52 protein-coding genes and 1 other RNA gene (1 of these 53 cut by a window edge) are annotated in these 55,977 nt (G+C 68.6%); 34 read left to right on the forward strand and 19 right to left on the reverse strand.

Features of this window, described 5'->3' with window-relative positions; translation table 11 throughout:
- Positions 1-86: 86 nt before the first annotated feature.
- From fliF to EJ105_RS03305, 6 genes are all read left to right on the forward strand, one after another.
- On the forward strand, positions 87-1,754 hold the full coding sequence (gene fliF / locus EJ105_RS03280; protein ID WP_250165286.1) for a flagellar basal-body MS-ring/collar protein FliF: 1,668 nt from the start codon (positions 87-89) through the stop codon (positions 1,752-1,754).
- Positions 1,751-2,416 carry a hypothetical protein gene (locus tag EJ105_RS03285; RefSeq protein ID WP_250165287.1) on the forward strand — a complete coding sequence of 222 codons (666 nt, stop codon included), beginning with the start codon at positions 1,751-1,753 and terminating at the stop codon, positions 2,414-2,416. The genes fliF and EJ105_RS03285 overlap by 4 nt, the downstream gene beginning before the upstream one ends.
- A 12-nt stretch (positions 2,417-2,428) precedes the next feature.
- A complete protein-coding gene (locus EJ105_RS03290; RefSeq protein WP_250165288.1) occupies positions 2,429-3,580 on the forward strand; it encodes a flagellar motor protein MotB in 1,152 nt (383 codons plus the stop codon).
- Positions 3,581-4,563: 983 nt separating this feature from the next.
- Positions 4,564-5,889: a chemotaxis protein MotC gene (locus tag EJ105_RS03295; RefSeq protein WP_250165289.1), complete on the forward strand. Its 1,326-nt coding sequence runs from the start codon at positions 4,564-4,566 to the stop codon at positions 5,887-5,889.
- Positions 5,886-7,325: a flagellar hook-length control protein FliK gene (locus EJ105_RS03300; protein WP_250165290.1), complete on the forward strand. Its 1,440-nt coding sequence runs from the start codon at positions 5,886-5,888 to the stop codon at positions 7,323-7,325. Before EJ105_RS03295 ends, EJ105_RS03300 begins: the two co-directional genes overlap by 4 nt.
- Positions 7,273-8,094 (forward strand): lytic transglycosylase domain-containing protein, encoded by an 822-nt coding sequence (locus EJ105_RS03305; protein WP_250165291.1) that lies wholly within the window; start codon positions 7,273-7,275, stop codon positions 8,092-8,094. The genes EJ105_RS03300 and EJ105_RS03305 overlap by 53 nt, the downstream gene beginning before the upstream one ends.
- A gap of 54 nt (positions 8,095-8,148) precedes the next feature.
- Here the strand turns inward: EJ105_RS03305 and EJ105_RS03310 are convergent, their stop codons facing one another.
- Positions 8,149-8,847, reverse strand: a complete 699-nt coding sequence (locus tag EJ105_RS03310) for a protein phosphatase CheZ (RefSeq protein WP_250165292.1) — start codon at positions 8,845-8,847, stop codon at positions 8,149-8,151.
- Between the two features lie 183 nt (positions 8,848-9,030).
- Between EJ105_RS03310 and EJ105_RS03315 the strand changes: the two genes are divergently transcribed.
- Positions 9,031-9,438, forward strand: coding sequence for a response regulator (locus EJ105_RS03315; protein ID WP_024276855.1), 408 nt, complete (start codon positions 9,031-9,033; stop codon positions 9,436-9,438).
- Positions 9,439-9,639: 201 nt separating this feature from the next.
- Here the strand turns inward: EJ105_RS03315 and EJ105_RS03320 are convergent, their stop codons facing one another.
- From EJ105_RS03320 to EJ105_RS03335, 4 genes are all read right to left on the reverse strand, one after another.
- A complete protein-coding gene (locus EJ105_RS03320) occupies positions 9,640-10,767 on the reverse strand; it encodes a CVNH domain-containing protein (protein WP_250165293.1) in 1,128 nt (375 codons plus the stop codon).
- Positions 10,768-10,841: 74 nt separating this feature from the next.
- The gene (locus tag EJ105_RS03325) at positions 10,842-11,813 is read right to left on the reverse strand and encodes a CVNH domain-containing protein (RefSeq protein WP_250165294.1); all 972 of its coding nucleotides are present in this window, start codon (positions 11,811-11,813) and stop codon (positions 10,842-10,844) included.
- Between the two features lie 78 nt (positions 11,814-11,891).
- On the reverse strand, positions 11,892-12,548 hold the full coding sequence (locus EJ105_RS03330) for a CVNH domain-containing protein (RefSeq protein WP_250165295.1): 657 nt from the start codon (positions 12,546-12,548) through the stop codon (positions 11,892-11,894).
- A gap of 188 nt (positions 12,549-12,736) precedes the next feature.
- On the reverse strand, positions 12,737-13,897 hold the full coding sequence (locus EJ105_RS03335) for an acyltransferase family protein (protein WP_250165296.1): 1,161 nt from the start codon (positions 13,895-13,897) through the stop codon (positions 12,737-12,739).
- Between the two features lie 227 nt (positions 13,898-14,124).
- Between EJ105_RS03335 and EJ105_RS03340 the strand changes: the two genes are divergently transcribed.
- The 10 genes from EJ105_RS03340 to EJ105_RS03385 all read left to right on the forward strand — a co-directional run bounded on the left by EJ105_RS03340 (position 14,125) and on the right by EJ105_RS03385 (position 23,058).
- Positions 14,125-14,745: a ribonuclease D gene (locus tag EJ105_RS03340; protein WP_024276851.1), complete on the forward strand. Its 621-nt coding sequence runs from the start codon at positions 14,125-14,127 to the stop codon at positions 14,743-14,745.
- A gap of 177 nt (positions 14,746-14,922) precedes the next feature.
- A complete protein-coding gene (locus tag EJ105_RS03345; RefSeq protein WP_250165297.1) occupies positions 14,923-15,822 on the forward strand; it encodes a hypothetical protein in 900 nt (299 codons plus the stop codon).
- Positions 15,819-16,475: an LptA/OstA family protein gene (locus tag EJ105_RS03350; protein ID WP_250165298.1), complete on the forward strand. Its 657-nt coding sequence runs from the start codon at positions 15,819-15,821 to the stop codon at positions 16,473-16,475. Before EJ105_RS03345 ends, EJ105_RS03350 begins: the two co-directional genes overlap by 4 nt.
- Positions 16,476-16,689: 214 nt before the next feature.
- The gene (gene lptB, locus EJ105_RS03355; protein ID WP_250165299.1) at positions 16,690-17,781 is read left to right on the forward strand and encodes an LPS export ABC transporter ATP-binding protein; all 1,092 of its coding nucleotides are present in this window, start codon (positions 16,690-16,692) and stop codon (positions 17,779-17,781) included.
- A gap of 37 nt (positions 17,782-17,818) precedes the next feature.
- On the forward strand, positions 17,819-19,384 hold the full coding sequence (rpoN, locus tag EJ105_RS03360) for an RNA polymerase factor sigma-54 (protein ID WP_029556045.1): 1,566 nt from the start codon (positions 17,819-17,821) through the stop codon (positions 19,382-19,384).
- Positions 19,385-19,521: 137 nt separating this feature from the next.
- The gene (locus tag EJ105_RS03365; protein ID WP_250165300.1) at positions 19,522-20,772 is read left to right on the forward strand and encodes a DUF2254 domain-containing protein; all 1,251 of its coding nucleotides are present in this window, start codon (positions 19,522-19,524) and stop codon (positions 20,770-20,772) included.
- 238 nt (positions 20,773-21,010) lie between these two features.
- Complete coding sequence (rplU, locus tag EJ105_RS03370; protein WP_029556048.1) at positions 21,011-21,358, forward strand: 50S ribosomal protein L21; 348 nt, start codon at positions 21,011-21,013, stop codon at positions 21,356-21,358.
- A 21-nt stretch (positions 21,359-21,379) separates the two neighbouring features.
- Complete coding sequence (gene rpmA, locus EJ105_RS03375) at positions 21,380-21,652, forward strand: 50S ribosomal protein L27 (protein WP_024276844.1); 273 nt, start codon at positions 21,380-21,382, stop codon at positions 21,650-21,652.
- A 144-nt stretch (positions 21,653-21,796) separates the two neighbouring features.
- Positions 21,797-22,426: a GNAT family N-acetyltransferase gene (locus EJ105_RS03380; RefSeq protein WP_029556049.1), complete on the forward strand. Its 630-nt coding sequence runs from the start codon at positions 21,797-21,799 to the stop codon at positions 22,424-22,426.
- A gap of 104 nt (positions 22,427-22,530) precedes the next feature.
- Complete coding sequence (locus tag EJ105_RS03385; protein ID WP_029556050.1) at positions 22,531-23,058, forward strand: RNA pyrophosphohydrolase; 528 nt, start codon at positions 22,531-22,533, stop codon at positions 23,056-23,058.
- A gap of 3 nt (positions 23,059-23,061) precedes the next feature.
- Here the strand turns inward: EJ105_RS03385 and EJ105_RS03390 are convergent, their stop codons facing one another.
- The 13 genes from EJ105_RS03390 to EJ105_RS03450 all read right to left on the reverse strand — a co-directional run bounded on the left by EJ105_RS03390 (position 23,062) and on the right by EJ105_RS03450 (position 39,649).
- Positions 23,062-23,868 (reverse strand): group III truncated hemoglobin, encoded by an 807-nt coding sequence (locus EJ105_RS03390; protein ID WP_250165301.1) that lies wholly within the window; start codon positions 23,866-23,868, stop codon positions 23,062-23,064.
- Positions 23,865-24,071 (reverse strand): hypothetical protein, encoded by a 207-nt coding sequence (locus tag EJ105_RS03395; RefSeq protein ID WP_250165302.1) that lies wholly within the window; start codon positions 24,069-24,071, stop codon positions 23,865-23,867. The genes EJ105_RS03390 and EJ105_RS03395 overlap by 4 nt, the downstream gene beginning before the upstream one ends.
- Positions 24,072-24,176: 105 nt before the next feature.
- Positions 24,177-26,246 (reverse strand): sensor histidine kinase, encoded by a 2,070-nt coding sequence (locus EJ105_RS03400; protein ID WP_250165303.1) that lies wholly within the window; start codon positions 26,244-26,246, stop codon positions 24,177-24,179.
- Positions 26,239-27,636, reverse strand: a complete 1,398-nt coding sequence (locus EJ105_RS03405; protein WP_250165304.1) for a sigma-54-dependent transcriptional regulator — start codon at positions 27,634-27,636, stop codon at positions 26,239-26,241. The genes EJ105_RS03400 and EJ105_RS03405 overlap by 8 nt, the downstream gene beginning before the upstream one ends.
- Positions 27,637-27,857: 221 nt before the next feature.
- On the reverse strand, positions 27,858-29,558 hold the full coding sequence (locus tag EJ105_RS03410) for an OFA family MFS transporter (RefSeq protein WP_250165305.1): 1,701 nt from the start codon (positions 29,556-29,558) through the stop codon (positions 27,858-27,860).
- A 291-nt stretch (positions 29,559-29,849) separates the two neighbouring features.
- Positions 29,850-30,686: an amino acid kinase family protein gene (locus tag EJ105_RS03415; protein WP_024276836.1), complete on the reverse strand. Its 837-nt coding sequence runs from the start codon at positions 30,684-30,686 to the stop codon at positions 29,850-29,852.
- Between the two features lie 11 nt (positions 30,687-30,697).
- The gene (locus EJ105_RS03420; protein ID WP_250165306.1) at positions 30,698-31,510 is read right to left on the reverse strand and encodes an amino acid kinase family protein; all 813 of its coding nucleotides are present in this window, start codon (positions 31,508-31,510) and stop codon (positions 30,698-30,700) included.
- A 308-nt stretch (positions 31,511-31,818) separates the two neighbouring features.
- Positions 31,819-33,390 (reverse strand): 2-polyprenylphenol 6-hydroxylase, encoded by a 1,572-nt coding sequence (gene ubiB, locus EJ105_RS03425; protein ID WP_250165307.1) that lies wholly within the window; start codon positions 33,388-33,390, stop codon positions 31,819-31,821.
- A 31-nt stretch (positions 33,391-33,421) separates the two neighbouring features.
- A complete protein-coding gene (gene ubiE / locus EJ105_RS03430; RefSeq protein WP_024276833.1) occupies positions 33,422-34,219 on the reverse strand; it encodes a bifunctional demethylmenaquinone methyltransferase/2-methoxy-6-polyprenyl-1,4-benzoquinol methylase UbiE in 798 nt (265 codons plus the stop codon).
- Between the two features lie 115 nt (positions 34,220-34,334).
- Positions 34,335-34,541: a hypothetical protein gene (locus tag EJ105_RS03435; RefSeq protein ID WP_250165308.1), complete on the reverse strand. Its 207-nt coding sequence runs from the start codon at positions 34,539-34,541 to the stop codon at positions 34,335-34,337.
- 222 nt (positions 34,542-34,763) lie between these two features.
- Complete coding sequence (locus EJ105_RS03440; protein WP_250165309.1) at positions 34,764-38,273, reverse strand: PAS domain-containing hybrid sensor histidine kinase/response regulator; 3,510 nt, start codon at positions 38,271-38,273, stop codon at positions 34,764-34,766.
- A gap of 106 nt (positions 38,274-38,379) precedes the next feature.
- A complete protein-coding gene (locus EJ105_RS03445) occupies positions 38,380-39,081 on the reverse strand; it encodes an alpha/beta hydrolase (protein WP_250165310.1) in 702 nt (233 codons plus the stop codon).
- Between the two features lie 70 nt (positions 39,082-39,151).
- Positions 39,152-39,649: a MarR family winged helix-turn-helix transcriptional regulator gene (locus EJ105_RS03450; protein WP_394041540.1), complete on the reverse strand. Its 498-nt coding sequence runs from the start codon at positions 39,647-39,649 to the stop codon at positions 39,152-39,154.
- A 136-nt stretch (positions 39,650-39,785) separates the two neighbouring features.
- Here EJ105_RS03450 and EJ105_RS03455 point away from each other — a divergent pair, with 136 nt between their 5' ends.
- Complete coding sequence (locus EJ105_RS03455) at positions 39,786-40,214, forward strand: organic hydroperoxide resistance protein (RefSeq protein ID WP_250165311.1); 429 nt, start codon at positions 39,786-39,788, stop codon at positions 40,212-40,214.
- 138 nt (positions 40,215-40,352) lie between these two features.
- Here the strand turns inward: EJ105_RS03455 and ffs are convergent.
- An RNA gene (gene ffs, locus EJ105_RS03460) (signal recognition particle sRNA small type) lies at positions 40,353-40,451 on the reverse strand.
- Between the two features lie 112 nt (positions 40,452-40,563).
- Between ffs and EJ105_RS03465 the strand changes: the two genes are divergently transcribed.
- The 16 genes from EJ105_RS03465 to hypE all read left to right on the forward strand — a co-directional run.
- Positions 40,564-41,484, forward strand: a complete 921-nt coding sequence (locus tag EJ105_RS03465) for a hypothetical protein (protein ID WP_250165312.1) — start codon at positions 40,564-40,566, stop codon at positions 41,482-41,484.
- Between the two features lie 775 nt (positions 41,485-42,259).
- Complete coding sequence (locus EJ105_RS03470; RefSeq protein ID WP_250165313.1) at positions 42,260-43,366, forward strand: hydrogenase small subunit; 1,107 nt, start codon at positions 42,260-42,262, stop codon at positions 43,364-43,366.
- Positions 43,363-45,177, forward strand: coding sequence for a nickel-dependent hydrogenase large subunit (locus EJ105_RS03475; RefSeq protein WP_029556065.1), 1,815 nt, complete (start codon positions 43,363-43,365; stop codon positions 45,175-45,177). Before EJ105_RS03470 ends, EJ105_RS03475 begins: the two co-directional genes overlap by 4 nt.
- A gap of 12 nt (positions 45,178-45,189) precedes the next feature.
- Positions 45,190-45,942 carry a Ni/Fe-hydrogenase, b-type cytochrome subunit gene (cybH, locus tag EJ105_RS03480; RefSeq protein WP_029556066.1) on the forward strand — a complete coding sequence of 251 codons (753 nt, stop codon included), beginning with the start codon at positions 45,190-45,192 and terminating at the stop codon, positions 45,940-45,942.
- Positions 45,943-46,358: 416 nt separating this feature from the next.
- Positions 46,359-46,985 (forward strand): HyaD/HybD family hydrogenase maturation endopeptidase, encoded by a 627-nt coding sequence (locus EJ105_RS03485; RefSeq protein WP_250165314.1) that lies wholly within the window; start codon positions 46,359-46,361, stop codon positions 46,983-46,985.
- 2 nt (positions 46,986-46,987) lie between these two features.
- Positions 46,988-47,320, forward strand: a complete 333-nt coding sequence (locus tag EJ105_RS03490) for a HypC/HybG/HupF family hydrogenase formation chaperone (protein WP_250165315.1) — start codon at positions 46,988-46,990, stop codon at positions 47,318-47,320.
- Positions 47,320-47,724: a thioredoxin domain-containing protein gene (locus EJ105_RS03495; protein WP_250165316.1), complete on the forward strand. Its 405-nt coding sequence runs from the start codon at positions 47,320-47,322 to the stop codon at positions 47,722-47,724. Before EJ105_RS03490 ends, EJ105_RS03495 begins: the two co-directional genes overlap by 1 nt.
- Positions 47,725-47,737: 13 nt before the next feature.
- Positions 47,738-48,589 carry a hydrogenase expression/formation protein gene (locus EJ105_RS03500; RefSeq protein ID WP_250165317.1) on the forward strand — a complete coding sequence of 284 codons (852 nt, stop codon included), beginning with the start codon at positions 47,738-47,740 and terminating at the stop codon, positions 48,587-48,589.
- Positions 48,590-48,597: 8 nt separating this feature from the next.
- Positions 48,598-49,479 (forward strand): [NiFe]-hydrogenase assembly chaperone HybE, encoded by an 882-nt coding sequence (locus EJ105_RS03505; RefSeq protein ID WP_250165318.1) that lies wholly within the window; start codon positions 48,598-48,600, stop codon positions 49,477-49,479.
- Positions 49,476-50,438: a hypothetical protein gene (locus tag EJ105_RS03510; protein WP_250165319.1), complete on the forward strand. Its 963-nt coding sequence runs from the start codon at positions 49,476-49,478 to the stop codon at positions 50,436-50,438. The genes EJ105_RS03505 and EJ105_RS03510 overlap by 4 nt, the downstream gene beginning before the upstream one ends.
- Positions 50,431-50,772, forward strand: coding sequence for a hydrogenase maturation nickel metallochaperone HypA (gene hypA, locus EJ105_RS03515; protein ID WP_250165320.1), 342 nt, complete (start codon positions 50,431-50,433; stop codon positions 50,770-50,772). Before EJ105_RS03510 ends, hypA begins: the two co-directional genes overlap by 8 nt.
- The gene (gene hypB, locus EJ105_RS03520; protein ID WP_250165321.1) at positions 50,772-51,791 is read left to right on the forward strand and encodes a hydrogenase nickel incorporation protein HypB; all 1,020 of its coding nucleotides are present in this window, start codon (positions 50,772-50,774) and stop codon (positions 51,789-51,791) included. Before hypA ends, hypB begins: the two co-directional genes overlap by 1 nt.
- The gene (locus EJ105_RS03525; protein WP_250165322.1) at positions 51,788-53,263 is read left to right on the forward strand and encodes a sigma-54-dependent transcriptional regulator; all 1,476 of its coding nucleotides are present in this window, start codon (positions 51,788-51,790) and stop codon (positions 53,261-53,263) included. Before hypB ends, EJ105_RS03525 begins: the two co-directional genes overlap by 4 nt.
- 258 nt (positions 53,264-53,521) lie before the next feature.
- Positions 53,522-53,821, forward strand: coding sequence for a HypC/HybG/HupF family hydrogenase formation chaperone (locus EJ105_RS03530; RefSeq protein WP_024276815.1), 300 nt, complete (start codon positions 53,522-53,524; stop codon positions 53,819-53,821).
- A 10-nt stretch (positions 53,822-53,831) separates the two neighbouring features.
- Positions 53,832-54,956, forward strand: coding sequence for a hydrogenase formation protein HypD (gene hypD, locus EJ105_RS03535; protein ID WP_250165323.1), 1,125 nt, complete (start codon positions 53,832-53,834; stop codon positions 54,954-54,956).
- Positions 54,953-55,977 carry the 5' portion of a hydrogenase expression/formation protein HypE gene (hypE, locus tag EJ105_RS03540; protein ID WP_250165324.1) on the forward strand. It continues 46 nt past the right edge of the window, so 1,025 of the gene's 1,071 nt are visible here — the first part of the coding sequence; the start codon lies at positions 54,953-54,955; the stop codon falls past the right edge of the window. The genes hypD and hypE overlap by 4 nt, the downstream gene beginning before the upstream one ends.

Consider the following 55,977-nt stretch of genomic DNA (forward strand, 5'->3'; position numbering starts at 1 on the left):
GACCGGATCTTCCGGTTGGCGCGTGCCCGGTCCCTGTTCCCGGCCGCGCCCCGCGCGCGCCGGCCGCAATCAGACGAGATCCGCCGATGATCGGCAAAGAGCAGTTGGAGCAACTCTGGCGCAATCTGCGCGATCTCGGCGCGCGCCGCCTGATCGCACTGGCGCTGATCGCCCTCACCGCGGTGGCGGCCGTCGCGCTTGGCGCCTGGTATCTCGGCCAGCCCGAGCGCGAGCCGCTCTATGCCAACCTCACCCGCGAGGACGTGAACCGCATCGGCGGCGCGCTGAAGGACGCGGGCATCCCGTTCGACGTGAATGCGGACGGCACCACCGTCCTCGTCTCCCATTCCGACACCGCCCGCGCCCGCATGCTGCTGGCGGTGAAGGGCCTGCCGCAGAGCGGCAACACCGGCTACGAATTGTTCAACGACGTCCGCGCCTTCGGCCTCACCTCCTTCATGCAGGAGGTGACGCGGGTGCGCGCGCTGGAGGGCGAGCTCGCCCGCACCATCCAGACCATGAAGGGCATCAAGGCGGCGCGCGTCCACATCGTCCTGCCCGAACGTGGCTCGTTCCGCCGCGACCAGCAGAGCGCCTCCGCCTCCGTCGTCATCCGCACCGAGACGGCGGAGGACGCCTCCACCGCGCAGGCCATCCGCCACCTCGTCGCCGCCGCCATTCCCGGCCTGAAGATGGACCAGGTGACGGTGCTCAGCACCGAGGGCGCGGTGCTCTCCTCCAGCGAGGACGGTGCCAGCGCCGCCGCCGGCAAGAAGGCCATGCTCCAGCAGCAGGTGAGCCGCGAGACCGAGGAAAAGGTCCGCCGCACGCTCGCCCCCTATCTCGGTCTCGGCAATTTCGAGGTGCAGGTGTCGGCCCGCCTCGACACCGATCGCGTCACCACCTCCGAGACCACGTTCGATCCCGCATCCAAGGTAGAGCGCTCCGTGCGGGTGGTGAAGGAGCTGGGCCAGAGCCAGAACAAGACCAAGCAGCCCAATACGTCGGTTCAGCAGAACATCCCCGGCCAGCAGCAGCAGGGCGACGGCGGTACCGATTCCAACGAGAACTCCTCCCGCCGCGAGGAGCTGACCAATTTCGAGGTCTCCACCCGCACCGTGCAGACCGTGCGCGAGGCCTTCGTGGTGCGCGGCCTCTCCATCGCCGTGCTGGTGAACAAGGAGCGCCTCGTGGGCGCGGCCGGCGGCGCCGATGCCATCCCCGTGGAGCAGCAGCTCTACGAGGTGGAGCAGCTCGTCGCCTCCGCCTCCGGCTTCGAGAAGGAACGCGGCGACAAGCTGAAGGTCGCGGCGGTCTCCTTCGCCAATGGCGGGGCGGCGCTGGAGCCGGTGCCGCCGCTGCCGTGGTCCGAGCTGCTGCTGCGGCAGGCCGGCACCATGATCAATGCCGCCACCATCCTCATCGTCGCCGGCCTGGTGATCTGGTTCGGCCTCAGGCCCGCCGTGCGCGCCATCCTCGCCCGCCCCGAGCGCGACGAGGTGGAGGATGCCGAGGCCATCGAGGCCGCCATGCTGGCGGGCGGCGCCCCGCTCGCTGCCGTCGCCGGCCCGTCCATGGTGCCGGGCGACCCCGCCGCCGGAGAGCCGGCGCCGGGCGCGCTGAGCCTGATCGAGGATCTCACCAGCCGGCTCAACCGCTCGCCGCAGAAGCGGCTGGAGCAGATCGTCGAGTTCGATGAGGAGCAGGTCGCCGCGATCCTGCGCCAGTGGCTGCATCAGGATGCCCGCGTATGAGCACCACCGCGCTTCTCAACCACCTGCCCCATTTCGGCGTCGCGCCGCGCGGACAAGCCAAAGGCTCCGCCCCGGTGAGCGCCGTGCCGCCCGTTCCCGCGATCACGCCCACGCCCGCCTTGCGGCCGCACGAGCAACCTGGCGCCGAGGCCCTCCGCGCGGCGGCCGAGGAGGCCCGCCGTGTGGCGCTGGAGGAGGCGGCCATCGCCCTCGCCGCCTGCGAGCAGCAGCTCGCCGATGCCGAGGCCGCCTTCGCCGCGCGCCTCGAAGAGGAGATCGGCGAGGCCCGCGCCCGCTGGTGCGCCGAGGAAAGCGCGCGGCTGGCCTACCTCATCGGCACCGGCCTCGACACAGTGGAGGCGCGCCTCTCCGAAGCGATCGCAGCCGTGCTGCGCCCCTTCGTGGGCGGCGCCGCCCGCGCCCGCGCGCTCGACGAACTGGCCCGGCGGGTGCGCGAGCTTCTGCGCGGCGGGGCGGCTGGCCCGTCCATCACCATCACAGGCTCGGGCGACCTCGCTGCGGCACTATCCGCGCGGCTCTCGGACGTGCAGGGCATCGTTCTCGCGGAAGGACCGGCGAGCGACCTTCGCATCACCTGCGACGACAGCGTGCTGGAAACCCAGCTCTCCGGCTGGGCGGCCGCTGCCGCCCGCGGCAACTGACGGGAGCGCGCCATGTCCGGCAAGGAGCCCCACGGCGAGATCATCATCGTCAAGCGCCACGATGACGAGGAGCACGAGCACCATTCGAGCGCCTGGAAGGTCGCGCACGCCGACTTCATGACGGCGATGATGGCCTTCTTCCTCATCATGTGGCTCATCAACGTCACCGACAAGGATACACGCAAGGCCATCGCCAACTACTTCAACCCGGTGGACCTCGCCTCCAGCATCACCGACGTGCGCGGGCTGAACGATCCCGAGGACACCAAGGCCAAAGGCACGTCTTCCGACGGCGACAAACAATCCAGCCTCAAGAACACCACGGGGCGCGAGACCGGCGCCGGCGACGACCGCCAGCAGGGCGACAAGGAGCGCGCCGCGTTCCGCGATCCCTATGCGGTGCTGAACAAGCTGGCCGGCGATGCCGACGCGCGGGCGGGCGGCACGCCCGACGCCGCCGTCGGCGATACCGGCTCGCCCGGCACGGGCGCCGGCGACGTGAACCGCGATCCGTTCGATCCCACCTATTGGCAGATGTCCAGCGGCCGACAAGCGCGCAACCCGCAGGCCAAGCCCTCCAAGGTGGACCAGCCCTCCGGCCGCCCGGACGCCACCACCGGCGCCGCGAAGCCGGGGGAGGCGGAGAAGGCTCAGGCCGAGAAGGCGCAAGCGGCCGCGGCGCAGGCCGCGGCAGCCGGCAAGGCGGCACGCGATCTGGAAAGCGAGCTGAAGCAGGTGGTCGCCGCCACCGTGGGCACGCCCGGCGCAGCACCGCGCGTGGACGTGCGGGCGACGAAGGAAGGTCTCATCGTCGATCTCACCGACGATCTCGACTTCACCATGTTCCCGGTGGGCTCGGCGGTGCCGGACGCCCGCTTCGTACGGGCCATGGGTGAGATCGCCAAGAAGCTCGGCGCGCGGCCGGGCGAGATCGTCATTCGCGGCCACACCGATGCGCGGCCGTTCCGCTCCGACACCTACGACAACTGGCGGCTCTCCAGCGCGCGGGCGCACATGGCGCTCTACATGCTGGTGCGCGGCGGCCTCGACGAGAAGCGCGTGACCGCCATCGAGGGCCTCGCCGACCGCAATCTGAAGAACACTGCCGATCCCAACGCGCCGCAGAACCGGCGCATCGAAATCCTGCTGAAGGCGCCCTCATGACCCGGCCCGGCCTTCTCCTCCTCTTCGCCGGCGCCCTGCTGCTGCCCGGCGCCGCCCGCGCCGAGGACGACGCGGACCCATGGGACGGCCTGCGTGGCGAGACCGCCGCCCCCGCACGCCCCGCCACGGCCAGACCGGCGCCGACGAAGCCGGCCGCACCCAAGCCGGCCACACCGAAGCCCGCGACGACGACCTCCGGGACCGCGACCCCGGGCACGCCAGCAGCTGCGGCGGCCAACGCCGACAAGCCGGCGCCAAAGCCTGTCGCGCCCAACACGGTCGCACCGAAGCCGGCACCGACGGCGGCCGCCCCCGCGCCAGCGCCGCCTGCCGCAGCTGCCGCCCCGCCCAAGCCCAACGCGACGCAGAACGCGGCAGCCCCCTCCGGCACCGTGCCGAGGCCCCCCGCAGCCGAAGCAATGAACGCCGCCGCCCCGAAACCCGCTGCGCCGCCGCCGGCGCCCAAGCCCGTGGCATCCCCGGCACCGGCCGCGCGTCTACCGGGCGCAACGTCCCCAGCGCCCCCGGTTGCGTCGGGAACATCCGTCCCGGCTGCGGCACCCAAGCCCACAGCAGCAACCCAACCGGCGGCGACAAAACCTTCAGTCCCATCGAATCCCGTCGCGGCAACCAAACCCGCGACGCTTCCCGTGACACCGCCCGCGACGCCACCTCAGCCCGCGCCCAGACGGACGCCCGACACGGCGCCCGGACCGGCCCCACGTCCCGCCGTGGCGCCGTCCGTGTCCGCATCGGCGGTCTCCGCCTATGCCCCCCTTGGGCCTTTCCCTATGCCGCTGCCGCCCCGCCGTCCCCTGCCGTCCGAGCCAGCGGTGCCGATGGCACCTGCGCGGGCTCCGGCCGCTGCGCCGGCTCTAGCGCCGCCCCCAGTCGCGGCGGAGGCGGGCGGAATCCCGGCCGGGACGACGGCTCTCCCCCTCGCCGAGACGACCGGGGCCGGCACGCCCCCGGCTTCCGAGCCCATGGCGCCCATTCCCGAGCCCGTCCCGACCGCCGCTCCCGCCGCCCAAGCCGCAGCGGAATTGGCCGATGACGCCCATCCCGCGCCCGCGCCGGATCAGCCGGCTACCCACGCGGACGCATCCGCGCCCCACGCCACGTCCGCCGAGGCCGCCCCGCCCGCCGGCCGCACCGATATCTATCCCGTCACGCTGGTGCGCCGTCTCCAGCGGTTGCAGGATCTCATCGCCTCCGGCTCCACCGCCGGCATCGCCCAGCAGCGGGCGATGATCACCGAGATGGACGCAGCCTTCGGCGATGCCGATGCCTCCGTCTGGCAGGACCCGGCCAATGCCCGCGCGCTGGTGATGTATTTCCTCGGCGGCGGCAATCCGGCGGTGCTGCGCGGCATCATCCAGCGTGAGCCGAAGCCGAACATCGACGAGAAGCTGCTCACCGGCAGCCTGCTCTATCTGGAGGGCCGGGAGGAACCGGCCCTGCGCCAGCTCGGCGAGATCGACGCCCGCAAGTTGCCCAACGGCATCGGCGGGCAGATCGCCCTCGCCCAGGCGGCGCTCACCGTGCGTAGCGACCCGGCCAAGGCTTCGCGGCTGCTGGAGGTGGCGCGCCTCCTCATGCCCGGCACGCTGGTGGACGAGGCGGCCCTGCGCCGGGCCGTGCTGGTGGCGGCGCAGGCCGGCGACCTCGACCAGTTCGAGCGTCTGTCGGGGCAGTATTTCAGCCGCTTTCGCCATTCCGCCTATGCCGGCAACTTCCGCCAGCGCTTCGCCGCCGCCTTGAGCCGCATGAACGTGCTGGCGACGCCGGACGGCCTCGCGCGCCTCGACGCCCTGCTCGCGCCCCTCGACGAGGAAGCCCGGCGCGAGGTGTTCCTGCTGGTGTCGCGCTCGGCCATCGTGGAGGGCAAGACCGCGCTCGCCACCACCGCCGCCGAGCGCGCCATGCTGCTGGCACCGGCGGCGAGCCGCGATGCCGAGCGCGCCCGCGTCTATCTGAGCGCCGCGCAGGCGGCGACGCCGGATCGCTACCAGGCGGCAGAGGCGGCGCTGAAGGCCATCGACCGCGCCCGCCTCGACCCCTCCGACCAGGCGCTGCTGGAGGCCGCGAGCCGCACCGCCGAGCTGATCCGCCGCGCCGATGAGGCGCCTTCTCCGGCGCCTTCCCCGGCTCCTGCCCCCTCCTCCGCGGCAGCCCCGTCCGCTCCGGAGGTCGTCGCCAGCGCCCAGCCGGTGCGGACGGCGGGAAACGAGAAGCCCTCGGCCGCACTGGCGAAGGCGCAGGTGAAGCTCGGGGAGATCGATACCCTGCTGAAGGATGCGCCGCGATGAGGACCGCCGACCTCGCCTTGGCGGCCTTCGCCCTGAACCCCGATACCGCCGCCGGCCGCGAGCCCCTGCCGCAGGACGGCCCGCCCTTCGGCGACCTGCTTAGCCTGATGGAGGATGCCCGCCCGGCGCCCCGCCGCGAGGGGGAGGCGCTCCGCGACGATGCAACGGAGCCGCTCCCCGCCGAGCCCCTGCCCCGCCTCCCGGCGGCGAGCCTCGACCGGCTGCTAGCGCGCTGCGAACGCCCCGCCCCGGAGCGCGGCGGGATCGACACCGCCCCCGCTCCGCGCGCCGCGCTGGTCCTGCCGCCGCAGGACACACGCCCCATCGACGCCGCCGAGACCGAGGCCGAGCCGCCCACCGACACGCCCGCGCCCGACACACCTCTCCAGCCGGCCGCCATGCCGCTCGTCGCGATATCGCCCGCGCCAGTCATGGACGCGAGGCACACGCCGGCGGCGGACGTCGCGCCCCGCGCTCAGACGATGCCGGCGCCCGTTCCACTGGCGGCGCCGGCGGGGTCGGCGGACGCTCCGCCGCCGATGCAACTCGTGGTGCTGCGGCAGGAAACGCATTTCGCGCCGGTGCGCACCTTCACCCAGCCCGCAGCGGCGCCCCTGCCCGTGGCGCGGGCCGACACGCAACGCGCAGCGTCCACGCGCGAAGCGACAGGCGCGCCGGCAGCGGACGCCCCTTCCCCGGACCTCGACCCACAGGAAAACCGGATGCCGGTCCGGCCGCTCCCCCCGCGCGCCGCGCCCGACGAGACCCAGGGCGACCCGCCCCAACTCCGTCGCCTCGCCCCGGACCCGAGCCAGGCGCCCGCCCGGCCCACCGTGCCCGTGGCGGAACCGCCGAAGCTCCAGCCCGCCCTCAAGCCGGAGGCATCCCCCGCGCTGCCCTTCGCCAGCCTTGCGCAGGTCGGCCGCGCCATCGCGGCGGAGGTGGCGCAGATCGATCCCGCCGCGGCGGGCGCCCCGGCCGGGGGCGCGATCGAGGTCCCGGAGAGCGGTGCCCCGACCGGCCCGGTGCGCGTGCTCGACATCGCGCTTTCACCGGAAACGCTGGGGCGGGTGGTGGTGCACATGCGCCTCACCCCGCACGGCCTCACCGTGCGCCTCAAGGCGGACAACCCGGCCACCGCCGAACTGCTCGCGGCCGACAAGGACCATCTCTCCGCCCTCCTCGGCTCGGCCGGGCTCACCGACGTGGAGCTGGACGTCGGCGGCCCCGTCCTGTCGCAACTCGATGCGCCGGTGCGCAGCCTTGCCGCGATGGAGAACCTGCCTCCGCAGGAGAGCGCGGACGAGGGGCAAGGCGGCGGGCGCGGCAGCACCGACCCCGGCCGGCAGGGTCGCAACGGCCGGCAGGACAGGACATTTCCCGATGACGACGCTGCGCCTTCTTTTGCTGACGAGCCTCGCGCTGGCGCCGGTTGAGGCGCGCTGCGGCGACGCATCCGCCGCGTTCGGCCCCCCCGTCGCCGGCGAGACGGAGGATGTGGCGGCCGAACCTCAGCTTCCGATTTCCGCTCCCCCTGCCCCCACACGGCCCATCTGGGGGGAGCGACGCCCGTCTGAGCCGCGGCAAACCGTGCCCCAGAAGGTGGAGCCGGCGACGCCCGTCTCCGGCCAGGCGGTGGCTTCACCCCCGAAGAAGGACGCCGGCCGAAAGCCTGTCCCACACGGCATCTGCGAGCGCGAGCTGGCGCGGGCGGCGGCGAAGTATCAGATTCCGTTGCAGATCCTTTACGCCGTCGCGCTCACCGAGAGCGGCACCGGCAGCGGCCTCCAGCCGCTGATGCTGCACATCGAGGGCAAGGACCATCTGCCCGCTTCGCTGCCCGAGGCCCTCGCCATGTTCCGTGCCGCCAACGATCGCGGCGTGAAGCTCATCGACATCGGCTGCATGCAGGTGAACTGGTACTGGCACCGGGAGGAGTTCCGGACGCTGGAGGAGATTTTCGATCCGCGTCTCAACGTGGAACAGGGCGCGCGCTTCCTGAAGGAGCTGCGCCAGCGGCACGGCAGCTGGACCATGGCGGTCGCCCGCTACAATGCCGGGCCGAAGAACACCGCAGGGCAGCATCGTTATGCCTGCAAGGTGATGAAGAATCTCGTGGCCGCCGGGGTGGGGGAATGGACCGCCACCTCCGAGGCCTTCTGCGCCGCGCCGCCCGTGCCGCCGGAGGCTGCGCGCGCGGAGTGAGGTCTGGCCGGGAGCAGGCGGGATGCGGACCGCACCCCGACTGCTCCACGCCCCTCAGGCGAACAGGCTGTCGATGTCGTCCTGAGAGACCACACCCACGTCGTGAGCCAGCGCCGGCCCGTTGAGGAGGGCCTCGTCGCCCTCACGGGGGATGATGCGGGCGCCCTGGGCCACGAGATCGGCCCCGCCCCAGATGTCGGTCATGCGCGCCACCCGTTCCTCGATGAACAGCAGGAGCTTCACCACCTTGCGGATGCGCTGGCCGGTGATGTCCTGGAAATTGCAGGCCTCGAAGATCTTGGTCGTCTCGTTCTGCATTTCGGTGGCGAGGTCCGCCGCATCGCCGGTGAGCAGGGCGTGCATCTGGATCATCAAGGCATCGACCCGCTCGGCGGAGGTGAGGATGGCTTCGGTCGCCTCCTCCGTGTCGGTGACGACCGCCTCCAGCTCGCTGGTGGCGCGCAGCAGCTTCTCGCCCCGCGCGCCTTCGGCGTGCAGGCTCGCGATCTCGTGCTTGGTGTGCTGGATGGCGTCCTGGATGGTCTCGATGCCGGCCCACAGCACGTTGCGGTCGCGCTCGCGATCGACAGCGGGATCGCGCGTCTTGAAGCGCGCGATCTCCTCGCGCACCTCGGCGAGCTCGCCGAAAATGCGACGCAGATGGTCGTCGAGGCCATCCATCGCGAAGAGGTCGACGGCGGCGCCGGCGGAACTCGGGGTCTCAATCCTGAAGGGTCGCCGGGCAGCCGACATTAGGGCCTCCTGAAACACGCTATGCTTTCCACTCTCCTATAAATCGTCCCAGATGATTGAGGAAGATGACCCCAATTCTTGGTGCAAGCCTCACACAAGCCCGGGACATCAGAACATCATTCGTCGTTGCGCTCGCCAAACATGGATGGAGCGTGTTCATCGTCCCCGTTTCTGGAGTGTGTCATGGGGGTTGATCTTGGGATGCCCGTCCTTGTGGTGGACGACTACAAGACCATGGTGCGCATCATCCGAAACCTTCTGAAGCAGATCGGCTTCGAGGATGTGGACGAGGCCTCCGATGGCACCGAGGCGCTGGCCAAGCTGAAGGAACGCAGCTACGGCCTCGTCATATCGGACTGGAACATGGAGCCTATGACCGGCTACGAGCTTCTGAAGCAGGTGCGCGCCGACGGCGCCCTCGGCCAGATCCCGTTCATCATGGTGACCGCGGAAGCCAAATCCGAGAACGTGATCGCCGCCAAGAAGGCCGGCGTCAGCAACTACATCGTCAAGCCATTCAACGCCCAGACGCTGAAGGGCAAGATCGACGCGGTGTTCGAGAACCTTGGGGCCGAGGTGGCGGTCGACTGAGCCTTTTAGGCTCCCGATCCGGTCCGCCGGCCGCGCCGCGACGACAATGGTCGCGGCCGGGATGGCCCCGGAGGTCGTTCACCACCGCGAAGGGATCGTCGACGACCACCAGGAGGGCCGACGGGCCTGAAGCGCGCTCCTTGCGGCAGACTGCGCGCGCCATGCAATCCGGTCCATGAGACCCGCCGGCGACCTGTCCTGCTACCGACAGGTCAGCCGGCCATTGTCGTTGGCGATGTCGCGGCCGGGGCTGCACCAGGAAACGGCGGTGGTGGCTTCGGACCAGCGGCCGTTGCGGTCCTGGCAGGAGGCCTTCAGCCATCCGGCCACCACGCGGATCTCGCGGCAGCTGGCCATGTATGAGCCCGGCGGGGGACGGTCGCTGAAGCCGGACGAGCCGCCGCGCGAGCAGCGCAGGTCGCTGTTGTCGTTGTAGATGTCTGCCCCCTGCAGGCATTGCGAGAGCTGGAGCGGCACCGAGGTGCGCCACGTGCCGCCACGGTCCTGGCACATGGCGCGCAGGAAGCCGCCGCTCACCGTCACGTCCCGGCAGGTGGAGCGATAGGAGCCGTAGGGCGCGGGCGTGGTGTTCCAGCCCGATCCGGACGACGCGGAGGACGCGGAGGAGGCGCAGCGCAGGATGCCGTCGTCATTCACCACCTCGCGATTGCTGCACCAGGAGAGATAAAGCGAGGACGAGAGCCACGCGCCACGGCGGCTGAGGCAATTGCCGCGCAGGGTGCCGGAATCGAGCGAGATGTCCCGGCAGGTCTCCTGATAGGAGCCCGGCGGGGGATAGTCGCCCGCATGCTGGGAGGTGAAGGAGCGGCAGGCGAGCCGGCCTTCCACATTGGCGATATCGGCGCCCAGCGGGCAGCCGGTGAGGGAGAGGCCGGCCTCGCGCCAGTTGCCCCAGCCATCGCGGCAGGTGGCGGAGAGCCAGCTGCCTTCGAGCCGCAGGTCGCGGCAAGAAGAGGTGTAGGTGCCGGCCGGCGGGCGCTGGACCACGGGCGGCGGGGCCGGCGGCTGGGGCCGGGGCGGCGGCGCCGGGGCCAGCGTGCCGTAGAGCGATCCCGGCGCGGGCGTGTCCTTGCAGATGAGCTGGCCGTTGCGGTTGGCGATGTCGCCATCGCAGGAGGGGAAGTCGTCGAGGCGCGCCACCACCCATTCCCCCGCGCGGGTGGCGCAGAAGGCGGCGAGATCGCGCCCCCAGCGCACCTGCACCTGCCGGCAGCTCTCGAGATAGCTGCCGACCGGAATGTCGCCCGCCGCCGCGGCCGGCGTGGCGGACAGGCACAGCAGCGCTGCCGCCCAAACCCGGAAGTTCATCATGCGGCATCCTTCGCACGAGGATTGAGGATGAGGCGCGGCCCCGTGGGCGGCACCGAATTACCGCATCGAACCTAACGGCATGTCAGGCGCCCGTCCACATTGGCAATGTCGTGGGAGCCGCCCGAGCACCAGCTGGCGAAGGTGCTGCTGTCTTTCCACGTGCCCGATGTACTCTTGCACGAGGCCTTCAGCCAACCGGCGGACATGCTGATATTGCGGCAGGTGGCGCGGTAGGAGCCGGAGGGCAAGGCACTGCCACCACCACTGCCGCCACCGCTGCCGCCGTTTCCACCCCAGCTTCCGCCGCCCCATTTGTGGTCATCCGGCACGGGCGAGCCTTCCGGCCGGCAGGTGAGGCTGCCGCCCTCATTGCGGATGTCGCGACCGTGGCCGCACCAGGATGTGGCGAGCGTGGTGGGCACCCAGCTGCCGAAGCTGTTGCGGCAGGTGGCCCGGATGAGCCCGGCGGAATAGCTGATGTCGCGGCAGGACGCGCGGTAGGAGCCCGCCGGGGGCCGATCGCCGCTGAAGCCGGAGCCGCCGCAGGAGAGCCGTCCGTCCTCATAGACGATGCCCTTGCCGGGAATGCAGCCGGCCGGCATCAGGCTCGCATCCCGCCAGCCGCCCCAGTCGTCCCGGCAGGAGGCGCGCAGCCACGGGCCATCCATGCGGATGTTGCGGCAGGAGGCCTTATAGGGGCCTGCGGGCACTTGCTGGAACGACGGCGTGGGCGAGGGGGCGATGCCGCCGGGGCCGAGGATGCCCCCGCCGCCGCCGGCCGCGCAGGTCAGCCGCCCGTCCACATTGGCGATATCGCCGCGGCAGGCGGGGAAATTGTCGAGGCGGGTCACCACATCCCGGCCGGCTCGGTTCGGGCAGAAGGCCGCGAGGTCGTGCCCGAACCGCACCTGAACCTGCCGGCAGCTGCTGAGATAGCTGCCCGGAGGCACCGACTGCGCCGCGGCGGGCGAGAGGCCCGCCGCCAGCATCCATCCCAGCACCGCCAGCGCCCCGCTCAGCAGCCTGTCACGCGCCCCCGCCATGGCATCACTCCCCGACCGAATCGATCGGGGCGATGATACCAGTGACGCAGGGTTGGCTCACCTAGCGGTACACGAACGTCAGAAGCAGGCGAGGTTGCCGTTCTGGTTGGAGATGTCGCGGTAATTGCCGCAATTGTTCATGTTGAGCGCGGTCGGGTTCCACGAGCCGTTCACCCGCTGGCACTGGGCGCGCAACACGCCGCCGAGGCCCATGGAGATGTTGCGGCAGGTGCGCATGTAGGAGCCCGGAGGCGGCTGGAGCCGCTGGCGCGAGGGGCAGAACAGCTGGCCGTTCTGGTTCGAGATGTCCGAGCCGGGCTGGCAGGTCAGCGTGTTCAGCACGGAGGGCTGGTAGTTGCCGCCGCGGGTGAGGCAGAAGGCGCTCAGCACGCCGTTGCGGAATTCCACGCGGGTGCAGGTCTGGCGATAGGAGCCGCGCGGACCCACCGCCGGCGGCGGGGGCACCGGGCGGCGCTGGCACCAGAGCTGGCCGTCCTGGTTGGAGATGTCGCCCCGGCAGGACGGGAAATCGTTGAGCCGCGTCACCACCCATTGGCCGTTGCGGGTGGCGCAGAAGGCGGCGAGGTCGGCGCCGTCGCGCACCTGCGCGTCACGGCAGGAGCGCAGGTAGCTGCCGGGCGGCACCGACCGCGCCTCGGCCGCCGTGCCGGCCATCAGGCCAAGCGCCAGAATGAGGCCCGCAAGGCGCAGGCCTGTCGCCAGAAACGAACGCATCTTCTTCCCCCCAGGCTTTCGTAACGTCGAAACGGCGCCGCTTCTAGCACGGCGGACCGCGGCGCGCACCGGGCACGCCGCAGCATCGACAAGGGCCCAACCCGTGGCCTGACAAGGTAAAAAGCGGCCGATGACGCCTCGCGGTCCGTGCGCGGACCCAGGAGGAGCGCCTCAGGCCGGTCGCGCCGTCACTCGGCAGCGGCGCTCGGCTTGAGCACGCGCCCGAGCCGGCGGGCCACGCCCCGTCCATATTCACGCCAGGGATGCTCGATGAAGCGATAGGTGACATCGGCAAGGGCAACGACTACGGCAGCCAAGACAAGGGCGATGCCCGTGCCGATCGCCAGCGAGGTCGCGCCGTCCACATGGGCCGTGAGCGAACCCAGCACGCGCTTGAGGACGGAATCGGTCATAAGCAGAATGAACATGTGGATCATGTAAATGGAGTAGGAGGTCTTCCCCAGATACTGGAACACCCGCGTGTTCAGGATGGTGCAGCCCATGCCCCGATCCAGATGCAGGGACAGGATCAGGAAAACCAGCGGCACCACGGCAATCACGATGGCCGGCCCGCGCAAATAGTGCAGCACAACGAGGAAGGCCAGCACGGCGCAGAACTGGATCGCGGTCAAAGTGCGATCGGACATCTTCTGCATGTAGGCCGCCACCGACCTGCGCGTCATCACCTGATAGCACAGCACCCCGGTCGAGAAGCCCGCGAGCCCCCTCAGCAGCGAGGGCAAGCCGTAGGTGGCGTCGGCAATGCCACCGGGAGTGAAGGCCACATAGGTGTAAGCGAGAATCGAGAAGGCGACGATGAACCAGGGCGTCCATTTCCAGCGGAAGGGCTTGAGCGGCACGACAAGGGCAAAGACGATATAGGCCAGCGCTTCGCAGCTGATGCTCCAGCTCGGGGCATTCCACTCGTTCTTGCCGAACGGCCCCCAGGCCTGCACCAGGAATATCGTCGCCATCAGCAGCTCGACGCTGGTGCGCCCGGTGAAGGCGGTGCCGCTCAGCGTGGCACCGGAAAGGCCGGCCACCAGCCGCGCCAGCTCCTTGAGCAGGAACAGCGCCAGAATGAAAATGTGCAACGGGTAGATTCTGAAAAAGCGCAGCGTCAGAAACCGCTTCATGTCCCGGGTGTCGTCGATCTTCTCGAGATAGGCGGAGGCAATGACAAATCCGGACAACGCAAAGAACAGATCGACGAACAACTCGCCGTAGACGATGGCATCCACATGGAGAAAGATGCTGTTGAACTGCATGTGGTGGATCGCGACCATCAATGCCGCAATGCCACGAAGGCCGTCCAGCGCCTCATAGCGAGACGCAGCCGTTTCCGCCATGTTCCAGCCCTTCCTCTATCGCCTGCAACCATACCGCACCGCACACAATGGGCCAAGCGCTCGGAAGGGGCGGGCGGGGCCGGCCGCGTGCGGTATCTGTCCGGGCGTGTCTTCCCTGCACGGCCGGGCAAAGGCAGGCGGGGCAAGGGCATAGCGAGCGGCCCCATCGACAGGCCTGCGCGCCTTCGCTAGAAGCCCAGTCCTGAACGTGGATAAACGATACACTCATGACCATCCGCCTCCATCGCGGCGATCTGCCCGCGGACTTCGTGGCCGCTTCCGTCGTGGCCATCGACACCGAGACCATGGGTCTCGACCCGTTCCGCGACCGGCTGTGCCTCGTGCAGCTCTCCAACGGTGACGGCAGCGCCGACCTGGTGCAGATCCCGCAGGGCGCCGGCCCCGGCAGCGCGCCGAACCTCGTGCGGCTGCTGACCGACCCGAACGTGACCAAGCTGTTCCACTTCGGCCGCTTCGACATCGCCGTGCTCCAGCACACCTTCAAGGTGATGCCGCAGCCGGTGTGGTGCACCAAGATCGCCTCGCGGCTGGTGCGCACCTACACCGACCGGCACGGCCTGAAGGAGCTGCTGCGGGAACTCCTCAACGTGGACATCTCCAAGCAGCAGCAAAGCTCGGACTGGGGCGCCGCCGACCTCTCCGACGCCCAGCTGTCCTACGCCGCCTCGGACGTTCTGTATCTGCACGCGGTGAAGGCCAAGCTGGAGGACATGCTGGCGCGCGAGGGCCGCACCGGGCTCGCCGCCGCCTGCTTCGCCTTCCTGCCGGCCCGTGCCGCCCTCGACCTCTCCGGCTGGGCGGAAGAGGACATCTTCGCCCATTCGTGATCCGGCCCGACGCGAAAAAGCGTTGCGCATGAGAGGCTTGGGCACGGCCCTTGCTTCAGGGCGCCATTTCGGACACCTTGGGCCCCGCGCGTGGGGCGACGCGCCGGACGCCCGCGTGAGGGGGCGTGCAGCCGAGAACAGGCGCCAGCGGGGCAGGCCCGCCGCCGGAACAGGGCCATGAACCGACACGTGCCGCCACACGATTTCGATGCGCGGGAGGCCGAAGCCTTCACCCCGCCGCCCCCGCCGGACTTCACCAAGGCGCGGCGGCACAGCGCACGCGTGCGCTGGATCAAGCGGCTGGTGCCCGTCACCATCGTCGTCGCGGTCCTCGGCATCGGCGCGGTGTCCATCCTGTCCCGGCTGAAGCTCTCCATCGACCTGCCGTTCGACATCGGCCACCTGACCCTGTCGGGCTCGCGCCTGACCATGGAACTGCCCAAGCTCTCCGGCTTCACCGACGACAATCGCGGCTACCGGATTACCGCCAAAACGGCGGTGCAGGATCTTACCCGGCCGGACGTGATCGAGCTTTCCGACATCGAGGCGCGCCTGGAGCTGGCCGACAAGGGCTGGGCCAGCGTCAATGCCAAGACCGGCAGCTTCGACACCAAGAAGCAGTTCATCACGCTGGGCGACGGCGTGGACCTCGCCATGAACGGCGGCTACGGCGGCAAGCTGGAAGACGCCGACGTGGACATCAAGGCCGGCACCATCGCCACCTCCCATCCCGTGGTCTTCACCTATCTCGACGGCAAGCTGGTGGCCGACCGGCTGGACGTGACCGACCGCGGCGCCCGCGCCCTGTTCCAGGGCCATGTGCAGCTCGACTTCCGCATGAGCAACCTGCCCGGCCAGAAGCCGGACGGCGCCAACGCGGCGGGAAACAACGCGGCGGGCGCCAATCCGGCTGCCCCCACCCACGCCGCCGATGCGACGCCCGCTTCCGCTGTCCATGCAGCGCCGGCAGCGCCTGCCACCACCGGAACCGTCACCGTTCCGCCTGCGCCCTCTCCCGCGGCCCCGGCGCTGGTGCCGGCGCCCCTTCCCCCGCGACGCCCGGTCCCTGCTCAATGATGTGTCATGCGACGGCCCTCAAGGTCCGCCTCCCGGTTTCGAGCCTCGCACCCGCCTGCATTCTCGCGCTGGCGGCCTTTCTCGTCGCCGGTCCTGCGGCCGCGCAGGCGCCCAGCACCAGCGTGCCCAACGCGCTGCAGGGCTTCGCCCGCAACCGCGACCAGCCCGTGCGCATCAATGCCGACGGGCTGGAGGTGCGCGACAAGGACAAGGTCGCCGTCTTCTCCGGCAACGTGCTGGTGACGCAGGGCGACACCACGCTCCGCTCCAAGGACCTCCTCGTCTATTACGAGGGCTCGATGAACGAGCAGGCCGGCGGCACCCCGCAGACGGGCACTGATCCGGCGCAGAAGGGCCAGATCAAGAAGCTGGAGGCCACCGGCGGCGTGGTGGTGAAGACCAAGGAGCAGACCGCCACCGGCGACAGCGGCGTCTTCGACATGAAGACCAACACCGTCACCATGGTGGGCAAGCCGGTGGTGCTGACCCAGGGCCCCAACGTCATCCGCGGCCAGAAGCTGGTGGTGGATCTCGTCAGCGGCGTGTCCAAGTTCGAGGGCGGCCGGGTGGAGAGCCTCATCGTCCCGGGCAGCCTGAAGGAGGCGGACAAGCCCAAGACCGAACAGGGCGGCCAACAGCCCCCCAAGCGCTGACCGGCCGAGGCGGCCCTGCGGCCGCCTTTTGCAGCCTTCATGCGTCTGTCAAGTTAAATTATTTCTCTTTTGTTTCAATTGACTATTCCCATTTCCGCGAGACCTGCGAACTCTCGCCCCTGAAATCGGCCCGCCTCTTGCATGGAGGCGTTGCATCCCCGGCTGGGACGTTCTAAACCTTCCAATCTGGGGGCCGGGTTTTCCGGAGGTCGCGTTGAACGTCCTGTCCATGTTCGGCAAGTCGAAGTCGGGAGACTCGAAGTCGGGGGGAAAGTCCGTCTCGGGCAGCGCCCGTGGCGAGCAGGATGCGCGCCAGTACGACCCCCGCGAACACGATCCCCGCCAGACGGATGGCATTCCGCTCCCTGCGGGCGATCAGGATTCCCGCGAGTGGGAAGAGGACGATCCGCGCAGCGATGCGGGATATGATGCGGGCTACGAGACGCCCGCCCGCGCCGCGCCGGACCCCCGCCACCGTGCCTACATGCCGCCGGATGCCGCCTATGGCGACGCCGCCAATGCGGGCGACGACTATCCCTCGTCCTATCCCGGCGACGGGCGGGACCCGCTGCCCTTCAATTCCACCGGGGCGCTGGCCGCCTTCGGCCTCGCCAAGTCCTATGGCGGCCGCAAGGTGGTGAAGGACGTGAGCATGAACGTCCGCCGCGGCGAGGCGGTGGGCCTGCTCGGCCCCAACGGCGCCGGCAAGACCACCTGCTTCTACATGGTGACGGGCCTGGTGAAGGCCGATGCCGGCCGCATCGAGCTGGACGGCCACGACATCACGCCCCTGCCCATGTATCGCCGCGCCCGCCTCGGCGTCGGCTATCTGCCGCAGGAAGCCTCCATCTTCCGGGGCCTCTCGGTGGAGGATAACATCATGGGCGTCCTCCAGGTGTCGGAGCCCAACCGGGCCCGCCGCCGCGAGGAGACCGAGGCGCTGCTCGAAGAATTCAAGATCACCCATGTGCGCAAGTCGCCCTCCATCGCCCTGTCGGGCGGCGAGCGGCGGCGCCTCGAGATCGCCCGCGCGCTTGCCACCAAGCCGGCCTTCATGCTGCTGGACGAGCCGTTCGCCGGCATCGACCCCATCGCGGTGGGCGACATCCAGGCGCTGGTGCGCCACCTCACCTCACGCGGCATCGGCGTGCTCATCACCGACCACAATGTGCGCGAGACGCTGGGCCTCATCGACCGCGCCTACATCATCCATTCCGGCGCGGTGCTGATGGAGGGCGATCCGGAAGCCATCGTCTCCAGCCCCGACGTGCGGCGGCTCTATCTGGGCGAGGAGTTCCGCCTGTGAGCACCCGCCGCGCCATGGACATCGGGGGGCCAGCATCATGGCGATGAGCCCCAAGCTGGAGTTCCGGCAGAGCCAGTCGCTGGTGATGACGCCGCAGCTGATGCAGGCCATCAAGCTGCTCCAGCTCTCCAACATGGAGCTGGTGGCCTATGTCGAGGCCGAGCTGGAACGCAATCCGCTGCTGGAGCGCATCACCGAGGGCGAGGCGAGCGGACCCGAGCCGCAGCCGGAGGTCCGCGAGACCCGCGGCGAGGAGATGGCCCGCGGCGGCCTCGACGGCGAGCCGCCCCCGGCCAGCGACTGGACCGGCCAGGACAACGAGCAGAGCCGGGCCGCCATGGAGACCCGCCTCGACACCGACCTCGGCAACGTCTTTCCCGACGACGCCCCCGCCGATCGCGGCACCCCCGGCGGCGGCTCCACCGCCTCCAGCCCCTCCATGGGCGAATGGAGCGGCGGCGGCGAGCGGGGCGACGACTACAATCCCGAAGCCTTCCTGACCGCCGAGACCACGCTGGCCGACCATCTGGAAGCCCAGCTCTCCGTGGCGGTGAGCGATCCCGCCCGGCGGCTAATCGGCATCAATGTCATCGGCCTCATCGACGAGACCGGCTATTTCACCGGCGACCTCGACCTCCTCGCCGGGCAGTTCGGCGTGCCGCGCGACGAGGTGGAAGCCGTCCTGAAGCTCATCCAGACCTTCGAGCCCTCCGGCGTCGGCGCCCGCAACCTCGCCGAATGCCTCGCCATCCAGCTGCGCGAGCGCGACCGCTTCGACCCCGCCATGCAGGCGCTGGTGGCCAACCTCGAACTCCTCGCCCGCCATGACCGCAACGCGCTGAAGCGCATCTGCGGCGTGGACAACGAGGACCTCGCGGACATGATCGGCGAGATCCGCCGGCTCGATCCCAAGCCGGGCCTCGCCTTCGGCTCCGGCGTCGTCCATCCGCTGGTGCCGGACGTCTATGTGCGCCCCGGCGCCGACGGCACCTGGATCGTCGAGCTGAATTCCGAGACGCTGCCGCGGGTTCTGGTGAACCAGAGCTACCACGCCACCGTGGTGAAACACGCCAAGTCGCAGGAGGAGAAGAGCTTCCTCGCCGACTGCCTGCAGAGCGCGAGCTGGCTCACCCGCTCGCTGGACCAGCGCGCCCGCACCATCCTGAAGGTGGCGAGCGAGATCGTGCGCCAGCAGGACGCCTTCCTGCTGCACGGCGTGCGCTTCCTGCGCCCGCTCAACCTGCGCACGGTGGCGGACGCCATCGGCATGCACGAATCCACCGTCTCGCGCGTGACCTCGAACAAATACATCTCGACCCCGCGCGGCGTGGTGGAGATGAAGTTCTTCTTCTCCTCCGCCATCTCCGCCTCGGGCGGCGGCGAGGCCCATTCGGCGGAATCGGTGCGCCACCGCATCAAGACGCTGATCGAAGCCGAGGCGCCGGAGGACGTGCTCTCCGACGACACTCTGGTGCAGAAGCTGAAGGACGACGGCATCGACATCGCCCGCCGCACCGTCGCCAAGTACCGGGAGGGCATGAACATCCCCTCCTCCGTCCAGCGTCGCCGCGAGAAGATGGCGCTGCGCAGCGAGGCAAGCTGAGCGCGCCCCGCCCGATCACGGCCTCGTGATCGACCTCATGCAACCGGACGCCTCCAGCCAAGCTTCCCTTCCTGACGAGAAGCGGGGCGTGCCGTCGGCGCGACCAGCCCGCGTGGCGGTAACAGCCCGGAGCCTGCATGATCCCCCCGATCCTGAGCGAGCGTGTGCGCTTCCAGCTCAAGCGCCTCGCCCACCGGCTGTGGTTCTGGCCCACCGCCTACAGCCTCACAGCCGTGGCCGTGGTGCTCGTCGCGGCGACCCTGCCATCGGGATACGCGCTGCCGGGCTACCTCACCTTCGCCTCGAACAGCCTTGAGCCAGTGCTCACCGTGCTGGCCTCCAGCATGCTGGCGGTGGTCACGTTCAGCCTGTCCGCCATCGTCTCGGTCCTCTCGGCCGCGGCACAGGCGGCGACCCCGCGCGCGACCTCCCTCCTCATCGAGGACGCGGCCCTCCAGCGCACGCTGAGCGTCTTCGTGGGCGCGTTCCTGTTCTCCATCGTGGCGCTGGTGGGGGGCGTGGGCGGCGTCTATTGCGATGCCGGCCGGCTGCTGCTCTTCGCCGCGACGGTGGTGCTCATTGCCATCGTCGTCGGAACGCTGCTCCGCTGGATCGACCGGGTGTCGCGACTCGGGCGCATGGGCGAGATCATCGACCGGACCGAGCAGGCGACCGCGGCGGCGCTGAAGGATTTCGCGCGCCGGCCCGGCCTCGGCGCAACCGTCCGCACCGCCCCGCCGCCGGCCGGCTATCCGGTCTTCGCGACGGCCACCGGCTACGTGCAGCATATGGATGTGGGGCAGCTTTCGGCGGCTGTGCCGGAGGGTGTGACGTGCCATGTGGCCGTGCGGCCGGGCGCCTTCGTCGATCCGGTCCGTCCCCTGGCCGTTTTCGATGCGCCCCCCGATGACGCGCTGGCGGATGCGCTGCGGTGCGCCATCACCATCGGCGACGTCCGCAGCTTCGAGCAGGACCCACGGTTTGGCATGGTGGTGCTCGCGGAGATCGCGTCAAAGGCCCTGTCGCCGGGCGTCAACGACCCCGGCACCGCCATCGACGTGAGCGGGACTCTCACTCGGCTTCTCTGGGGCTGGCGCGCGGCCCGCAACCTGCCCGTCGAGGATGCCGTGACCAACGTCACCATTCCCGCGCTGTCGATGGACGACATGCTGGAAGACGCCTTCCGGCCGATTGCCCGCGACGGGGCCGGGCAGGTGGAGGTGGGGCTCAGGCTCGTGGCCGCCCTGGGGTCGCTGGCGCAGATCGATGACCCCGACCTTGCCGCCGCCGCCCGCACGCGCCTCGCCGACGTGCTGAAGCGGGCGGAAGCCGTCCTGCTGCCCATGGACGCCGACGCGCTGAAACGGGCCGCCGCGGCGATCGTGTGAGGGCTGGAACCGCACGGACCGCAGGCGCTGCGGCGCGGTAGCCGCCGCCAAGGAGCAGGGGGGAGATGGCGGCGGCGTCACGCGGCTTCGCCCCGTCTCGCAAAGGCCAGTGGCGTTGACTTTTCCGGGCGTGGCGTATATCGGACCACCTTCGCGTGGGCCAATGGGCCTGCATCCCGAAAAACCGACCGAAGAAGCCCGTCCTTGAGGCGCGGCTGAACACGAAAGCGAGACAAGAATGTTCGCGGTCATCAAGGCAAACGGCAAGCAGTATCGCGTTGCCGCCGCCGACAAGATCACCATCGACCACCTCGACGCCGAGGTCGGCTCCGTCTTCACCTTCCCGGTGCTGATGCTGAGCGGCGCCTCCGTCGCCATCGGCGCGCCCCATGTGGACGGCGCCACCGTGACCGGCGAGATCGTCGAGCACACCCGCGGCGACAAGGTGATCGCCTTCAAGAAGCGCCGCCGGCAGAATTCCCGCCGCAAGCGTGGCTTCCGCGCCGACCTCACCGTCGTGCGCATCACCGAGATTTCCGGCCTGGGCGAGACCGTCAAGGCCGACGCCGCCGGCGTCGGCGCCTGATCGAGAACGAGGAGAGCAACAATGGCTCATAAAAAGGCAGGCGGCTCGTCCCGTAACGGTCGCGATTCCGACGGTCGTCGTCTTGGCGTGAAGCGCTTCGGCGGCCAGGACGTCATTCCGGGCAACATCATCGTGCGCCAGCGCGGCACCAAATGGCATCCCGGCACGAACGTGGGCATGGGCAAGGACCATACCCTCTTCGCGCTTATCGAAGGCAAAGTGGCCTTCCGCACCAAAGCCAACGACCGCACCTACGTATCGGTCGTTCCTGCCGCCGCCGAGGCGGCCGAATAAACGGCGAGACCTGATAAATGCAGGATCCCGCCGGTCTCGTTGATCCGGTGGGCGCCTGAGCAGGCCTCTCAACGCTCAGACACGAACCGGGGAGACGGGACAACCCTCTCCCCGGTTTTCGTTTGTGCCCTTGAGGAGCCCGCCATGACTTTGTGCGAATCCCAGTCCGGAGTGCCGCTCGCGGAGAGCTGTATCCCCGTCCTCGAAACCGAGCGGCTCGTGCTCCGCGCGCCGCATATCGAGGACGTTGCTGCCGTCGCGGAGCTCGCCAACAACCGCCGGATCGCGGAGATGACCGCGAACCTGCCGTTCCCCTACAAGCCCTCCGACGCCCACGCCTTCGTCGAGACGCTCGCCGCCGTGCCCGATGCCGCCACCTTCGGCGTCTTCCTCAAGGGCGAGGGCCGCATGGCCTTCGCCGGCATGGTCAGCTATGGCCGCCGCCCGCCTGAGCCCGCGCCGGAACTCGGCTACTGGGTCGGCGAAGCCTTCTGGGGCCGCGGCATCGCCACCGAGGCCGTGCGCGCCGTCATCGACTATGCCTTCTCCGAGACCGATGTCTCGCTCCTCCTCGGCTCCGCCCGCGTGGTCAATCCGGCGTCGCGCCGGGTGCTGGAGAAGTGCGGCTTCCAGTGGTCCGGCGTCGGCCTGTGCCGCGTGAAGGCGCTGCGCGCCTCCGTGCCGGTGGACCAGTTCCAGCTGGAGCGGCGCACCTGGGCCTCCATCCGCGCCTGGGGCTCCACCGCCCTTCCCCGGCACCGCGCCGCGCACTGACGCTGCGTCCGGAGTACCGCCTGCCTGAACTTGCGCCCGCCGCATCTTGCGCGGTGCGGCGGGGCGCGTATCAGGGGGCATGTCATTCCATCAAGGCCGCCGCCATGTCGAAGAAGCACGATAAGCACGACAAGCACGAGGACATGCCCTATCGCCCCTGCGTGGGCCTCGCCGTGTTCAACGCCGCCGGCAAGGTGTTCGTGGGCCGGCGCCTCGGCGGGCCGGAGCATGTGGACGCCACCCATTCCTGGCAGATGCCCCAGGGCGGCATCGACAAGGGCGAGGAGCCCTATGCCGCCGCCTTGCGCGAGCTTTACGAGGAAACCTCGATCCGCTCGGTGACCAGGCTTGGCGAAGTGGAAGAGTGGCTCTCCTACGACCTCCCCGGCCGCATCGCCGGCGAGGCCTGGAAGGGCCGCTACCGGGGCCAGACGCAGAAATGGTACGCCCTGCGCTTCACCGGAGCCGATGCCGAGATCAACATCCTTCGTCCCGGCGGCGGCAAGCACAAGCCGGAATTCATGGACTGGCGGTGGGAGGAGATCGACGCGGTGGTCGACCTCATCATCCCCTTCAAGCGCGATGTCTATGTGGAGGTGGTGAAGCAGTTCCGCCGCTTCGCGCAGGGCTGAGCCTTACCCGGCCTGCGGGTGCGCCCCGTGCGGGTGCGATCCCGGCGCATGAGAGGGGCCGAGGTCGGGCGGGAACAGCCCGGCCTGGAAGCAGGTGCTCATGTGCTCCACCTTGGCGATGGCCCGCGCCGCCGCCACATCGTCCAGCACCTCCACCGCCGTCTCCTTGAACAGCGCCACCCAGCGGGTGAAGTGCTCCGGCTTCAGCTGGAGCGGGATGTGCGCGGCGAACGGCATCCCCGAATAGCGCGCCGTGCCGAGCAGGGTGCGCGACCAGAAGTTCTGCACGATCTGGTAGTGACCCGCCCAGTCGGGAATGGCACGGGCGAAGACCGGGCCGAGCAGCGGGTCTGCGGCAGCGCGGCCATAGAAGCTCTCCACAAGCCGCTTCAGATCATCCTCGGTGACGGAGAGCGCTGCGCCCGGTTGCTCGTTCAGCCCGCCCAGCGCCGCGCCGCGATCTTCCACCAACGCCGCCAGCTCCGGCGCGGCCGGGGCCTTGCGGTGCGCGACGTTCAGCGGCGGATCGAAGCGGGAAACGATGTCGCGCAGGGTGTGCTGGCGCACCCGCGCCATGGGGCGGTCGAGCACGAACAGGCCGTCCGCCACGCCCGCCTCCTTCGGGTTCGCCGCCTGGAAGGCCGTGAGCGCCGCGGCCATGTCCTCCCCCTCGCCCACATAGAGCGGCAAGGGCCGGCCAACGACGGCGCGGGTGAGGATGAAGAGGCCGGGACGGGCCGGCACGACCTCGGCAGCGGTGAAGGCGTAGCCGGCGAAGTCGGTTGTCACCCGCTCAATGACCTCGCTCATGGCGTCTTCTCCGGCACGAGGGCCTCGGCTTCGGCCGCCCCGGCCTCCGGCCGCTCCGTCTCGATCACGCGCAGGGCCGGGCCACCGGGCCGCAGCGGGTTGGCGCGCTTCTGGCCGGTCTTCTGCCATGGCGGCAGGAGGCGGATCGTGGTGCCGGGCACGATGCGCGGCATGATGGGCGTGTTGCCCTTATCCCACTTCATGGCGGGCACCTGCTGGCTGTTATATACGAACGGTACGAACGCCCCACCCGCGGCGCAAGGGTCCCGGAGCTTCCACAACGCTCATTTGTTGGGCTCGCCTGAAATTCAGGCGGAATGCGCACCCTCTTCCGCCGCGCTCCCGGCCTCCGGTAGCCAGATGGAGAAGACGGCGCCCGATCCCGGCGGGCTTTCCACCGCCATGGTCCCGCCCGCGCGCTCGATGAGCGTGTAGCTGATGGAGAGGCCGAGCCCGGTGCCACCCTGCGGCTTGGTGGTGAAGAAGGGGTCGAAGACGCGGCCGATCCGCTCCTCGGGGATGCCCGTGCCCGTGTCCGCCACCTCGATGCCGACGCCCGGTTGCCGCCCGCGCGTCTCGTCCCGCGTGGTGACGGTGAGGGTACCGCCCTGGGGCATGGCGTGGACGGCGTTGACCATCAGATTGATGAGCACCTGCTGCAACTCCACCCGGTTCATCATCACGAGGCGCGTGGCGCCGTCGGTGCGGGCGACGAGGATCTCGCTGCGCGAGAGCAGGTGCTGCACCAGCAGCAGCGCATCCCCCACCACCTCGCCCGGCGCCACCGGATCGAGATGGCCGGCGAATTCGGCGGGCCGCGCGAACTGCAACAGCTTCGAGACGATCACGTTGATGCGGTGGACCTGCTGGTCGATGAGGTTGAACTCGGTCTTCACCGGCCCCGCCGCGCTCCCTAGCACGTCGCGCGCCACATCCAGATTGCCCTGGATGACCGCCACCGGATTGTTGATCTCGTGGGCGACGCCCGCCGTGATCTCGCCGATGGCGGCGAGCTTCTCGGACATGACGAGCTGGCGCTGGGTGGCGGCCAGCTCGGCATTGGCGTCTTCCAGCTCGCGGGTGCGCTCGGCGACGCGGCGGTCCAGTTCTTCGGTCCACCGGCGCAGCTCCGCGTCGCGCTCCTGCAGCAGGTCCAGCATGTCGTCGAGGTGATGGGCGACGCGGCCGATCTCGTCCGAGGTCGCGGCGACGCCGGTGCGGGCGGACAGGGCGCCGCCCTCCACCGCGGAGATGGTGGCGTTCATCGCCTCCAGCGGCCGGAAGATGGCCGCCGCCCAGCGCAGCAGCACGGGGATCGCCACCATCGCCACCAGCAGGAAGCCCACCGCCACCGCGGCAAGGCTCGCCCGCTTGAGCGCGAGGAACGGCGCTTCCAGAAAGCCCACATAGAGCATGCCGATGCGCTTGCCGTGGCTGTCCACCACCGGCTCGTAGGCCGAGATGTACCAGTCGCTGACCACGAAGGCCCGGTCGAGCCACACCCGCCCCTCGCCCAGCACCGCGTTGCGCACCTCCTTCGACACGCGGGTGCCCAGCGCCCGCCGCCCCTCGAACAGGCGGACATTGGTGGAGACGCGCACGTCGTCCACGAACAGGGTGGCGGTGCCGGCCGAGCCCTCGGGCAGGCTGCCGGGGCGGTAGACGAGATCGTTGATGGTGTCGATGAAGTCGAGGTTCTGGTTGAGCAGCACGCCGCCCACCAGCGCCGCCCGACCGCCGCCCGGCAGTTCCACCGGCGTGCCGGACTGCACCACCATGCCCCGGTCCTCCGCCTCCCGGTTGGTCGGAACGGCGCCGGGGGTCGGCACGAGGGCGATATGCGCGCGCGCCGCCAGTTGCGGCGAGAGGCGTTCCAGCTCCTGCGGGCCGAAGATGTCGATCTCGGTAGAGGCGGTGCCGGCGAGCGCCCGGCGCTCCACCGGCCACATCGCGCTCGCCTCGCGCGCAGCACCGGCGGGCGCGGCGGCGAGGCTGTGGCCATCGGCATCGATGAGATAGAGGAAATCGAGCCCCATCGCCTTGCGCCGCGCATCGAGGAACGCGGCGAGCGCCGCATTGTCGCCGGCCCCGGTGACACGGGCGAAGGCCACCGAATCCCCCAGCGCGTGCAGCGTCTCGTCGGAGCGCTCGCGCAGCCGGTCGAGATACTGGCGGGCGATGGTGAGGTCGCCGTTCACCTTGGAAATGAGAAGCCGGTCGAACTGCCGCGTCCACCAGGTGACCACCAGCGCCAGCACCGCCGGCAGGATGATGAGGGTCGGCAGAAGAGCGATGGCGAGGAGCCGCATGCGCACCGAGCGCAACCGGGCGAGGACGCCGCGCGGCGCATCGGTGGCTTTGCGCACAGCCTCAGCCATTCCAGGCCTTCAGTTTGCGGTCCAGCGTCTTGCGCGAGACCTTGAGGCGGCGCGCCGCCTCGGCCCGGTTGCCGCCGGCTTCGGCCAGCACCTTCAGCATGTGCGCCTTTTCTACCGCGTCGAGGGCAGAACCGGGCGCGTCCTCCTCGTCGACGCCTTCGGGCACCACGTCGCGCGGAAAGTCGCCAAGGATCAGCGAGCGCTCGATCACGTTGCGCAGCTCACGCACATTGCCCGGCCAGGGATAGCGCGTGAGGAAGGCGAGCACCGGCTCGGTGAGATCGAGGGGCGGCACGCCGAGCCGGGCGCTCAGTTCGGCTATGAACAGATGGGCGAGCGGCGCCACGTCCTCCGGCCGCTCGCGCAGGGGCGCGAGGTGGATGTTCACCACATTGAGCCGGTAATAGAGATCCTGCCGGAAGCGGCCGGCCGCCACCTGCGCGGTGAGGTTGGCGTTGGTGGCAGCGACGAGGCGCACGTCCACCGGGACTTCCCGCTCCGCCCCCACCGGGCGGACCTTGCGATCCTCGATCACCCGCAGCAGCTTCGACTGCATGGCGGGCGGCAGCTCGCCCACCTCGTCGAGGAAGAGCGTGCCGCCCTGGGCATAGAAGAACAGCCCCTCGCGGGAGGAGGCGGCGCCGGTGAAGGCGCCCTTGAGGTGGCCGAACAGCTCGCTCTCGATGATCTCCGGCGCGATGGCCGCGCAATTCACCGGCACGAACGGCTTGGCCGCGCGGGCCGAGACGGCGTGCAGGGCGCGGGCGGTGACTTCCTTGCCGGTGCCGGATTCCCCGGTGATGAGCACGGTGGACGGCATGGGGCCCACGCGCTCGATCATGGCGCGCACGGCGCGGGTCGAGACGCTGTCGCCGGCCATCAGCGGCGCGGCTGCACCGGGCATGGCCTTCAGCTCACGGCGGAGCACGAAATTCTCGCGCATCAGCCGGCCGCGATCGAGGCAGCGGGCGATGGCGTTGAGGATCTGGTTGGAACGGAACGGCTTCAGCACGAAATCGGCGGCACCGGCCCTAAGCGCGGTGATGGCGGTCTCCAGATCCGCGAAGGCGGTGATGAGGATCACGTCGCGATAGAAGCCGGAGCCGCGCAGTTCCTCCAGCCATTGCAGGCCGGTGCGCCCGGCCATGATGTTGTCGAGGATGATCAGGTCGAACGGCGCCGCCTCCAGGAGCCGCGAGGCGGTCGCGACATCAGGGGCCTCGGCCACGTGGCGGCAGCGCGTCTGGAGCATCCGCACCAGGAAGTTCCGCATCCCCGGCTCGTCGTCCACCACCAGGATGGAGGCGCCGGCGAGGTGCGGGCTGAAGGCGACATCCTCCGACGCCTCGGGCGCGCCCTGTGGGGCGGGGTCGGGGATGGAAGGGGGCATCAGAGGGGGCATCTTGAATCGGCCGTCCGTCTCGGACCCTCGCCGGCACGCGACAAAGGCCGTCCGCGAAAGACGATGGGCGTGACCTCAAGGTCCCCGGCCGCCTCGCCTGCTCTTCCCGGCATCCATTGCGCAAATCAGCCGGCTCCGCAAACCGGAAAAGGGCGTGCCCCGCTGCCCGGAGACCGGGGGCGGGGCACGCAGATCGAGCCGGGAGGGGCTCAGCGGAACAGGATCACCGCCTTCTGCAGGGTGATCCAGATGCCCCAGGCCAAAGGCACGCCCACCACCAGCCAGGCGAGCACCACCACGGGCAGCGCCGTGGCGCCGCTCGCCACCGGGGTCGAGGAGCGGGCGGAGGCGGCGAGCGGGCCGTCCTTGGCCTCTTCCTCGAAGTCCTCGAAGTCGGCGTGGGTGGCGTCCTCGCGGGCCACCTCGGCGGCCTTCTTCTTCAGCTCGTGGTCCTTCATGTAGAGGTGCTCGGCCACGGGCTTCACCAGAAGGTTCGCGACGAGGCCGCCCACGAGCAGGCCGGAGAGGATGTACATGGTCTGGTCGTAGGCCGCCTGCTGGGGGATGCCCGAGGCGATCTGGTATTCGCGCAGATAGTTCACCAGCACCGGGCCGATGATGCCGGCAGTGGCCCAGGCGGTGAGCAGCCGCCCGTGGATGGCGCCCACCATGTGGGTGCCGAAGATGTCGGCGAGATAGGCCGGGATGGTGGCGAAGCCGCCGCCATACATGGACAGGATGATGCAGAAGGCGGCGACGAACAGCACCACCGAGCCCATGTGCGCCAGCGAGGGGATCGAGGCGTAGAGAACGAAGCCCAGCACGAAGAACACCGCATAGGTCATCTTCCGCCCGAGCTTGTCGGAGAAGGAGGCCCAGGCGAAGCGCCCGCCAATGTTGCACAGGGACAAAAGCCCGGTGAAGCCGGCCGCGATGGCGGCGATCTGCGCCTTCTGGCCCGCGTCGAGCTGGGAGAAGGTGAGATCGAGGCCGATGAGCCTGCCGCCGAACACTTCCTGCAGCATGGGCGAGGCCATGCCGATGACGCCGATGCCGGCCGAGACGTTCAGGCAGAGCACCGCCCACAGCAGCCAGAACTGGGGGGTCTTCCACGCCACGTCGAGATGGACATGGCGGTGCGTGACCATGGCGTTGGCCGAGGCGGCCGGCGGGGTCCAGCCCTTGGGCGCCCAGCCTTCGCGCGGCACCCGGTAGCCCAGCGCGCCGCCGACCATGAAGACGAAATAGATGGCCGCCATGGCGAGGAAGGTCTGCCACACGCCCACCGAGGTCGGCGAGGCGAAATGCTGCATCAGCATGTTGGCCAGCGGCGCGCCGATCATGGCGCCGCCGCCGAAGCCCATGATGGCCATGCCGGTGGCCATGCCGCGCCGGTCCGGAAACCACTTGATAAGGGTGGAGACCGGCGAGATGTAGCCGAGCCCGAGGCCGATGCCGCCGATGACGCCGGAGCCGATCCACAGCATCCAGATCTGGTGGAGATAGACGCCCAGCGCCGAGATCACGAGGCCGCCGCACCAGCAGAAGGCCGAGACGAGGCCCGCCTTGCGCGGCCCCGCCGTCTCCAGCCAGCCGCCCCAGATGGCGGCGGAGGAGCCGAGCAGCACGAAGAACAGGGTGTACATCCAGCCCAGCTGGGAGATCTGCCAGTCGCAGGAGGTGGCGAAAATGCCGGCGACGAAGCTCATGTCGGCCGGGCAGGCCACGGGCTTAGAGACGCCCACGGCGCGCGACAACGGCAGCCAGAACACGCTGAAGCCGTAGGCCATGCCGATGCACAGATGAATGGCGAGGGCGGCCGGCGGCACGAGCCAGCGATTGAAGCTGGCGGAGGCGATGGTGCGCTCGCGGCTCAGGAATGGCGGCGGCGCAAAGGTGGTTACGCTCATGTCTCCTCCACAGGTGTTTCCGCGCCAATTGACTTGACGCTTTTCGCGCAGCCGAAGCCGCGCGTGGCCCTGCTCCCTCAGCAAGGGCGGGGCCAACGGGGAGACATTCAGGTTTTCAATGACTTGATAGGAGCAGGCGCATCCGATCTGGACAAAATGTCCATCCCGACGTCCGGCGGCAGGGTCAAAATGGCCATCCGTCTCGGTTTGCGGACGCAAAAAACCCCACGCAGCCGGGGCCGCGCAGGGTCGGTGTCGGGCCATCGTCCCGCCGGGGGCCGAACGGGAAGGTCAGCCCTGCCGGGCGGCCGTGTGGACCAGCGTGCCCACGTGCTCGCCGCGCAAGGCGGCGGTGAGGCGGCCGGGCACGAGGCCGTTCACCACCTGAACCCGCTCGATGTGGCGTGCGGTGGCCATCACCTCGACCAGCGCGCGGTCGAAGGGCAGCGTCGCCGGGCCGTTGGCCTTGGCGAGCTCGGCATAGCTCGTCTCGGGGATCAGCTCGGCCTTGGCCCCGTCCGCGCCGTTGGGATCGGCGGTGAAGACGCCGTCCACGTCCTCGACGATGGTGAGGCCGGCCGCGCCCAGCGCATCAGCGAGCAGGAAGGCGCCGGTGTCGGCCCGGTGGACCGGGAGGCGGCTGCCCGGGAACTCGTGATGGTGATAGGGCGGGAACGCGCTGCCCACCACCGCGCGGGTGGCCGTGAGGTGGATGGCGAGCTGGCTCGCGATGGTCGGGTGCTCGATGTAGGAGACCCCCTCCGGCGCCAGCAGCGAGGCGAGAATGTGGCCGTTCTGGCCGGCCTCGGTGGCGGCGAGCGGGGCGAGCGAGCCCACCGGCAGGCCGAGGTCGAGGCCGACGCCGTAGAGGTGGCGGGCGCGCACCCCGGCGCCGGTGAGGATCAGCAGGCGATGCTCGGGCAGCACCTTGCGGATCTCCTCCACGATGGGAAGGATCGCCGCGGCGCCCTTGTCCATGATGGACCGGCCGCCGATCTTCACCACCTGCAGCCAGGGCAGGAGGCGGATGGGACGCACGCCGGCCACAGGCCGGGTCAGCGCGCCGTCGAGGAGGGTCTGGCTCGCGAGCGGCGAGGCGACGTGCTTGATGGTCGAAGCTTCAGTCATGATCGTGCCTCTCAGCTCGCGGTGATGATGGTGCCGACGTGCTCGCCGGCGAGGGCGCGGGTGAGGTTGCCGGGCACGAGCCCGTTGACCACCTGGACCTCGCGCACATGGCGCGCCTTCTTCAACAGGTCGAGCATGGGGAATTCGAGGATGGAGTCGGCAAGGCCGCGCGAGAGCATCTCGTCCACCGAGATCTTCGGGATGAAGGTGGCGGACTTGTCCGTCTTCGGGTTGGCGGTGAAGAGGCCGTTCTCGTCCTTCACATAGATCATGGCCTTGCAGCCGAACTGCTCCGCGAGGAGGAAGCAGCCCGCGTCCGTGCGATAGGGCGGGATGACGCCGACCGGGGCCGGGCGGGTCCACAGGCCGTAGGGCGGCATGCCCGAGAACACCACGCCGTTCACCTGCTCCAGATAGAGCGGCACGGCCGACATGCCGGCGCCGTCCACCATGGAGATGCCGTGCTTGGCGAGGAGCTGGCCGAGCATGGCGGCGTTCTGGTCCGCCACCGAGGCGCCGAGCTGGGACAGCACGCCGGCCGGCAAATTGAGGCCGGCGGCGATGGAATAGAGATGGCGCGCGCGGGTGCCGGCGCCGGTGCCGATCAAGAGCTTGTGCTTGGCGCGGGCGGCGACGATCTCGTCCACGAGGGGATAGAGCGCGGCGCGGCCACGATCGATCACGCTCTGGCCGCCGATCTTGATGACGGTGGCATCGGGGAGGATGCGGAAGTCGGCGGAGGCGTCTGCCGCCGCCAGAAGCTCCGCGTCCGTCAGCGAGCGCTGCATCAGCAGCGCGTCGAGCTCGGCCGTCGTGTTCGCCATTTGAGAAGTCCTTCTTTGCTGACCCGTGGACGTCGGCCCGCCGAGGGGCGGTGCGCCGGTCCGGGGCTCCTGACCCTGCGCAAGCAGCCGTTGGACTGCATGCTTGAACGGGACCGGAGCCGTCTTGGGGCCTGACTTAGTTTTGCTTGAAGGACAAAGCAATACGCGAAAAATATGCGAGTTGTTCTCAAGACGGCGCAGAAGCTGCCCCGTCTCCGGGAAGAATTCGCGGTTTCCGGAACGTCCGGAAAGAACGACACGAAACGCAGGAATTCACATCCCGCAAAGGCAGGCTGTCGGTATCCCCGTCAGCCGAACCAGATGCCGAGCAGCGCCGCGGCAATCACCCACAGGGCCAGATTGCCCCAGAAGGCGCGCTTCGCCTCGGCGCGGCCGATGCCTTCCAGCGAGGAGGGCGAGAGACGGATGCCGTCGCGCGTCGCCTCGTCCAGTTGCTCCACCACGCGGGCGGTGCGGGTGAGGAGGCCGGGTAGGGTCGCGGCGAAATGGCCCATCTCGCCGAGGCCGGAGCCGGCGCGCTTCAACTGGCCGACGGGGCCGAGATTGCCGGCGATCCAGTCTTCCACCACCGGCTTTGCGGTGCGCCACATGTCGAGCTGCGGATCGAGCGAGCGGGCGACGCCCTCCACCACCACCATGGTCTTCTGGAGAAGCAGCAGTTCCGGCCGGGTCTGCATGTCGAACAGGGCCGTCACCTCCAGCAGCAGCGCCAGCAGGCGCGCCATGGAAATCTGGTCGGCGGTGCGCGAGTGGATCGGCTCGCCGATGGCGCGGATGGCGAGGGCGAAGTCGTCCACCGAATGGTGGAAGGGCACGTAGCCGGCCTCGAAATGCACTTCCGCCGTGCGGCGCCAGTTGCGGGTGATGAAGCCGTAGAGGATTTCCGCGAGGAAGCGCCGCTCCTTCACGCCGAGCCGGCCCATGATGCCGCAATCCACCACCACGAGGCGGCCCTGCGCATCCACGAACAGGTTTCCCGGATGCATGTCGGCATGGAAGAAACCGTCGCGCATGGCCTGCCGCAGGAAGGTCTGCATGACGATGCGGGCGATCTCCTTGGGATCATGCCCGGCGGCGATGATGGCCTCCTTGTCGGAGAGCTTGATGCCGTCGATCCACTCGGTGGTCAGCACCTCGCGGCCGGAGCGGTCCCAGTCCACGCGCGGGACATGGACTTCCGGGTCGTCCTGCGTGTTCTCGGCCAGCTCCGCATAGGCGGCGGCTTCCAGGCGCAGGTCCATCTCCATGGAGACGGAGCGGGCCAGCGTGTCCACCACCGTCTCCAGCCGCAGGCGGCGGGCCTCGGCGAAATTGTGCTCGGCGAAGGCGGCGATGCGGCGGAAGGTGCCCATGTCGGAAGCGAAGCGGCGGCTGACACCCGGCCGCAGCACCTTCACCGCCACCTCGCGGCGCGCACCGTCCGGCTCGATCACTTCCGCCTTGTGAACCTCGGCGATGGAAGCGGCGGCGACGGCCGGGCCGAACACGGCGAAGACGTCCTTCACCGGCCGCTCGAACGTGTCGGCGACGGTCGCCTCCGCCACGGCCTGCCCGAACGGCGGCATGCGGTCCTGCAGCACCTCGAGATCGCGCGCCACCGAGGCGCCCACCACGTCCGGCCGTGTGGCGAGGAACTGGCCGAGCTTCACGTAGGAGGGGCCGAGCCGCGACAGCGCGGCCGAGAAGCGCTGTCGCCGGTCGCCGGCATCCTTGCGGGCGATCAGCTTGGCGATATCGAGCAGCGGGCGCGCCAGCGGCGGCGCGGCGGCCGGCGAGACGAGCGAGAGCACGCCTTCGCGGGCGAGCACATAGCCGGCCCGGGCGAGGCGCCAGGCATCGGCGACGAGAAGGAAGATCATGGCCGAAGCCTCCGGCCGCAGGGCACCGCCATCAGATGCGGAAGCCCGAGTGCAGGGCCACCACGCCCCCGGTCATGCGGGTGAAGGTGACGCGGGCGAACCCCGCCTCCCGCATCATGCCCGCGAACGCTTCCGCGGTGGGGAAGCGGCGGATGGATTCGACGAGATACTGGTAGGGCTCCGCATCCCCCGCCACGCGCTTGCCGATCTCGGGGATCACGCGGAAGGAGAAGGCGTCATAGACCTTGTCCAGCAGCGGCACGTCGACCTTGGAGAATTCCAGCACGAAGGCCCGCCCGCCCGGCTTCAGCACGCGGCGCATCTCCTTGAGGGCAAGGTCGATACGCGGCACGTTGCGGATGCCGAAGGCGATGGTCACGGCATCGAAGCTCATGTCCGGGAAGGGCAGCGCCTCGGCATTCGCCTCCTCGAAGGCGACGCGATCGGCAAGGCCGCGCTTCTGCGCGCGCTCACGGCCCACAGCCAGCATGTCGGTGTTGATGTCGGCGACGATAGCGTCCGTGCCCGGCCCGCCGGCCTCCACCACACGGAAGGACACGTCGCCGGTGCCGCCGGCGAGGTCGAGCAGGTGGAAGGGTCGCGCGCCCTGCGGCGGGCGCACCTTGGACACCAGCGCATCCTTCCACGCCCGGTGCAGACCACCGGACATGAGGTCGTTCATGATGTCGTAGCGCCGCGCCACCTTGTGGAACACATCGTCCACCAGCGCCTGCTTCTCGGCGAGGGGCACCGTGCGATAGCCAAAATGGGTATCCGCCGTGCCGCGTGTCTCTTCGCCTGTTGCCGGGGCGGAATTGAAGTCCGTCATCTTGTTTCTGGCCGCGCGCTGTTGCCGTTCGGGCGCGACCTTATCGGATGATGCTGCACGGCGCCATAAAGCCGGCGTCGCAGCCGGACCGGCCCTGTGGGGTCGGCTGCGAGCGTCAGTTGCCCTTCGGGCCGCGGGGGTGCCGGGCGATGCCGGTCACGTCGAATTCGAGTCCAGCCTCGGTGTAGCGGGAATTGGCCGGCGTCTCATCCGCGGCCTTCGAGCCGCGCGAGGAGAAGCTCAGGGGGAAGCGGAGACGGCGCTTGCGGGCGTCGATCTCTTTCCGCAGCGGGAAGACGGGAACGTTGATCGTGATCGTCATAGCCACGCTCCAAAAGTATTCGCGCGTCGAGTTAAGCGTGGAAGTGTTACAAATCTTAACGAGCTGTTAACACTTCCATGCCGCGGAGGCGTGCTTCTATGGCACGCCCCCATAACGCTGGCTGAAGGCGGCGTTTATTGGGCGTTCATGGGGATGAACGAGGGCTTAATCGCGAAGCGCGGGCGCCGTGGCGCAAAGGGCACGCTGGAAGCCGGCGAAAGACTATTCGGCGGCGGCGCGGGCGATGCGCCAGTGGGCGAGGATCGCCCGGAGCGCCGCGGGCTTCAGCGGCTTGTTGAGGATCTCCATGTCCGCCGCGCGGGCCGCGTCGCGCACCTTCTTGGAGCGGTCGGCGGTGATGAGGACGGCGGGTATTTTCCCCAGTTTCCACCTCAGCGACATGATCGCCTCGATGCCGTGGCCGCCGTCGAGATGGTAGTCCACGAGGGCCACGTCGGGCTTCTTGCGACGGTGGCGCACCGCCTCGATGGCCCCCTGCGCGTCGGCGGCGGTGATGACGTCGCACCCCCATCCGCTGAGCAGCATCTGCATGCCCTCGAGGATGGTCGGCTCGTTGTCGATGGCGAGGATGGTCAGGCCGTCGAGCTGCGCGCCGCGTCGGGCGGGGCTGGGCGCTGCCTCGCGCTCCTCCGGCATGGAGACGGCCACCGGCAGCTCCACCGTGAAGGCCGAGCCCTTGCCGGGGGTAGAGCGGATCGCCACCGGATGTTCCAGCACGCGGGCGATACGCTCGACGATGGACAGGCCGAGGCCGAGGCCGCGCGCGGCCTTCGCCCCCTGATCGAGGCGCTGGAACTCCTGGAACACCAGCTTGTGCTTGGCGCGCGGAATGCCGACGCCGGTGTCGTAGACCTCCACCCGCAGCTTGCCCCCCACCCGCCGGCAGCCGACGAGGATGCGGCCGCGCTGGGTGTATTTCACCGCGTTGGAGACGAGGTTCTGCAGCAGGCGGCGCAGCAGCCGACGGTCGGAGCGCACGGCCAGCGTGCAGGGCAGGAAGGTGAGTTCGAGGTTCTTCTCCCGCGCCAGCGGGGCAAATTCCGTCTCCAGCGGCTTCAGCACGTCGGCGATGCGGAAGGCGGAGAATTCCGGGCGCATGACGCCGCTGTCGAGGCGGGAGATGTCGAGCAGCGCGCCGAGGATCTCCTCCACCGATTCCAGCGAGGCGTCGATATTGCCGGCGAGGCGCTCCTCCTCCGATCCCTTGGCCCGCTCCACCATGCTGGTGGCGTAGAGCCGGGCGGCGTTGAGCGGCTGGAGGATGTCGTGGCTGGCGGCGGCGAGGAAACGCGTCTTGGAGAGGTTGGCCTCGTCCGCCTCGGCCTTGGCGATCTCCAGCGCGCCGTTGAGGCGCTCCAGTTCCTCGGTGCGCTCGCGCACCCGCCGCTCCAGCGTCTCGTTGGCGCGCTCCAGGGCGAGCGCGGCCTCCACGCTCGCGGTGATGTCGGTGAAGGTCACGGCGATGCCGCCGTCCGGCATGGGGTCGGAGCGGGCCTCGATCACGGCGCCGCGCTGGTGCAGGCGCTCGGAGAAATCCGGGTCGGGGCTCACATAGCGCGTGACGCGGCGGGCGATGTCGACGCTGTCCTCGTCGGCCGGTGCGGCGGCGAGGATGTCGGTGAGCGGCACGCCCACCGCGTAGCACTCGCCGGGCAGGTCGAGCATCTGGCCGAACTGGCGATTCCAGCACACGAGGCGCAGGTCGCGGTCGAACACGGCGATGCCCTGCCGCACATGGTCGATGGCGCTCTGCAGCAGCTCGCGATTGTACTGGATGGCGGCGGAGGCGTCGTCCAGCAGCTTCAGGGCCGCCTTGGTGGAGACCGCCCGCTTGCGCAGCAGCAGCGACAGCACGAGACGGGAGGAAGCCGCGCCCACCGCCGAGGCGAGCAGATGCTCGGCGTGGCGCACCATGCCCGCGTCCGCCTCACGGTGGGTGTCGAGCGCGAAGCCGTGCTGGCGGGCGTAGCTGTCGAAGGCGGCACGGGCGCGCTCGGCGCCGAGATAGCGTTCCACCGTCGCCATCAGCTCTCCGAGGGAGACGGAGGAGCGCCAACGCAGGAAGGCGGGGCGCGCTGGCGGCCGATCGCCCGTCCCCGCGAACAGGCGCGCCTGCGTGCGCTCGATCTGCGAGGGCCGGGTCAGGAAGGAGACGATGACCAGCGCCAGCGTGTTCAGCCCGAGGCTCCAGGCGACGCCATGGGCGAGCGGTCCGGCGGTGAGGCCGAGCAGCGCCGTGGGGCGCAGCAGGGAGATGCCGAACGGGCCGTTCTGCAGCACGCCGGCGGAGATGAGCCCCGCCTCGGCGAGGCTCGGCAGCATCAGCGTATAGGCCCAGGTGATCCCGCCCACCACGATGCCCGCGATGGCCCCGGCGGCGGTGGCGCGCTGCCAGAGCAGCCCGGCGGCGAAGGCCGGCCCCACCTGCGCGATGGCGGCGAAGGAGAGCAAGCCGATCTGCGCCAGCTGCACCTCGCCGGTGGTGCGGTAATAGAGATAGGCGAGCAGGACGATGGCGAAGATGGAGATGCGCCGCACCATCAGCAGCAGGCCGGTCATGTCCTCGCGGGGCTCGCCCTCTGGCAGGTCCGCCGATCTGGCGGCGCGACGGCGCAGCAACAGCGGGATCACCAGGTCGTTGGAGACCATGATGGCGATGGCCACGCACTCCACGATGACCATCGCGGTGGCCGCCGAGAGGCCGCCGACGAAGGCGAGGAGGGCAAGGCTGTCGAAGCCGGCGGCGAGCGGCACGGCGAGCACATAGACGTCGCTGTCCACCAGATTGAGCGGAAACAGCGTCATCCCCGCCAGCGCCAGCGGCACCACGAACAGGTTGATGAGCACGAGATAGAGCGGGAACAGCCAGCGGGCGCGGCGGATCTCGCTCTCGCCCTTGTTCTCCACCACGGCCACATGGAACTGCCGCGGCATCAGCATGAAGGCGCCGCCGGACAGGATGGTCATGGTGAGCCAGTTCTCCAGCGACAGCCCGCGCTCGAACGGCGCCACGGCGTTCGCCTCCCGCGCTGCGTAGAACAGGGAGAATGGACCGTCGAAGATGACGAAGGTGACGAGCAGGCCGACACCCAGGAAGGCCGCGAGCTTCACCAGCGATTCCGTGGCGATGGCCAGCATCAGCCCGTTCTGGTGCTCGGTGGCGTCGGTGTGGCGGGTGCCGAACAGGATGGCGAACGCCGCCATGGCGCAGGCGACGAACAGCGCGAGATCGCCCACCAGCGTGCCGCGCCCATGCTCGCCCGCGAAATGCCCCAGCAGCGCCACCAGCGAGGCGGAGACCGCCTTCAGCTGCAGCGAGATGTAGGGGATGGCGGCGATGATGGCGACGATGGCCACCAGCGCCGCGATACCCTGGTTCTTGCCGTAGCGGGCGGCGATGAAGTCGGCGATGGAGGTGATGTTGTTGGCCTTGGCCAGCCGCACCACGCGCAGGAAGAGGGGCGCGCCCACCGTCATCAGGATGATGGGGCCGAGATAGATGGTGAGGAAGTCGAAGCCCTGGGTGGTGGCGAGGCCCACCGAGCCGAAGAAGGTCCAGGAAGTGCAGTAGACCGCCAGCGACAGGGAATAGATCATCGGCCGCGGCGTGCGGCCCGCGCCGGGGCGCAGCCGGTCGCCATAGCTCGCGATGGCGAACAGCAGGCCGATATAGGCCAGAGCCACGAAGATGACGACCGAAGCCTGAAGCATGTCCCCCGTCCGGCCTCCCCAAACCGGAAACCGCCCGTTCTTGATCTGTTTTGGGGAACCTCATCACTTCGTAGGGGGCTTGTCCAGCGGCTGGATCAAAGCCGGCTCACGGGGTGGCGCCGGCGGGTACAGGTGCGAGGAAGAAGGCGACGGCGAGGCCCACCACCGGCGGCTGCCAGGCATGGGGGCCGCTATATTCCATATAGGTCACGTCGTAGCCCGCTTCCTTGAGCAGGGCCGCATGGGTCCGGCCGGAGCGCTCCACCGGGATCTGCTCGTCATTCACCCCGTGGGAGATGAACACGCGCGGCGCCCCGCTCTGGCGCTGGACGGACATGAAGCCCGCCGAGGAGACGATGAGGTGGGTGACGAAATGGCCGTTGGTGAGGCCCAGCGAGAGGGTGTAGCTGCCGCCGTCCGAATGGCCGGCGAAGCAGATTCGGGTGCGGTCGATCTCGAAATGCCGGGCGACCAAAGCAAGCGCCGTCTCCAGCCGCTCGCGGTCCGGGCCGTTGCCGGCGATCACGATGTCCCAGGTGGGGAAGACCGATTGCGGCACCAGCAGCAGGAAGCGGTGGGTGAGGGCGTGCTGCTCCATCATGGGCAGGATCTTCTGCGCGCTGCCGCCGCCGCCGTGGAACAGCACCATCAGCGGCACCGGGACGCCCGGCTCCAGCCCCTCCGGCACCACCAGGAGGGCGTCGCGCTCCGCTGAAAGGCCGAGGGTGTGATGGCCGGGGGCGAGGGGCGGCAGGTCCGGCGCGGCGGGGGCGAAGGTGATGTGGCCGGCGAGATGGGGATCGAGCATGGCGGCCTCCCGGATGTTCTGGCGTTTCCGCATCCGGTGTACCGTATACAAGCGCGAAAATGAAGCCGCCTCAGGCCTTTGCGGCCTTCTCCAGCGTCTCGCGCAGCGCCGTGACCTCGCGCTGGAGGCGGACCACGTCCTCGAGGTTCAGGCCGGTGGCGGCGAGGATGCAGGCGGGGATGTGGCGGGCCTTGTCCTGCAACGCCTTGCCCTGGGGGGTGAGCTTCACCCGCACCACCCGTTCGTCGGCTCCGTCGCGGCGGCGGGAGACGTGGCCGAGGGCTTCCAGCCGCTTCAGCAAAGGCGTGAGGGTGCTGGATTCCAGCCCCAGCGCGGTGCCGAGGCTGCCGACGGTGCGGTCGTCCTCGGTCCACAGGCTCACCAGCGCGAGGTATTGCGGATAGGTGAGGCCGAGGGCGTCCAGCAGGGGCTGGTAGACCCTGTTGAAGGCGTGGTTCGCGGCATAAAAGGCGAAACACACCATGTTTTCCACCGGGATCAGCCCGGGTTCAGCAGGTGTCAGCTGGGGTGTCAGTTCAGGTGTCAGTTCGGGCGTTGGTTCGGACATGGCGGGGCCTCGGGCCTCCTCCTCAAATAAATCGCGCACGATAGAATCGCAACCGCTTGACGGCCGCCATCGGCTCGGCTATTTAGATCGTACACGATTTAATCGCTCACAAGTTAATAACCCGCAGGAGAGCCCCATGCCCGTCACCGTCCTCTACTCCACCTCCGCCCGCGCCACCGGTGGCCGCGATGGCCGCTCCGGTACGCTGGACGGCAATCTCGAAGTGAAGCTCGTCACCCCGAAGGAGCTGGGCGGCCCCGGCGGCGAGGGTGTGAACCCCGAGCAGCTGTTCGCCACCGGCTATGCGGCCTGCTTCCTCGGCGCCATGAAGTTCGTGGCCTCGCAGGGCGGCACCGCCAAGGTGCCGGCGGATGCGACCGTCACCGCCACCGTGGGCATCGGCCCGCGCTCGGAAGGCGGCTTCGGCCTGGAGATCGCGCTGGCGGTGGCCCTGCCCGGCGTGGACCGCGCGGAGGGCGAGGCGCTCATCGCCAAGGCGCACGAGGTGTGCCCCTATTCCAACGCCACCCGCAACAATATCGACGTGAAGCTCAGCCTCGTCTGATCCCCCTGCCCGCTCTGCCCCGAGCCGCCGCCGCTCTCCCCCGGAGGGCGGCGGTTTTTTTGTGCCTGCGGAAGCAGAAACGCGCACGGGCGCGACGGCCGGGGAGGCCGCGCGCCAGTCGATGCTGTCGATGCAAGGGGTGGGAGGCTGGACGAAGACCCGAGACCGGGCTCGTTGGGGCTGCTTCCTTCCGGACCTGACCCGGTTGGCGAGTGGCTCGTCCACCGCCAACCTCCCACGCGCTATATGGCAGGGGGAGGGGTGGGATGCAAGGGGGAGGCCTTGCAGGCAGGTTGCATCCGAGCAATTATTCCAACCCTGAATCGAACCTGCTTATCAGGGCGGCATTATGGTCAGCGCAATTGGGCTCAGAGTTTATAAGATCGGGGCTCATCCCCGCAGGGACGCTACTCCATTGCCTCTAGTCGATAAAAAGTCAGGCATCGACGTCCCCTCTTACATAGCCTCTTTCGTTAATCAGAACAAAACACAAAACAAGAAAGACTCAGCCGAACGAAGCTGGTATTTCGAAAAGATGGAGGAAACTAAGCCTGGATGCTGCCGAGGATATATACATTATGGAACCTTTGGTTTTGAAAGCAATTTTGTTGATGGAAAAACAAAAGCCAAAAAATATAAAAGATCTGTGACCGATGTGGAAGAAATACCACTTTATTTTGAATTTTGGACATCTAGCGACAATCGAACCGCGCTTGCAGCCTTCCAATCTTTTCAGGGGCGCTCTTGTATAAATATTTTATTTTCTGATATACAAGAAGACTTTGAAAGGAAAACAAACAATATACTCACGTTCAAAAAACTACTTCCCAGCGACTCGAAGGGATCTGTATATAATGCAGCTCCTGTCAAAAACATAAAGCTTATAAAGAGAAATGCTGGAAACGATGTTACTGATACATACATAGAGACAGACGGGACGAGCCTTGTCGATTTTGAGATTTCAATATCAGCAAAAAGAAAAAGCAGCCTTGGCGCCCTATCAGATGTCTATTCTCGCTTTAAGAAATCTGACGAGAGTGCGCTTATTTATGATGGCGTTGAATTTTCAGAGGCATATGCCGAAATTCGAGTCGGAAATAAATTGAGAAAGATTGGATTATTTGGCGCCCACGGCGATGCGGGCGTTATAGATTTAACTGGACAGGTAAAAAGAGGCCTAAATGGCCACCCGACATTTGATTCGATGAAAAATGAAACAAAATCAATTCTCGACTCCATATACAAATCACTTTATGGAGCCAAGAGATGAAAATAAATATATACATTATATTTAGAGACCACATAAATACGTTTTATAATTACGGATCAAACAGTAGAAGTTTGTTTGATTTTTTACTATTTTATGGTATTCCTACAGTATTATCATTAGTCTCTTTTTATTTCTCGATCACAATGAAGTCCGATTATTACAATTTATCGATAACATTTTATGGAATATTTTTGGCTCTTTTGCTAAATATACAAGTAGCGATATTCTCCATCTATCAACGCCAATGGAAACACGAAGAAAATGATAGAGATGAAGAACGGATGCGCGAAAAACGCGAAAGCAAAAGAATCATACTGACTGAACTGAATTCCAATATATCTTATCTGACAGCTTTAAGCTGCATCGCATTGGCCGCATTCTTAGTATTTTACTCTCTGGATATTAACAATAGTATAACTGCAGCAATTTCGATATTTTTTTACAGTCATTTCATTCTAACATTCTTGATGGTGATAAAAAGATCGCATGCGCTTTTTTCGCATGAGTATAAGGTCGATTGATTTTTCGGAATCGAACGCTGATCGGTTGTTGGCTGCCTTCGATTCTCACCAACATAAACCACGTCCCGATAACCCCCTTTCCACCCCACCCCTCAAACCGCTCACCCCCCATCCACCCCCTCCGCCGCGCCGCCGCACCCAACCCCCTGAAATCCCACACACTCCCCCTCTGGCACACGCCTTGCTGAAACGGTTCCAATCCCCCGGCCTCGACGCCGGCGGGGAGGACAAGTCAGCCAAGGGGGGACGCCTTTATGGCCCTCGAGACGTTCTATGAGGTCATGCGGCGGCAGGGCATCACCCGCCGTTCGTTCCTGAAATACTGCTCGCTCACGGCGGCGGCCCTCGGCCTCGGGCCGGAGTTCGCGCCGCAGATCGCGCAGGCCATGGAAACCAAGCCGCGCACCCCGGTGCTGTGGCTGCATGGGCTGGAATGCACCTGCTGCTCGGAGAGCTTCATCCGCTCGGCGCATCCTCTGGTGAAGGATGTGGTGCTGTCGATGATCTCGCTCGACTATGACGACACCCTCATGGCCTCCGCCGGCCATCAGGCGGAAGCGATCCTCGACGAGGTGATGACCAAGTACAAGGGCAACTACATCCTCGCGGTGGAGGGCAACCCGCCGCTGAACGAGGATGGCATGTATTGCATCATCGGCGGCAAGCCCTTCGTGGACCAGTTGAAGAAGGTGGCGAAGGACGCGAAAGCCATCATCTCCTGGGGCTCCTGCGCCTCTTATGGCTGCGTGCAGGCCGCGCGCCCCAACCCCACCCGCGCCACGCCGGTGCACGAGGTGATCTTCGACAAGCCCATCATCAAGGTGCCGGGCTGCCCGCCCATCGCCGAGGTGATGACCGGCGTCATCACCTACATGCTCACCTTCGACCAGCTCCCCGCGCTCGACCGGCAGGGCCGGCCGCTGATGTTCTATTCCCAGCGCATCCACGACAAATGCTATCGCCGGCCGCACTTCGACGCCGGCCAGTACGTCGAGAGCTTCGACGACGAGGGCGCGCGCAAGGGCTATTGCCTCTACAAGGTGGGCTGCAAGGGCCCCACCACCTACAACGCCTGCTCCACCGTGCGCTGGAATGATGGCGTGTCCTTCCCCATCCAGGCCGGACACGGCTGCATCGGCTGCTCGGAAGACGGCTTCTGGGACAAAGGCTCGTGGTACGCGCGCCTCGCGGACCTCAAGAACTCCGGCTTCGGCATTGAGGCCAATGCCGATCAGGTGGGCCTCGTCGCCGCCGGCGCGGTGGGCGCGGGCGTCGCGGTCCATGCGGCGGTCAGCGCGCTGAAGCGCGCCCAGCACAAGAACACCGACGGCGCGACCAAGACCGAGGGAGGCGAGAAGTGACCATCCAGACGCCGAACGGCTTTTCCCTCGACACTTCAGGCAAGCGCATCGTTGTCGATCCGGTCACCCGCATCGAAGGCCACATGCGCTGCGAAGTGAATGTGGATTCCAACAACATCATCCGCAACGCGGTCTCCACCGGCACCATGTGGCGTGGGCTGGAAGTGATCCTCAAGGGCCGCGACCCGCGCGACGCCTGGGCCTTCGTGGAACGCATCTGCGGCGTGTGCACCGGCTGCCACGCGCTCACCAGCGTGCGCGCGGTGGAGGATGCGCTCCAGATCAAGATCCCCAACAACGCCTTCCTGATCCGCGAGATCATGGCCAAGGTGCTGCAGTGGCACGACCACGTCGTCCACTTCTACCACCTGCACGCGCTGGACTGGGTGAACCCGGTGAATGCGCTCAAGGCGGACCCGAAGGCGACTTCGGTGCTCCAGCAGTCCATCTCCGCGCATTCCAAGTCATCGCCGGGATACTTCCGCGACGTGCAGAACCGGCTGAAGAAGTTCGTGGAGAGCGGACAGCTCGGCATCTTCAAGAACGGCTATTGGGACAACCCGGCCTATCTGCTGCCGCCGGAAGCGGATCTGCTGGCGGTGACGCACTATCTGGAGGCGCTCGACTTCCAGAAGGAGATCGTGAAGGTCCACACCATCTTCGGCGGCAAGAACCCGCATCCGAACTATCTGGTGGGCGGCGTGCCCTGCGCCATCAACATGAACGGCGACATGGCCGCCGGCGCCCCGCTCAACATGGAGCGGCTGAACTTCGTGAAGCTGAAGCTTCAGGAAGCCTTCGAGTTCTCGCAGAACGTCTATGTGCCTGACGTGATCGCCATCGCCTCCTTCTATAAAGGCTGGCTCTATGGCGGCGGCCTCTCCGGCCAGAACGTCATGGACTACGGCGATTACGAAGCCATCCAGGGCCAGAAGAAGACCGACCGCCTGCCCGGCGGCGTCATCCTCAACGGCAACTGGAACGAGGTGCACCCCATCGACCCCCGCGACCCCGCGCAGGTGCAGGAATTCGTGGCGCACTCCTGGTACACCTACGGCGAGGGCAACAACGACAAGGGCCTGCACCCGTGGGACGGCGTGACCGACCCGCAGTACAAGCTCGGCCCCGCCGCCAAGGGCACCCGCACCGACATCCAGGAAATCGACGAGAACGCCAAGTATTCCTGGATCAAGGCGCCGCGCTGGAAGGGCAATGCGGTGGAGGTGGGCCCGCTGGCCCGCTACATCCTCGCCTATGCCCAGGGCGTCGACTACGTGAAGGGGCAGGTGGACGAGGCGCTCGGCACGTTCAACACGCTCGCCGGCACCAACCTCACGGCCAAGCAGGCGCTGCCGACCACCATCGGCCGCACCCTCGCCCGGGCGCTCGAGGCGCATTACTGCGCCAAGATGATGCTGGACGACTTCGACCACCTCATCGCCAACATCAAGGCCGGCGACACCTCCACCGCCAACATGGAGAAGTGGGACCCCGCCACCTGGCCCAAGGAGGCCAAGGGCGTCGGCACCGTCGCGGCGCCGCGCGGCGGTCTCGGCCACTGGATCAAGATCAAGGACGGGCGGATCGAGAACTACCAGTGCGTGGTGCCCACCACCTGGAACGGCGGGCCGCGCGATCCCAAGGGCAATATCGGCGCGTTCGAGGCCTCCCTCATGAACACGCCCATGCAGCGCCCCGAGGAGCCGGTGGAGATCCTGCGCACCCTCCACTCCTTCGACCCGTGCCTCGCCTGCTCCACCCACGTCATGTCCGACGACGGGGCTGAGCTGGCGCGCGTCACCGTGCGCTGAGGGGAGGCCGCGATGACGGATACCTCTCTCTCCGGGGCCGCCCCTCCGGCGGCGCCCACCACCCCGGTCGCGCAGGCGATCGCCGGTGGAAAGAAGCTGACCACCGTCTATGTCTACGAGGCGCCGGTGCGCCTGTGGCACTGGGTGAACGCGCTGTCCATCCTGGTCCTGTGCGTCACCGGCTATCTCATCGGCTCGCCCTTCCCCACCCTCTCGGGCGAGCCGAGCTCCCATTACCTGATGGGCACCATCCGCTTCGTGCACTTCTCGGCGGGCTACATCCTCGCCGTGGGGTTCCTGGGGCGGATCATCTGGGCCTTCTTCGGCAACAAGTACTCGCGGGAGCTGTTCACCTTCCCCTTCTGGCGGAAGAGCTTCTGGAAGGGCTTCTTCACCGAGGTGCAGTGGTATGCCTTCCTCAAGCCGCGCCCGCTGAAGTTCGTGGGGCACAATCCGCTGGCGCAGGTGTTCCTGTTCTTCGTGATGGTGCTGGGCCTCGCCTTCATGATCCTCACCGGCTTCGCCCTCTATTCCGAGGGTACGGGGCTCGGCTCGTGGCAGGCGAATCTGTTCGGCTGGGTCATCCCGCTGCTGGGCGGCTCCATGCAGGTGCACACGCTGCATCACCTCGGCATGTGGGTGATCATCGTGTTCATCATCATCCACGTCTATTCGGTGATCCGCGAGGACATCATGTCCCGCCAGTCCATGGTCTCCGCCATCACCAACGGCCACCGCACCTTCCGGGACGACGATCCGGACTGAGCGGCAGCCTCTGCGGGGGCAGAGGGCGGGAGTGGACGAGAAGAGGGCGCGGCTTCGGCTGCGCCCTTTTTCGTGGGCCGGGGGCCGGCGCAGGACGGCCGCAGCGCATGGTGCGGCGCATTCCACTTCGCGCTGCACCTGCTAACGATCGTCGCAGGTGGGCACGCGCCCGGACCGGCGAAAACCGATCCCGGATGGCGGAATATGGAAATCAGAATTCCATTTTCGAGCCAGATCGATCACACTCCTTTCAATGTCGGTCGGCAACCCCGCCCCTCCCTCTCTGCCCACTGTTGATCCGAATCAACCGGTTGGCCGGCTTCCAGCCGGGTTGGCACGGTCCTTGATTTAGACGAACTCGAAATCAGACGGCGGCAGACCGTCGTGGGAGGCCATCGCAGGGAGGGCGGCGTCGCATGGACGGCGAACGGATTTGCGCGCGCATTCTGGTGCTCGGCATCGGCAACATCTTGTGGGCCGACGAAGGCTTCGGCGTGCGGGTTCTGGAAACCCTGGACCGCGCCTACACCTTCCCGGAGCCCGTGACGCTGCTCGATGGCGGCACGCAGGGCCTCTACCTCCTGCCCTATCTCGAAGAAGCCGAAGGCGTCGTCATCGTGGACGCGGTGGATTTCGGCTCTCCGCCGGGCACCCTCCACATCCGCGCCGACGCCGACGTGCCCGCCGTGCTCGCCGCCCGCAAGGTGAGCCTGCACCAGACCGGCTTCCAGGAAATCCTCGGCCTGCTCGCTCTGCGCGGCCACACCCCCGGCCGCATCGTGCTGGTGGGCGTGCAGCCGGAGGTGCTGGACGATTACGGCGGCGGCCTCACCCAGACCGTCGCCGCGCAGATCGAGCCCGCCGCGCGCAAGGTGCTTGCCATCCTCAAGGACGAGTTCGGCATCGTGCCGGAGCCCCGCGCCGGAGAAGGCTCTCTCGTCACCGCCGCCGTCGCCCGCGATCCCTATGAGACCGAGCGCCCCAGCGCCGAGGAGGCCTGCCGCATCGGCGATGCCCGCGTGCTCGTGCGAGGAGACGCCTAGCCATGTGCCTCGGCCTGCCCATGCGCATCGAACGCCTCGAAGGCCCCTACGCGCTCTGCGCGGCCGACGGGCGGGAGGAGCAGGTCGATCTCTCCCTCGTGCCCGAGGCCGGCGTGGGCGATCACGTCCTCGTCTTCCAGGGCACCGCCCGCCGCCGGCTCGATGCGGAGGAGGCCCGCCTCATCACCGAAGCTCTCTCCGGCGTCGCCGCCATCATGGCTGGGGAGGCCGACACCGCCCTCATCGACCGCGCCTTCGCCGATCTCGTGGACCGCGAGCCGGTCCTGCCGCCCCATCTCGCCGCGGCCTATGCCGCCGGCCGAAAGGAAGCCTGATGCCCCCGGTCGCCGCTCCCGATCTCCACCCCCTCGTCCGCCGCCTCAGCGAGGCCGGCGCCTGGCCCTCCGTCGAGACGCTGGAGGATGCCGCCCATCTCGATGCGCGCGACCATCTCCTGTTCCTGCCCTCCCACGGCAAGGCGCATCTGGAGAGCCCGGATATCGCCGTGGTGCTGCCCGAACTGGTGAAAGCGCTGGGCGGGTCTGAGGCCATCGGCATCGCCATCGCCGGCCCCAAGGCGGAGACCGCGCTGCGCGACACCATGAGCCTCGCGCTTCCGGCCATCGTGGTGCTGCGCGCCGGCCAGCCGGTGGGCGCCATCGCCCGCATGCGCGACTGGGACGAATATCTCGACAAGCTCCGCGTGCTGCTCGCCGCCCCCTCCGCCGCCACCCACTGAAGGCTGCCCCCAAATGTCTTCGTCCCCCTTCGCCACACAGCCCCCCGTCGGCTTCGGCCCCGGCAGCCAGTCCACCGAGGACGAGGGCCTCGCCTATCTCCAGATGCCCTCCGGCATGCGCACCTTCGAGGCGCACCTCATCGAGGTGGAGGACAAGGACCGCTACGCCCCCGCCTTCACCGTGCTGGAACAGGTGATCGCCGCGCTGGAAAGCTGGCAGCCGGGCGAGAGCCGCATCATCGATCTCGCCCATCTCGACGCCGCCAACCTCGCTCTGGTGGACGAGGCCATGGGCGAGGGTGAGGTGGCGGTGAAGGTGGAAGGCCGGGGCGATGTGCGCCCCATGGAAATTCAGGAGGCGACTTTCGCCGGCGTGTGGCGCCTGCGCGGCGCGGCGGGCAGCGACCGCATCGAGATCGGCGCCTTCCCGCGCGGCGCCGTGGTTCGCGCGTTCGGTGGCGGTGCAGGCATCGACCTGTCCGGCCTCGATGTGCCCGCCCCCGGCATCTTCAACGCCCCGGCCCTGCTGGTGGAGATCGACGACCGCGCCCGCAACCGCCAGCCCGGCGATGGCGCCCACGTCATAAACCTCTCGCTGCTGCCGCACACGCCGGAAGACCTCGCCATGCTGGACGCGCGCCTCGGCCCCGGCGCGACCACCGTGCTCTCGCGCGGCTACGGCAATTGCCGCATCGACGCGACGGGCACGCGGCACGTCTGGCGGGTGCGCTTCTACAATTCGCAGGACATGCTCATCCTCGACACCATCGAGGTGAGCGAGGTGCCGGAAGTCGCCTGCGCCGCCCGCGAGGACATCGCCGATTCCGCCGAGCGCCTCACCGAGGTGCTGGCGGCCATGAGATGAGGCACAACATGTCCCAGCACAGCTTCTTCGACGGCTCCTATCTCGGCGATCGCGCGCGGCTTGCCCCCACCGCGCGGCTGGAATGCAAGGTCTGCTGGCACGTCTACGACCCCGCCGAGGGGTGCGAGGCGTGGCAGATCCCCCCCGGCACGCCGTTCAACGCGCTGCCCGATCACTGGCGCTGCCCGGTGTGCGACGGCGCCCGCGACGCCTTCATGGTGCTCGACGGCGGCACGCCCGATCTTCCGGCCGTGATGCGCCCCGCGCTGGTCGATCCGGCGCTGGAGCGACAATTGGCCGAGGCGCCCGGCCTGTTCGAGGCGGTGTTCCGCGAAATCCATGCGGCCAAGATGAAGGGCGTGCCCTTCGTCAACGGCTCGCTCGGGGTGAAGGCGGTGGGCTTCCGCATCCATGACGGACGGGTGATGGGCGTACTGGTGACGCCCTGGTTCATGAACATCGTGCTCCTGCCCAACGCCACCGACGACTGGTCGCAGCTGCGGACCGGCGAGAAGGAACTGATCGACTTTCCCTCGGGCACCTACGAGTTCCTCGCCGCCAACCGGCCCGAGACCGGCCCCTACAAGGCCTGCTCGCTGTTCTCCCCCATGTTCGATTTCTCCTCCATGCTGCAGGCGGTGGAGACGGCCGAGGCGGTGATGCCCGGCCTGCTCGATGCCGGCAACCGGGAAGACGGCACCCGCACCGGCGAAATCCGCCGCCGGGCGGAGGCTGACGAAGCCGCCCGTGTCGCGGCTGAGACGGCTGCGCTCGCCCCCGAAGCCGAAACGTCCGCGTCCCGCCGCGAGGCGCCGGTGGAACTCTCCCGCCGCTCGCTCCTCCTCGGCCCGCGCGCCGATGCGGAAGACCTCAGGGACGGCGCGGCATGAACGGCTCCCGCGCGCTCCGCAGCCTCACCCTCACGCCCGACGGGCGCGCGGGCGGCTGGCGCGTGGCGCGGGAGGAGGGGCCGGACCCTGCCGGGACCCTGATCGGCCGCACGCCGGAGGAGGCGGCGCGGCTCGCCCCCCTCGTCTTCAACCTGTGCGGCGCGGCCCACGCCTTCGCCGCCCGCTCCGCCCTCGGCCTGCCCGCCGCCGCCGATGCCGAGACGATGGCGCGCGAGACGGTGCGCGACCACGCGCTCGCCCTTCTCCACACCGTCCCCGTGGCGCTGGGCATGGCGCCGGACCGCGCTGCCCTCGCCCTTCTCGCCCGGCCGGACGGTGCGGCTTTCCATACCGCTCTGGTGGGCGACACCAGCGATCTCTCCGCTTTCTCCCCCGCCGAGCTGGAGGCGTGGCTCGCCGCCGCGCCGACGCCCACAGCCCGCGCCTTCGCCCGCATCCGCGCGGCTGATCCGGCGGAAGGCCGCGTGCATCTGCCGGAGCTGAGCGCGGACGTGCTCGCCGCCACCCTCGTGCGGCCCCCCGCCGCCATCGGCTCCCACCGCGAGACCGGCGCACTGGGCCGCGTCGCCGGGACGCCGCTTCTTGCCGCGCTGCTCGCGTCCGAGGGACCGAGCCTGTTCGTGCGCCTCCTCGCCCGGCTGGTGGACGGCCTTGCCCATCTCGCACCGCGCCCCGCCCCTCCCCTTCCGGCCGGCATCGCGCCCGCCGCGCGCGGACTGCTGGGGCATCGGGCGGAGGTGGAGGCGGGGCGGGTGAAGGCCTATCGCATCCTCTCCCCCAGCGCCTGGAACCTCGCCCCCGGCGGGCTCTTGGAGCGGGCCTTCGCCGCCCTTTCCCCGGGCTGGCGGACGCGGTGGCTTGCGCCGCTGCTCGTTTGCGCCATCAATCCCTGCGTGCCCGTCACCCTCTCCTTCGCCACGGAGCCCGCCTATGCATGAGATGGCCGTGTGCGAGAGCCTGCTCTCGGCAATGGAAGAAGCGGCGAAGGCGCAGAATTTCTCGCGCGTCACCCGCGTGCGCCTCGCCATCGGCCGCTTCGCCGGCATCGAGGTGGAGGCGCTGCGCTTCGGCTTCGACGTGGTGACGCGGGGATCGCTGGCGGACGGCGCCGAGCTGGTGGTTCTGGAGGAGGAGGGCACCGCCTGGTGCTTCGACTGCTCCGACACCGTGCCGCTCGCCCACCGCCTCGCCCCCTGCCCGAAGTGCGGCGGGGAACGGCTCCTGCCCAATGGCGGCACGGAGATGAAGATCAAAGACCTGGAGGTGATGTGATGTGCACGGTCTGCGGCTGCAGCGGCGACGGCGCCACCATTTCCGAGGCGCACGGTCCTTCCCACTCTCATGCCCATGGTCATGACCATCCGCACACCCACACCCATGCGGACGGCACCTCCCACAGCCATGCCCATGGACACGGGCACGATCACGCCCACGGGCATGACCACGACCATGCCCACCACGGCCATGACCCCCATCACCACGACGATCACCACCACCCCGCGCCCGATGCCGGCACGCTGGACTACGGCGCCGGCCCCGCCCGCGCCCATGCGCCGGGGCTGACGCAGGCGCGCATGGTGGAGATCGAGACCTCCATCCTCGCCAAGAACGACGATTACGCCGGCCGCAACCGCACCCGGCTCGATGCCGCCGGCGTGCTGGCGCTGAACCTCCTCTCCGGCCCCGGCGCCGGCAAGACCACGCTTCTCGTGGAAACGCTGAAGGCGCTGTCCGGCCGTCTCCCCTGCGCCGTCATCGAGGGCGACCAGCAGACTGACAACGACGCCGCCCGCATCCGCGCGGTGGGCACCCCGGCGGTGCAGATCAACACCGGCAAGGGCTGCCACCTCGACGCCCACATGGTGGGTCACGCGCTGGAAAAGCTGCCGCTGCCGCCCGGTGGGGTGCTGTTCATCGAGAATGTGGGCAACCTCGTCTGCCCCGCCGCCTTCGACCTCGGCGAGACGAAGCGCGTCACGCTCATCTCGGTGGCGGAGGGCGAGGACAAGCCGCTCAAATATCCCGACATCTTCGAGGGCGCCGACCTCGTCCTCATCACCAAGGCCGACCTCGCGCCGCACGTGGACGCGGACATGGCGACGCTGGAGGCCAACATCCGCCGCATCAATCCCACGGCGGACATCCTCACCACCTCGTCTCGCGGCGAGATCGGGCTCGCCCGCTGGATCGCGTGGCTGGAAGCCGCCCGCGCCGTCCGCCTCAACGACCTTGCGAGCGCCCGCGAGGCCGAGGCTTCCGCTTTGCGTGCGGCTGCGGGAGGCGCGCGATGAACCGGCGCCCGGCCATTCTGGTGGTGGATGACGAGCCGCGCTCGGTGGAGGTCATCGCCCGCGTGCTGGACGAGGAGTTCGACGTCTTCACCGCCCTGAACGCGGAGGAAGCCCGCCGCGTCCTCGAAAACGAGTGGATCCAGGTGATCTTCTGCGACCAGCGGATGCCGCAGACCTCCGGCGTCGCACTGCTCACCGAGGTGCGCGAGCGCTGGCCGGACATCCTGCGCATCATCGTCACCGGCTACACCGAGCCGGAAGACATGATCGGCGCCATCAACGACGCCGGCATCTACCAGTTCATCCCCAAGCCCTGGCATCCGGACCAGTTACTGCTCGCCGCCCGCAATGCCGCGCATCTGTTCCAGCTCCAGCGCGACCATGAGCGGCTGAATCTGGAAATGAAGCTCACCGCCGGCAATGCCGAGGCCCGCCTCGGCGCGCTGGAAGCGCGGGTGAAGCAGAATTTCCACTTCGACACACTGGTGCGCGCCCCCGGCAGCCCGCTCTCGCAGGTCTGCACCCGCGCCGCGCAGGTGGCGACCTTCGACGTGCCCGTGCTGATCCATGGCGAGACCGGCACCGGCAAGGAGTTGCTGGCCCGCGCCATCCATTATTCCAGCCTGCGCTCGGACCGGCCTTTCTTCGCGGTGAACTGCGGGGCGATCCCGGACGAGCTTCTGGAATCCGAGCTGTTCGGCCACAAGAAGGGGTCGTTCACCGGTGCCCACGTGACGCGCATCGGCCTGCTCGACCAGGCGGACGGCGGCACCATCTTTCTCGACGAGATCGGCGATGTTTCCCCTGCCTTCCAGGTGAAGCTGCTGCGCTTCCTGCAGGAGGGCGAGATCCGCCCCGTGGGCTCCAACGAGGCGAAGCGGGTGAATGTCCGCGTGCTCGCCGCCACCCATCGCGACCTGAAAGGCGAGGTGGCCCGCGCCCGCTTCCGCGAGGACCTCTATTATCGCCTCTCGGCCATGGTGCTGACGCTCCCCGCGCTGCGCGAGCGGCGGGCGGACATTCCGGTCCTCGCCCAGAGCGTGCTTGATGCGCTCTCCAGCCAGCACGGCAAGCGCGTGCGCGGCTTCAGCGACGAGACGCTCGCCTGCATGTCCGCCTATGACTGGCCGGGCAACGTGCGCGAATTGCAGAACGAGGTGACGCGCATGCTGGTGCTCACCGAGCGCGACAGCCTCTCCGCCGATCTCCTCTCCCCCCACGTGGTGCGCGCCGCCGCGGCCGAGACGCGGGCGCCGGAGACGCTGGCCAATTCCTCCATCGCGCTGCCGGAGAGCGGTCCGCTGAAGGACCGCATCGAGCGCATGGAGGCCACCATCCTCACCGAGACGCTGGTGCGCTGCCGCTGGAACAAGAGCCGCGCGGCGGAAGAACTTGGCCTCTCCCGCGTCGGCCTGCGCGCCAAGCTCGACCGCTACGGCATCGCCCGTGGCGGCGCGTTTGGGCAGCATTGAGGGGGTTGGGGATGGACGCAAACGTCGATGAAGCCCAAGCCGCCGTCATGCCCGGCCTTGTGCCGGAAGTCGGCTGTTGCCGACTTCCGCCCCCGAGAACGGAACCCGCGAACACGCGGGTTCCGGGCATCCACGTCGACCCGACTGCGCACCTATTCGTCCTTTGTGCCCGGCCGATCCACGTGGATGGCCGGGACAAGCCCGGCCATGACGGATTGTTCGTAACCCCTCCCCCGCGTTCTCGATAGGAGCCCCGCCATGTGCCTCGGCATTCCCGGACAGATCGTCGCCGTCGCGGACGCGGAGGCCATGCTGTGCGTCGTGGACGTTTCCGGCGTCCGCCGCACGGTGGACGTGGTGTGCGTGGCCGAGCCCGGCGCGCCGCTGGACGACCTCGTCGGCGCCTGGGTGCTGGTCCATGTGGGCTTCGCCATGAGCCGCATCGACGAGGAGGAGGCCGCCGCCACCCTCAAGGTGCTCTCCGAGATCGGCGAGGCGGCGGTCGAGATGGAAGCCCTCACCCAAGGCAGCGTCGAGCTGCTGTCCACCCCGCGCTGAGGAGCCGGACATGCGCTTCGTCGATGAATTCCGCGATCCCGCCCTCGCCGCCGCCCTCGTGAAGGAGATCGGCGCCATCGCCGCCCGCCTCGAGCGCGGGCGCGACCGGCCCTTCGCCATCATGGAGGTGTGCGGCGGGCACACCCACGCCATCTTCCGCTATGGGCTGGAAGGCCTGCTGCCCGACCTCGTCGAATTCGTCCACGGCCCCGGCTGCCCGGTCTGCGTGCTGCCCATGGGCCGGGTGGACGATTGCGTCGCCATCGCCGAGCGGCCCGAGGTCATCTTCACCACCTTCGGCGACGCCATGCGCGTGCCGGGCTCGAAGAAGAGCCTGCTCCAGGCCAAGGCGGACGGTGCCGACGTGCGCATGGTCTATTCGCCGCTGGACGCGCTCACGCTGGCCAAGCGCAATCCGGATCGCGAGGTGGTGTTCTTCGGCCTCGGCTTCGAGACCACCATGCCCTCCACCGCGCTGACCGTGCAGCGCGCCCTGCGCGAGGGCGTGACGAACTTCTCCCTGTTCTGCAACCACATCACCATCATCCCGACGCTGCGCGCTTTGCTGGAGCAGCCGGACCTCGGCATCGACGGCTTCATAGGGCCGGGGCATGTGTCCATGGTCATCGGCACGTCGCCCTATCGCTTCATCGCGGAAGAGTTCGGCCGGCCGCTGGTGGTGTCGGGCTTCGAGCCCATCGACCTCCTGCAATCCCTGCTCATGGTGCTGCGGCAGATCGAGGCCGGAGAGGCGCGGATCGAGAACCAATATGCCCGCGTGGTGCCGGAGCATGGCAATCCGGCGGCGCTCCGGGCGGTTCAGGAGGTGTACGAGCCGCGCGAGACCTTCGAGTGGCGCGGCCTCGGCTCCATCGCCGGCTCGGGCGTGCGGCTGACGGCGCCCTATGCCGCCTTCGATGCGGAAAAGCGCTTCGCCGTGCCTGACATCAAGGTGGCCGATCCCGCCCAATGCCGCTGCGGCGAAGTGCTCACCGGCGCCGCCAAGCCCTGGGCCTGCCCCGAGTTCGGCAAGGGCTGCACCCCCGAGACGCCGCTCGGCGCGCTGATGGTGTCTTCCGAAGGTTCTTGCGCGGCTTACTATCAATATGGCGGTATACGGGGAGAGGCCGCATGAACATCCCGTTCTCCACCCCGACCGCCGCCCGCCGGCGGCCCATGACGCAGAAGACGGTGACGCTCGCCCACGGCGGCGGCGGCAGCGCCATGCGCGATCTCATCGACGACGTGTTCCTCTCCGCCTTCTCGGGCGAAGGCCGCGCCGCGCCGGAGGATCAGGCCCGCTTCGACCTTTCCGCCCTGATGGCGCGGGGCGACCGGCTCGCCTTCACCACCGACGGCTTCGTGGTGGACCCCCTGTTCTTTCCCGGCGGCGACATCGGCAAGCTCGCCGTGTGCGGCACGGTGAACGATCTCGCGGTGGGCGGGGCGACGCCGGTGGCGCTCTCCTGCGCCATCATCATCGAGGAGGGGCTGGAGGTGGAGACGCTGCGCCGCGTCGTCCGCTCCATGGCCGAGACGGCGCAGGCGGCGGGCGTCGCCATCGCCACCGGCGACACCAAGGTCGTGGCGCGGGGCGCCTGCGACAAGCTCTTCATCACCACCACCGGCATCGGCGTCATCCGCGCCGGCCTCGACGTGGGCGTGACCAAGGCACGGCCCGGCGACAAGGTGATCGTCAACGGCCTGCTCGGCGACCACGGCGCCGCCATCCTCAACGCCCGCGGCGACCTTGCCCTCGACACCGCCATCGAGAGCGACTGCGCGCCGCTCAACGGCCTGATCGACACGCTCATTTCCGCCGCCCCCGGCCTGCGCATGATGCGCGACGCCACGCGCGGCGGCATCGCGGCGGTGGTGAACGAGCTGGCCGAGGCGAGCAAGGTCGGCATCCGCCTCGACGAATTGAGCCTGCCCATGCGGCCGGAGGTGATGGGCTTCTGCGAGATCCTGGGCCTCGACCCGCTCTATCTCGCCAACGAGGGCAAGATCCTCGCCGTGGTCCCCGCCGGGGAGAGCGACGCCGCGCTCGCCGCGCTGCGCGCCCATCCTTTGGGCCGGGATGCGGCGGTGATCGGCGAGGTCACGTCGGAGCGGCCCGGCCGGGTCGTCATGAGAACGCGCTTCGGGGGCGAGCG

This window comes from Xanthobacter aminoxidans (genome assembly GCF_023571765.1).
Taxonomy (GTDB): Bacteria; Pseudomonadota; Alphaproteobacteria; order Rhizobiales; family Xanthobacteraceae; genus Xanthobacter; species Xanthobacter aminoxidans.

Bases quoted from the DNA above. Each gene is read 5' to 3' on its own strand.
- fliF (WP_250165286.1), top strand. From the start codon at position 87: ATGATCGGCAAAGAGCAGTTGGAGCAACTCTGGCGCAATCTGCGCGAT.
- EJ105_RS03285 (WP_250165287.1), top strand. From the start codon at position 1,751: ATGAGCACCACCGCGCTTCTCAACCACCTGCCCCATTTCGGCGTCGCG.
- EJ105_RS03290 (WP_250165288.1), top strand. From the start codon at position 2,429: ATGTCCGGCAAGGAGCCCCACGGCGAGATCATCATCGTCAAGCGCCAC.
- EJ105_RS03295 (WP_250165289.1), top strand. From the start codon at position 4,564: ATGGCGCCCATTCCCGAGCCCGTCCCGACCGCCGCTCCCGCCGCCCAA.
- EJ105_RS03300 (WP_250165290.1), top strand. From the start codon at position 5,886: ATGAGGACCGCCGACCTCGCCTTGGCGGCCTTCGCCCTGAACCCCGAT.
- EJ105_RS03305 (WP_250165291.1), top strand. From the start codon at position 7,273: ATGACGACGCTGCGCCTTCTTTTGCTGACGAGCCTCGCGCTGGCGCCG.
- EJ105_RS03310 (WP_250165292.1), bottom strand. From the start codon at position 8,847: ATGTCGGCTGCCCGGCGACCCTTCAGGATTGAGACCCCGAGTTCCGCC.
- EJ105_RS03315 (WP_024276855.1), top strand. From the start codon at position 9,031: ATGGGGGTTGATCTTGGGATGCCCGTCCTTGTGGTGGACGACTACAAG.
- EJ105_RS03320 (WP_250165293.1), bottom strand. From the start codon at position 10,767: ATGAACTTCCGGGTTTGGGCGGCAGCGCTGCTGTGCCTGTCCGCCACG.
- EJ105_RS03325 (WP_250165294.1), bottom strand. From the start codon at position 11,813: ATGGCGGGGGCGCGTGACAGGCTGCTGAGCGGGGCGCTGGCGGTGCTG.
- EJ105_RS03330 (WP_250165295.1), bottom strand. From the start codon at position 12,548: ATGCGTTCGTTTCTGGCGACAGGCCTGCGCCTTGCGGGCCTCATTCTG.
- EJ105_RS03335 (WP_250165296.1), bottom strand. From the start codon at position 13,897: ATGGCGGAAACGGCTGCGTCTCGCTATGAGGCGCTGGACGGCCTTCGT.
- EJ105_RS03340 (WP_024276851.1), top strand. From the start codon at position 14,125: ATGACCATCCGCCTCCATCGCGGCGATCTGCCCGCGGACTTCGTGGCC.
- EJ105_RS03345 (WP_250165297.1), top strand. From the start codon at position 14,923: ATGAACCGACACGTGCCGCCACACGATTTCGATGCGCGGGAGGCCGAA.
- EJ105_RS03350 (WP_250165298.1), top strand. From the start codon at position 15,819: ATGATGTGTCATGCGACGGCCCTCAAGGTCCGCCTCCCGGTTTCGAGC.
- rpoN (WP_029556045.1), top strand. From the start codon at position 17,819: ATGGCGATGAGCCCCAAGCTGGAGTTCCGGCAGAGCCAGTCGCTGGTG.
- EJ105_RS03365 (WP_250165300.1), top strand. From the start codon at position 19,522: ATGATCCCCCCGATCCTGAGCGAGCGTGTGCGCTTCCAGCTCAAGCGC.
- rplU (WP_029556048.1), top strand. From the start codon at position 21,011: ATGTTCGCGGTCATCAAGGCAAACGGCAAGCAGTATCGCGTTGCCGCC.
- rpmA (WP_024276844.1), top strand. From the start codon at position 21,380: ATGGCTCATAAAAAGGCAGGCGGCTCGTCCCGTAACGGTCGCGATTCC.
- EJ105_RS03380 (WP_029556049.1), top strand. From the start codon at position 21,797: ATGACTTTGTGCGAATCCCAGTCCGGAGTGCCGCTCGCGGAGAGCTGT.
- EJ105_RS03385 (WP_029556050.1), top strand. From the start codon at position 22,531: ATGTCGAAGAAGCACGATAAGCACGACAAGCACGAGGACATGCCCTAT.
- EJ105_RS03390 (WP_250165301.1), bottom strand. From the start codon at position 23,868: ATGAGCGAGGTCATTGAGCGGGTGACAACCGACTTCGCCGGCTACGCC.
- EJ105_RS03395 (WP_250165302.1), bottom strand. From the start codon at position 24,071: ATGAAGTGGGATAAGGGCAACACGCCCATCATGCCGCGCATCGTGCCC.
- EJ105_RS03400 (WP_250165303.1), bottom strand. From the start codon at position 26,246: ATGGCTGAGGCTGTGCGCAAAGCCACCGATGCGCCGCGCGGCGTCCTC.
- EJ105_RS03405 (WP_250165304.1), bottom strand. From the start codon at position 27,636: ATGCCCCCTTCCATCCCCGACCCCGCCCCACAGGGCGCGCCCGAGGCG.
- EJ105_RS03410 (WP_250165305.1), bottom strand. From the start codon at position 29,558: ATGAGCGTAACCACCTTTGCGCCGCCGCCATTCCTGAGCCGCGAGCGC.
- EJ105_RS03415 (WP_024276836.1), bottom strand. From the start codon at position 30,686: ATGACTGAAGCTTCGACCATCAAGCACGTCGCCTCGCCGCTCGCGAGC.
- EJ105_RS03420 (WP_250165306.1), bottom strand. From the start codon at position 31,510: ATGGCGAACACGACGGCCGAGCTCGACGCGCTGCTGATGCAGCGCTCG.
- ubiB (WP_250165307.1), bottom strand. From the start codon at position 33,390: ATGATCTTCCTTCTCGTCGCCGATGCCTGGCGCCTCGCCCGGGCCGGC.
- ubiE (WP_024276833.1), bottom strand. From the start codon at position 34,219: ATGACGGACTTCAATTCCGCCCCGGCAACAGGCGAAGAGACACGCGGC.
- EJ105_RS03435 (WP_250165308.1), bottom strand. From the start codon at position 34,541: ATGACGATCACGATCAACGTTCCCGTCTTCCCGCTGCGGAAAGAGATC.
- EJ105_RS03440 (WP_250165309.1), bottom strand. From the start codon at position 38,273: ATGCTTCAGGCTTCGGTCGTCATCTTCGTGGCTCTGGCCTATATCGGC.
- EJ105_RS03445 (WP_250165310.1), bottom strand. From the start codon at position 39,081: ATGCTCGATCCCCATCTCGCCGGCCACATCACCTTCGCCCCCGCCGCG.
- EJ105_RS03450 (WP_394041540.1), bottom strand. From the start codon at position 39,649: ATGTCCGAACCAACGCCCGAACTGACACCTGAACTGACACCCCAGCTG.
- EJ105_RS03455 (WP_250165311.1), top strand. From the start codon at position 39,786: ATGCCCGTCACCGTCCTCTACTCCACCTCCGCCCGCGCCACCGGTGGC.
- EJ105_RS03465 (WP_250165312.1), top strand. From the start codon at position 40,564: ATGGTCAGCGCAATTGGGCTCAGAGTTTATAAGATCGGGGCTCATCCC.
- EJ105_RS03470 (WP_250165313.1), top strand. From the start codon at position 42,260: ATGGCCCTCGAGACGTTCTATGAGGTCATGCGGCGGCAGGGCATCACC.
- cybH (WP_029556066.1), top strand. From the start codon at position 45,190: ATGACGGATACCTCTCTCTCCGGGGCCGCCCCTCCGGCGGCGCCCACC.
- EJ105_RS03485 (WP_250165314.1), top strand. From the start codon at position 46,359: ATGGACGGCGAACGGATTTGCGCGCGCATTCTGGTGCTCGGCATCGGC.
- EJ105_RS03490 (WP_250165315.1), top strand. From the start codon at position 46,988: ATGTGCCTCGGCCTGCCCATGCGCATCGAACGCCTCGAAGGCCCCTAC.
- EJ105_RS03495 (WP_250165316.1), top strand. From the start codon at position 47,320: ATGCCCCCGGTCGCCGCTCCCGATCTCCACCCCCTCGTCCGCCGCCTC.
- EJ105_RS03500 (WP_250165317.1), top strand. From the start codon at position 47,738: ATGTCTTCGTCCCCCTTCGCCACACAGCCCCCCGTCGGCTTCGGCCCC.
- EJ105_RS03505 (WP_250165318.1), top strand. From the start codon at position 48,598: ATGTCCCAGCACAGCTTCTTCGACGGCTCCTATCTCGGCGATCGCGCG.
- EJ105_RS03510 (WP_250165319.1), top strand. From the start codon at position 49,476: ATGAACGGCTCCCGCGCGCTCCGCAGCCTCACCCTCACGCCCGACGGG.
- hypA (WP_250165320.1), top strand. From the start codon at position 50,431: ATGCATGAGATGGCCGTGTGCGAGAGCCTGCTCTCGGCAATGGAAGAA.
- hypB (WP_250165321.1), top strand. From the start codon at position 50,772: ATGTGCACGGTCTGCGGCTGCAGCGGCGACGGCGCCACCATTTCCGAG.
- EJ105_RS03525 (WP_250165322.1), top strand. From the start codon at position 51,788: ATGAACCGGCGCCCGGCCATTCTGGTGGTGGATGACGAGCCGCGCTCG.
- EJ105_RS03530 (WP_024276815.1), top strand. From the start codon at position 53,522: ATGTGCCTCGGCATTCCCGGACAGATCGTCGCCGTCGCGGACGCGGAG.
- hypD (WP_250165323.1), top strand. From the start codon at position 53,832: ATGCGCTTCGTCGATGAATTCCGCGATCCCGCCCTCGCCGCCGCCCTC.